60 protein-coding genes (2 of these 60 only partly in view) are annotated in these 56381 nt (G+C 44.5%); 38 read left to right on the forward strand and 22 right to left on the reverse strand.

What is annotated here, in order from left to right; translation table 11 throughout:
- The 10 genes in view from ICN24_RS02980 to ICN24_RS03025 are tightly spaced (at most 15 nt apart) and all read left to right on the forward strand, a layout consistent with a single transcriptional unit that may run on beyond the window.
- Positions 1-3718 carry the 3' portion of a glycosyltransferase gene (locus ICN24_RS02980; RefSeq protein WP_216221234.1) on the forward strand. The gene continues 308 nt to the left of window position 1, outside the view, so 3718 of the gene's 4026 nt are visible here — the last part of the coding sequence; its start codon lies beyond the left edge, outside the window; its stop codon occupies positions 3716-3718.
- Positions 3719-3720: 2 nt separating this feature from the next.
- Positions 3721-4620, forward strand: a complete 900-nt coding sequence (locus ICN24_RS02985; RefSeq protein WP_216221236.1) for an NAD-dependent epimerase/dehydratase family protein — start codon at positions 3721-3723, stop codon at positions 4618-4620.
- The gene (locus ICN24_RS02990) at positions 4610-6433 is read left to right on the forward strand and encodes a hypothetical protein (protein WP_216221238.1); all 1824 of its coding nucleotides are present in this window, start codon (positions 4610-4612) and stop codon (positions 6431-6433) included. Before ICN24_RS02985 ends, ICN24_RS02990 begins: the two co-directional genes overlap by 11 nt.
- Positions 6430-7200 carry a glucose-1-phosphate cytidylyltransferase gene (rfbF, locus tag ICN24_RS02995; RefSeq protein ID WP_216221240.1) on the forward strand — a complete coding sequence of 257 codons (771 nt, stop codon included), beginning with the start codon at positions 6430-6432 and terminating at the stop codon, positions 7198-7200. The genes ICN24_RS02990 and rfbF overlap by 4 nt, the downstream gene beginning before the upstream one ends.
- Positions 7201-7215: 15 nt before the next feature.
- Entirely contained in the window at positions 7216-8319 is a 1104-nt protein-coding gene (gene rfbG, locus ICN24_RS03000; protein ID WP_216221244.1) for a CDP-glucose 4,6-dehydratase, read from the forward strand.
- Positions 8301-8723, forward strand: coding sequence for a WxcM-like domain-containing protein (locus ICN24_RS03005; RefSeq protein WP_216221245.1), 423 nt, complete (start codon positions 8301-8303; stop codon positions 8721-8723). Before rfbG ends, ICN24_RS03005 begins: the two co-directional genes overlap by 19 nt.
- Positions 8720-9661 carry an NAD(P)-dependent oxidoreductase gene (locus ICN24_RS03010; protein WP_216221246.1) on the forward strand — a complete coding sequence of 314 codons (942 nt, stop codon included), beginning with the start codon at positions 8720-8722 and terminating at the stop codon, positions 9659-9661. Before ICN24_RS03005 ends, ICN24_RS03010 begins: the two co-directional genes overlap by 4 nt.
- Entirely contained in the window at positions 9658-10926 is a 1269-nt protein-coding gene (locus tag ICN24_RS03015) for an NAD(P)/FAD-dependent oxidoreductase (protein ID WP_216221247.1), read from the forward strand. Before ICN24_RS03010 ends, ICN24_RS03015 begins: the two co-directional genes overlap by 4 nt.
- Entirely contained in the window at positions 10923-11450 is a 528-nt protein-coding gene (locus ICN24_RS03020) for a hypothetical protein (protein WP_216221248.1), read from the forward strand. Before ICN24_RS03015 ends, ICN24_RS03020 begins: the two co-directional genes overlap by 4 nt.
- A 15-nt stretch (positions 11451-11465) precedes the next feature.
- Positions 11466-12434, forward strand: a complete 969-nt coding sequence (locus ICN24_RS03025) for a glycosyltransferase family 2 protein (RefSeq protein ID WP_216221249.1) — start codon at positions 11466-11468, stop codon at positions 12432-12434.
- Between the two features lie 339 nt (positions 12435-12773).
- Here the strand turns inward: ICN24_RS03025 and ICN24_RS03030 are convergent, their stop codons facing one another.
- Positions 12774-13805, reverse strand: a complete 1032-nt coding sequence (locus ICN24_RS03030; RefSeq protein WP_216221250.1) for a calcium:proton antiporter — start codon at positions 13803-13805, stop codon at positions 12774-12776.
- Positions 13806-13881: 76 nt separating this feature from the next.
- On the opposite strand from ICN24_RS03030, the gene ICN24_RS03035 reads away from it, so the two are divergent.
- Positions 13882-14244 carry a sirohydrochlorin chelatase gene (locus ICN24_RS03035; RefSeq protein WP_216221251.1) on the forward strand — a complete coding sequence of 121 codons (363 nt, stop codon included), beginning with the start codon at positions 13882-13884 and terminating at the stop codon, positions 14242-14244.
- On the opposite strand, the gene cobA is transcribed toward ICN24_RS03035, so the two are convergent.
- The 5 genes from cobA to ICN24_RS03060 form a co-directional block, all read right to left on the reverse strand.
- A complete protein-coding gene (gene cobA / locus ICN24_RS03040) occupies positions 14167-15042 on the reverse strand; it encodes a uroporphyrinogen-III C-methyltransferase (RefSeq protein ID WP_216221252.1) in 876 nt (291 codons plus the stop codon). The genes ICN24_RS03035 and cobA overlap by 78 nt on opposite strands.
- A gap of 29 nt (positions 15043-15071) precedes the next feature.
- A complete protein-coding gene (locus ICN24_RS03045; protein ID WP_216221253.1) occupies positions 15072-15653 on the reverse strand; it encodes a DUF934 domain-containing protein in 582 nt (193 codons plus the stop codon).
- Positions 15650-17371, reverse strand: a complete 1722-nt coding sequence (locus ICN24_RS03050) for a nitrite/sulfite reductase (protein ID WP_216221254.1) — start codon at positions 17369-17371, stop codon at positions 15650-15652. Before ICN24_RS03050 ends, ICN24_RS03045 begins: the two co-directional genes overlap by 4 nt.
- 84 nt (positions 17372-17455) lie before the next feature.
- Positions 17456-17827, reverse strand: coding sequence for a hypothetical protein (locus ICN24_RS03055; protein WP_216221255.1), 372 nt, complete (start codon positions 17825-17827; stop codon positions 17456-17458).
- A 17-nt stretch (positions 17828-17844) separates the two neighbouring features.
- Positions 17845-18069, reverse strand: a complete 225-nt coding sequence (locus ICN24_RS03060; protein ID WP_216221256.1) for a hypothetical protein — start codon at positions 18067-18069, stop codon at positions 17845-17847.
- 190 nt (positions 18070-18259) lie between these two features.
- On the opposite strand from ICN24_RS03060, the gene ICN24_RS03065 reads away from it, so the two are divergent.
- The 6 genes from ICN24_RS03065 to ICN24_RS03090 all read left to right on the forward strand — a co-directional run bounded on the left by ICN24_RS03065 (position 18260) and on the right by ICN24_RS03090 (position 24395).
- Positions 18260-18838, forward strand: a complete 579-nt coding sequence (locus ICN24_RS03065) for an HdeD family acid-resistance protein (protein WP_216221257.1) — start codon at positions 18260-18262, stop codon at positions 18836-18838.
- Positions 18839-18887: 49 nt separating this feature from the next.
- Entirely contained in the window at positions 18888-19079 is a 192-nt protein-coding gene (locus ICN24_RS03070) for a hypothetical protein (protein ID WP_216221258.1), read from the forward strand.
- 21 nt (positions 19080-19100) lie between these two features.
- The gene (locus ICN24_RS03075; RefSeq protein WP_216221259.1) at positions 19101-21296 is read left to right on the forward strand and encodes a TonB-dependent receptor; all 2196 of its coding nucleotides are present in this window, start codon (positions 19101-19103) and stop codon (positions 21294-21296) included.
- A gap of 155 nt (positions 21297-21451) precedes the next feature.
- Positions 21452-22681, forward strand: a complete 1230-nt coding sequence (locus ICN24_RS03080; protein ID WP_255532544.1) for a sorbosone dehydrogenase family protein — start codon at positions 21452-21454, stop codon at positions 22679-22681.
- Entirely contained in the window at positions 22678-23277 is a 600-nt protein-coding gene (locus tag ICN24_RS03085; RefSeq protein WP_216221260.1) for a c-type cytochrome, read from the forward strand. Before ICN24_RS03080 ends, ICN24_RS03085 begins: the two co-directional genes overlap by 4 nt.
- 29 nt (positions 23278-23306) lie before the next feature.
- Positions 23307-24395: an acyltransferase gene (locus ICN24_RS03090; RefSeq protein WP_216221261.1), complete on the forward strand. Its 1089-nt coding sequence runs from the start codon at positions 23307-23309 to the stop codon at positions 24393-24395.
- On the opposite strand, the gene yjgA is transcribed toward ICN24_RS03090, so the two are convergent.
- Positions 24392-24919, reverse strand: coding sequence for a ribosome biogenesis factor YjgA (yjgA, locus tag ICN24_RS03095; RefSeq protein ID WP_216221262.1), 528 nt, complete (start codon positions 24917-24919; stop codon positions 24392-24394). The two genes, ICN24_RS03090 and yjgA, sit on opposite strands and share 4 nt — an antisense overlap.
- A gap of 115 nt (positions 24920-25034) precedes the next feature.
- Here yjgA and ICN24_RS03100 point away from each other — a divergent pair, with 115 nt between their 5' ends.
- The 6 genes from ICN24_RS03100 to ICN24_RS03125 all read left to right on the forward strand — a co-directional run bounded on the left by ICN24_RS03100 (position 25035) and on the right by ICN24_RS03125 (position 32619).
- On the forward strand, positions 25035-26654 hold the full coding sequence (locus tag ICN24_RS03100; RefSeq protein WP_216221263.1) for a GMC family oxidoreductase: 1620 nt from the start codon (positions 25035-25037) through the stop codon (positions 26652-26654).
- Between the two features lie 40 nt (positions 26655-26694).
- On the forward strand, positions 26695-27579 hold the full coding sequence (locus ICN24_RS03105) for an EamA family transporter (protein WP_216222196.1): 885 nt from the start codon (positions 26695-26697) through the stop codon (positions 27577-27579).
- A gap of 146 nt (positions 27580-27725) precedes the next feature.
- Complete coding sequence (locus ICN24_RS03110) at positions 27726-28910, forward strand: ABC transporter substrate-binding protein (RefSeq protein ID WP_216221264.1); 1185 nt, start codon at positions 27726-27728, stop codon at positions 28908-28910.
- A 142-nt stretch (positions 28911-29052) separates the two neighbouring features.
- Complete coding sequence (locus ICN24_RS03115; RefSeq protein ID WP_216221266.1) at positions 29053-29931, forward strand: branched-chain amino acid ABC transporter permease; 879 nt, start codon at positions 29053-29055, stop codon at positions 29929-29931.
- Positions 29932-29933: 2 nt separating this feature from the next.
- Positions 29934-31862 carry an ATP-binding cassette domain-containing protein gene (locus ICN24_RS03120; protein WP_216221267.1) on the forward strand — a complete coding sequence of 643 codons (1929 nt, stop codon included), beginning with the start codon at positions 29934-29936 and terminating at the stop codon, positions 31860-31862.
- A gap of 31 nt (positions 31863-31893) precedes the next feature.
- A complete protein-coding gene (locus ICN24_RS03125) occupies positions 31894-32619 on the forward strand; it encodes an ABC transporter ATP-binding protein (RefSeq protein ID WP_216221268.1) in 726 nt (241 codons plus the stop codon).
- 73 nt (positions 32620-32692) lie between these two features.
- On the opposite strand, the gene ICN24_RS03130 is transcribed toward ICN24_RS03125, so the two are convergent.
- From ICN24_RS03130 to ICN24_RS03155, 6 genes are read right to left on the reverse strand one after another with little or no spacing between them, the layout of a single operon-like run.
- Positions 32693-33199, reverse strand: coding sequence for a hypothetical protein (locus tag ICN24_RS03130; protein ID WP_216221269.1), 507 nt, complete (start codon positions 33197-33199; stop codon positions 32693-32695).
- Positions 33200-33258: 59 nt separating this feature from the next.
- Positions 33259-34077 carry a sulfite exporter TauE/SafE family protein gene (locus ICN24_RS03135; RefSeq protein WP_216221270.1) on the reverse strand — a complete coding sequence of 273 codons (819 nt, stop codon included), beginning with the start codon at positions 34075-34077 and terminating at the stop codon, positions 33259-33261.
- Between the two features lie 42 nt (positions 34078-34119).
- Positions 34120-34548, reverse strand: coding sequence for a hypothetical protein (locus ICN24_RS03140; protein ID WP_216221271.1), 429 nt, complete (start codon positions 34546-34548; stop codon positions 34120-34122).
- A complete protein-coding gene (locus ICN24_RS03145) occupies positions 34545-35369 on the reverse strand; it encodes an FAD:protein FMN transferase (protein ID WP_216859879.1) in 825 nt (274 codons plus the stop codon). Before ICN24_RS03145 ends, ICN24_RS03140 begins: the two co-directional genes overlap by 4 nt.
- Entirely contained in the window at positions 35366-35902 is a 537-nt protein-coding gene (locus ICN24_RS03150; RefSeq protein ID WP_255532545.1) for an FMN-binding protein, read from the reverse strand. Before ICN24_RS03150 ends, ICN24_RS03145 begins: the two co-directional genes overlap by 4 nt.
- A gap of 18 nt (positions 35903-35920) precedes the next feature.
- The gene (locus ICN24_RS03155) at positions 35921-36835 is read right to left on the reverse strand and encodes a DUF6662 family protein (protein ID WP_216221272.1); all 915 of its coding nucleotides are present in this window, start codon (positions 36833-36835) and stop codon (positions 35921-35923) included.
- A 166-nt stretch (positions 36836-37001) separates the two neighbouring features.
- Here ICN24_RS03155 and ICN24_RS03160 point away from each other — a divergent pair, with 166 nt between their 5' ends.
- Positions 37002-37244, forward strand: a complete 243-nt coding sequence (locus ICN24_RS03160; protein ID WP_216221273.1) for a DUF3820 family protein — start codon at positions 37002-37004, stop codon at positions 37242-37244.
- On the opposite strand, the gene ICN24_RS03165 is transcribed toward ICN24_RS03160, so the two are convergent.
- Positions 37236-38279, reverse strand: coding sequence for a DNA/RNA non-specific endonuclease (locus tag ICN24_RS03165; RefSeq protein ID WP_216221276.1), 1044 nt, complete (start codon positions 38277-38279; stop codon positions 37236-37238). The two genes, ICN24_RS03160 and ICN24_RS03165, sit on opposite strands and share 9 nt — an antisense overlap.
- 529 nt (positions 38280-38808) lie before the next feature.
- On the opposite strand from ICN24_RS03165, the gene ICN24_RS03170 reads away from it, so the two are divergent.
- Positions 38809-39762 carry a transglycosylase SLT domain-containing protein gene (locus tag ICN24_RS03170; protein ID WP_255532546.1) on the forward strand — a complete coding sequence of 318 codons (954 nt, stop codon included), beginning with the start codon at positions 38809-38811 and terminating at the stop codon, positions 39760-39762.
- A gap of 84 nt (positions 39763-39846) precedes the next feature.
- Here the strand turns inward: ICN24_RS03170 and ICN24_RS03175 are convergent, their stop codons facing one another.
- A complete protein-coding gene (locus ICN24_RS03175; RefSeq protein WP_216221278.1) occupies positions 39847-40194 on the reverse strand; it encodes an FKBP-type peptidyl-prolyl cis-trans isomerase in 348 nt (115 codons plus the stop codon).
- A 269-nt stretch (positions 40195-40463) separates the two neighbouring features.
- On the opposite strand from ICN24_RS03175, the gene ICN24_RS03180 reads away from it, so the two are divergent.
- The 6 genes from ICN24_RS03180 to ICN24_RS03205 all read left to right on the forward strand — a co-directional run bounded on the left by ICN24_RS03180 (position 40464) and on the right by ICN24_RS03205 (position 46543).
- Positions 40464-42701, forward strand: coding sequence for an NADP-dependent isocitrate dehydrogenase (locus tag ICN24_RS03180; protein ID WP_216221279.1), 2238 nt, complete (start codon positions 40464-40466; stop codon positions 42699-42701).
- Between the two features lie 97 nt (positions 42702-42798).
- The gene (locus ICN24_RS03185; protein ID WP_216221280.1) at positions 42799-43206 is read left to right on the forward strand and encodes a BLUF domain-containing protein; all 408 of its coding nucleotides are present in this window, start codon (positions 42799-42801) and stop codon (positions 43204-43206) included.
- A gap of 77 nt (positions 43207-43283) precedes the next feature.
- Complete coding sequence (gene msrP, locus ICN24_RS03190) at positions 43284-44246, forward strand: protein-methionine-sulfoxide reductase catalytic subunit MsrP (RefSeq protein ID WP_216221281.1); 963 nt, start codon at positions 43284-43286, stop codon at positions 44244-44246.
- A 3-nt stretch (positions 44247-44249) separates the two neighbouring features.
- Positions 44250-44816 (forward strand): lipocalin family protein, encoded by a 567-nt coding sequence (locus ICN24_RS03195; RefSeq protein WP_216221282.1) that lies wholly within the window; start codon positions 44250-44252, stop codon positions 44814-44816.
- A gap of 18 nt (positions 44817-44834) precedes the next feature.
- Positions 44835-45755, forward strand: a complete 921-nt coding sequence (locus ICN24_RS03200) for an MBL fold metallo-hydrolase (protein ID WP_216221283.1) — start codon at positions 44835-44837, stop codon at positions 45753-45755.
- 17 nt (positions 45756-45772) lie between these two features.
- The gene (locus ICN24_RS03205; protein WP_216221285.1) at positions 45773-46543 is read left to right on the forward strand and encodes an SDR family NAD(P)-dependent oxidoreductase; all 771 of its coding nucleotides are present in this window, start codon (positions 45773-45775) and stop codon (positions 46541-46543) included.
- Here ICN24_RS03205 and ICN24_RS03210 read toward each other — a convergent pair.
- Positions 46540-47088 carry a DUF2889 domain-containing protein gene (locus tag ICN24_RS03210; RefSeq protein ID WP_216221286.1) on the reverse strand — a complete coding sequence of 183 codons (549 nt, stop codon included), beginning with the start codon at positions 47086-47088 and terminating at the stop codon, positions 46540-46542. The two genes, ICN24_RS03205 and ICN24_RS03210, sit on opposite strands and share 4 nt — an antisense overlap.
- A 106-nt stretch (positions 47089-47194) precedes the next feature.
- On the opposite strand from ICN24_RS03210, the gene ICN24_RS03215 reads away from it, so the two are divergent.
- Positions 47195-47923, forward strand: a complete 729-nt coding sequence (locus ICN24_RS03215; protein WP_216221287.1) for a pseudouridine synthase — start codon at positions 47195-47197, stop codon at positions 47921-47923.
- Positions 47920-48219 (forward strand): 4a-hydroxytetrahydrobiopterin dehydratase, encoded by a 300-nt coding sequence (locus ICN24_RS03220; protein ID WP_216221288.1) that lies wholly within the window; start codon positions 47920-47922, stop codon positions 48217-48219. The genes ICN24_RS03215 and ICN24_RS03220 overlap by 4 nt, the downstream gene beginning before the upstream one ends.
- Before the next feature lies 1 nt (position 48220).
- Here ICN24_RS03220 and ICN24_RS03225 read toward each other — a convergent pair whose 3' ends face one another.
- Positions 48221-48436, reverse strand: coding sequence for a hypothetical protein (locus ICN24_RS03225; protein WP_216221289.1), 216 nt, complete (start codon positions 48434-48436; stop codon positions 48221-48223).
- Positions 48437-48599: 163 nt separating this feature from the next.
- Between ICN24_RS03225 and ICN24_RS03230 the strand changes: the two genes are divergently transcribed.
- The 4 genes from ICN24_RS03230 to ICN24_RS03245 all read left to right on the forward strand — a co-directional run bounded on the left by ICN24_RS03230 (position 48600) and on the right by ICN24_RS03245 (position 52312).
- On the forward strand, positions 48600-49097 hold the full coding sequence (locus ICN24_RS03230) for a (2Fe-2S)-binding protein (protein WP_216221290.1): 498 nt from the start codon (positions 48600-48602) through the stop codon (positions 49095-49097).
- A 9-nt stretch (positions 49098-49106) separates the two neighbouring features.
- Positions 49107-51317 carry a molybdopterin cofactor-binding domain-containing protein gene (locus ICN24_RS03235; protein WP_216221291.1) on the forward strand — a complete coding sequence of 737 codons (2211 nt, stop codon included), beginning with the start codon at positions 49107-49109 and terminating at the stop codon, positions 51315-51317.
- Between the two features lie 72 nt (positions 51318-51389).
- A complete protein-coding gene (locus ICN24_RS03240) occupies positions 51390-51980 on the forward strand; it encodes a sulfite oxidase heme-binding subunit YedZ (protein WP_216221293.1) in 591 nt (196 codons plus the stop codon).
- An 8-nt stretch (positions 51981-51988) separates the two neighbouring features.
- Positions 51989-52312, forward strand: coding sequence for a hypothetical protein (locus ICN24_RS03245; protein WP_255532547.1), 324 nt, complete (start codon positions 51989-51991; stop codon positions 52310-52312).
- Here the strand turns inward: ICN24_RS03245 and ICN24_RS03250 are convergent.
- The gene (locus ICN24_RS03250) at positions 52309-52947 is read right to left on the reverse strand and encodes an SOS response-associated peptidase (protein ID WP_216221294.1); all 639 of its coding nucleotides are present in this window, start codon (positions 52945-52947) and stop codon (positions 52309-52311) included. The genes ICN24_RS03245 and ICN24_RS03250 overlap by 4 nt on opposite strands.
- A 64-nt stretch (positions 52948-53011) precedes the next feature.
- Here ICN24_RS03250 and ICN24_RS03255 point away from each other — a divergent pair, with 64 nt between their 5' ends.
- On the forward strand, positions 53012-53857 hold the full coding sequence (locus ICN24_RS03255) for a peptidylprolyl isomerase (protein ID WP_216221295.1): 846 nt from the start codon (positions 53012-53014) through the stop codon (positions 53855-53857).
- An 89-nt stretch (positions 53858-53946) separates the two neighbouring features.
- Here the strand turns inward: ICN24_RS03255 and ICN24_RS03260 are convergent, their stop codons facing one another.
- The 4 genes in view from ICN24_RS03260 to fdxA are tightly spaced (at most 44 nt apart) and all read right to left on the reverse strand, a layout consistent with a single transcriptional unit that may run on beyond the window.
- Positions 53947-54435: a dihydrofolate reductase gene (locus ICN24_RS03260; RefSeq protein WP_216221296.1), complete on the reverse strand. Its 489-nt coding sequence runs from the start codon at positions 54433-54435 to the stop codon at positions 53947-53949.
- 1 nt (position 54436) lies between these two features.
- Entirely contained in the window at positions 54437-55231 is a 795-nt protein-coding gene (locus ICN24_RS03265) for a thymidylate synthase (protein ID WP_216221298.1), read from the reverse strand.
- Positions 55232-55275: 44 nt separating this feature from the next.
- Complete coding sequence (locus ICN24_RS03270) at positions 55276-56325, reverse strand: FAD-dependent oxidoreductase (protein WP_216222203.1); 1050 nt, start codon at positions 56323-56325, stop codon at positions 55276-55278.
- Between the two features lie 12 nt (positions 56326-56337).
- On the reverse strand, positions 56338-56381 hold the 3' portion of the coding sequence (fdxA, locus tag ICN24_RS03275) for a ferredoxin FdxA (protein ID WP_216221301.1). The gene runs 280 nt beyond the window's last position; the window shows 44 of its 324 coding nt (coding positions 281-324); the start codon falls outside the window, past its right edge; it ends in the stop codon at positions 56338-56340.

Below are 56381 nucleotides of genomic sequence, written 5' to 3' on the forward strand. Positions count from 1 at the left end.
TAAAAAATTTGATCTGATAATTGATGACGGCTCACATAGTTCAGCGGATATTGTAAGAACATTCCTTCATCTTTTCCCGGCACTTGAAGACGGCGGGCTCTATGTAATCGAAGATTTGCACTGTAGCTATTGGAGTCAGTTTGATGGAGGGTTATTCAATCCTAACAGTTCGTTGTCATTCCTCAAAATGCTCTCAGATGTTATAAATTACGAACATTGGGGCGTTGACTACTCCGCGAAAGAAATATTTGATTCATTTTCGAAGCAATATAATGTTGATATTGATGAAGATGCATTATTAACAATTTCTTCTATTGAGTTTCGTAATTCTCTTTGCGCTGTAAGAAAAGGGTCTCAAAAAAACTCTATTGGGAAAAGAGTAGTGGTCGGGGAGGATGAGTTTGTGGTGGCGGGACATAAAAGTCTTGCCAATCGTGATTATTTACTGGAGGTGACCCAGGATAGAAATATTTGGTCTCTAATTGAATCGGATCCCAATAGAAAAATTGACAACGTTAAATGGCTGCTTGCACAAAGAGATCAGCAGCTAAAAGAAGCAGATGCCACGATTAAACAAAGAGATCAGCAGCTAAAAGAAGCAGATGCCACGATTAAACAAAGAGATCAGCAGCTAAAAGAAGCAGATGCCACGATTAAACAAAGAGATCAGCAGCTTAATGATTATCATGATGCGCTATGCGAAAGAGACTCAAGGATTAGAAATATTTATGCATCAAAAAGCTGGAGAATTACTGCATCCTTAAGAAAAGCTTCATTACTTAGTACAGAAAGTTTGAAATATCTTAAGCTTATAAAAGTAGAGCTTGAAAAAAATCACGGTCAAAAATATAAGCTTATTAAAAAAGTAGTTCGTATATTTCGAGAGGGTGGTGTAAGTGCCATATACGAGAAGCTGCAATCCCGGGCAATAATAGGCGGATTGTTACCAAATGACTGTTATCCAATAAATGTCCGTATCAAATCTCAACTACAAGAAGTAGAAGACAGATTCTTATCTGCAGCTGATATTAATTTGAGGCAAGATAAATCTCCGATTATCTCGATATTAATGCCCGTATATAAGCCTCCTATAAGTGTTCTAAGTGCTGCAATTGAATCCGTTATTGGTCAATCAAGTTCCGACTGGGAGCTAATAATTGTGGATGACAATTCCAATGATGATTTAGTTCGAGCGCTGTTAATAGATTATTCAGAAAAAGACTCTCGAATTAAAGTTAAATTCTCAAAAGAAAATAGAGGCATATCTAGTGCAACTAATATTGCATTGGAAATCTCTAGGGGTGATTTTATTGGTCTTCTTGATAATGATGATCTCCTTACAAATGACGCTATTGCGACTATGATTAGAGAGATCTCGACCACTCCCGATGTAGATATTTTGTATTCAGATGAATGTAAGATCGATAAAGATGGAAAGCCAGTAGAGATATTTTGCAAGCCAGAATGGAGTCCAATCCTTTTATTCAATTGTATGTATTTGGGGCATTTTTGTGTCTACAGGACATCGATAGTTAAATCTATAGGTGGATTTAGATCGCAATATGATTTTTCACAGGACTATGATTTAGCATTAAGAGCGTCCGAAAAGGCTCGAACAATAATACATGTTGAAAAAGTTTTATATGGATGGCGGATGCTCGACTCTTCAGCTGCAGCCGGCGGTAAGCCTCTTGCTAGAATTACAAACATAGCCGCCCTACAAAATGCAATGGATAGGAGGGGCTTGAAAGCAATAGCTACTCCATTGATTCACGCCAATCGAGCTTTATTTGATACAACAAATTTTAATGATTTTGTATCAATCATAATACCTTCTGATAACGCAGTTAACATTCAGGCGGTAATTAGATCAGTTCAAGAAAAGACCTTATATAAAGTTTATGAAATTATTGTTGTAACTAATTCAAAAATAATCAAAAGATTTTCAGGGGAATATAAAAAATCAAAGGTTATTTTTGTGACGTATGACAAAAAATATAATTTTTCTGATAAATGTAATGCCGGCGCTGAAGTTGCAAATGGGTCTCAGTTCATTTTTTTAAATGACGATGTTCGAATAATTTCTGATGATTGGATTGAGGCTCTTCTTGAGTACTTGAAGGTGCCCGGGGTTGGAGTGGTTGGACCCAAATTGCTTTATGAGAACGGCACCATTCAGCATGCTGGTATGGTCGTTGGCACCAGGAGACTGGTTGGCACAGCATTCCATTCGCTTCCAGAGCAAACAACCATGCACTATAACTTTGCCCAGTCTGCGAGAGAGGTATCGGTTATATGCGGAGCCTGTTTAGCAATTAGTAAGAAAATATTTGAAGAAATTAAGGGGTTTGATTCGACTAACTTTCCGATTAATCATTCTGATGTTGATTTATGTTTTAAAGTCAGGAGCCGTGGATATACTTGCGTGTACACACCATATGCCAAGCTAATGCATATTGGACACATGTCGCTGGGTAGTGATGAAGTTAAGAGCAACCAAAACCCGTTTGCGAAGGATAAGTCTGACATAAGCCTATTAAAAATTTGGCCACACTACATAAGTTCAGATCCATACTTTACAAATACTATGCGTAATAATTTGTACCATGATTCTCAAGAAGCCTATGAGATATTTATTGGCTGTAAATCTATGGCAAAAAATTTAAAAAAAGACATTCTGATTGTGTCTAATGATTTATCGGAATCTGGTGCTCCAAAAATTGTCTATGATTTGGTAAAAATACTTATGGATTCAAAGATGTTTGTAGTTGTTACATCCCCTTCGGATGGTCCAATGCGCAAAAGACTTGAGTTACTTGGGGTTACCGTTATTGTTGATGAGTTATGTATTAGCGAATCAAGCAATTTTTTTGATTTTGCTAAAAATTTTGATGCAATTATTTTTAATACTATTGTGGTCTGGAGGCCTATTTCTAGACTTTTTCAGCATGTAGATATCTTTTGGTATATCCATGAGTCTGATTATGCTGTTCGATTAATTGAAGAAAATCAAGAAATTAAAAAAATACTTAATTCTGTAAAGTGGCTTTGCTGCGGTAGTAAAAGAGCGTATGAAAATTTAAAGCAGTATAGAAATACATCCGATGTGAATATAATTCCTTATGGCATTGAAGCTTTAACCAAGGATTTAATCAAAATTAAAGATAATAGCCCCCCTCATATAATACGCATATTTGGCTCTTATGAGTATCGTAAGGGGCAAGATCTGCTACTGGATGCGCTTGGTAATTTAACAGAAGATTTAACCAAAAATATTCTTGTAGAATTTTATGGAAGAACTCTAGATGTAGATTATTACGATAAATTGAAGAAAATATGTGCTAATTTGCGTTTTATCTCACTGCATCAAAATGTCAGTCATGAAGAATATTTACGTTTACTGGAACAATCTTTTTTGGTGATTATTCCATCGAGGGATGACACATTGCCGCTCGTGTCATTAGATGCACTGGCTCTCGGAGTGCCAATTTTGGTAACGCCAAGCGTTGGTACTAGTCAATATCTAAAAAATGGATATTCAGGATTTATTGCGAAATCAACGGATAGTATCGGATTACTAGAGGAATTAAGGCTGATACTATCAAATAAATATGAGATCCATAAAATTATCAAAAATGGTCAGATGGTGTTTTTAGAAAATTTTTCAATGACTTCATTTAAAAATGCCGTAATTTCATTGCTGACTAACATTCGATAAATATGACTACTTTGGTTATAGGGGCGTCCGGTTTTATTGGGAGATCTATTTTAAGAAAAATTCAAGGCCCAGTAATTGCCTTCGATAAAGTGTCCACAAACAATAAATTTCTACGAGAAGTGGAAATTGTTAGTAGTGATGTTAAAAACATTAATGATTTGCTGGTCGGGAGGAAAATTCAAGCAATCATATACCTCTCATCCGCAACTACATCATTGGATCAATTTAACCTCGATGAAGAAAAGATCAAAATTGATCTTGAAAATGCTAAATTAATAGTAAATTTTTGTCGAGCTAATAAAGTTAAAAAACTAATCTTCGCCTCCTCGGGAGGCGTTATATACGGAGCCCATAATATCCCACCCTTTAAAGAGGGCATGGCGTTATATCCTAGGTCAATATATGGACTTACAAAAATGTTGCTTGAGAAATATTTCTTGGAATCTTTATCAAATTCTCTTACAAAAGTGCTCATTCTTAGAGTGGCTAATCCCTATGGAGAGGGCCAAAATCTAAATGGATCTCAGGGTGTTATACCAATTTTTCTTAGAAAAATTGCAAACGGAGAAACTTTATATCTGAGAAATAGAAATTCAAGACGAGACTACGTCTATATCGATGATGTAGCGAATGCCTTTCATGGCGCGTTGTCTTATGAGGGAAAGGAAAATATTTTTAATATAGGAGGAGGTGGCTCTATAGGGCTTGGTGAATTAACTTCACTCCTTGAAATTATTGTAGGGAAAAGAGCCAAAATAGTTGATGTTCCACCAGTAGATACTGATTTAGAAAATAGTTTTTTGGATATATCCCTTGCAAAAAGTGAGCTGAGTTGGGCTCCTGAGGTAAATCTTAAAGCGGGAATCATTAAAACTTTTAATTGGATTAGTGATGAAAATTAATTCTGAAAAAATTTTGCTGCTTTTAGTGGTTGCCATTTATATAATTTTTAGTGCGAACCTGCCAATTCAGTTGATTCCACTCGCCGGCCATGATGATGGTTTATTTCTGCGCACGGCAATCTCTATGGAGCATGGAGGGTGGTTGGGGGGATATAGTCATATGACTCTAATTAAGGGGCCAATATTTCCAGCATTTTTATTATTAAGTCATCTTAGTGGTTTGCCTTATCAAATATCAGTTGCAGTTTTCAATCTAGTTTCAGTTGGTTTTTTAATCAAAGTATTGGCTAGGTATGGTCTGGGCAAGTCATTTCTGTTTGCCATTGGTGTTGGAGTTTTATTTCACCCGGCACTGCATCCTTTTCGAGTATTGAGGGATGATATTTATTGGGGAGAATTTATAATATTAATTTCAGCATCATTTAATTTATTCTATAGTTCAGGTTCACATAGGATTTATAAATCACTATTTCTTGGGATAATATTATTTATTTTTTGGTTTACTAGAGAGGAAGGTTTTTGGCTTATTCCAGCATTTATATTTATTATAATAATTTCTCCTGAAAATAAAGTAACATTTAATAAAAATAAGATATTTAATATATTTATTGTCTTAACTACCTTTTTCATTTTTACGCTAATACTTTCATTAGTAAATTATAATAAATATGGCTATTTTGGAGCTAATGAAACAAAAAATAGCTGGTATTCAAAGGCGTATGCCAAAATTCAGACGATTGAGACTAAGAACGATATTGCACTTATTCCAGTATCCCAAGAAAAGAGAAATATCCTATATGAAATAAGCCCATCTTTTGGAAAATTGAAATTTTTCCTTGAGGGGGATGGTCGAGGTTGGATTAAGGCTGGATGCGATTACTATAAGCAAGATGTTTATTGTAAAGATTATGCTGGAGGTTGGTTTATGTGGGCTTTTCGGGACGCAGTTTCTGTGGCCGGCTTCTATAAGTCACATAAAGACTCCGAAATTTTTTATCAAAAAATTTATGAAGAGGTTTCAATAGCTTGCAACCAAGGAAAAGTTAGTTGCTCCTCTGAGTTTATTAATTTGCCAATTATTGGTGGCAAGTTAATCCCATTAAAAATTATAGAGTCTGTTAATTTGTTCTTTGATGCAATTTCTTTTAAAAATAATAATAGCGAAATTACAAATATTTATAGTTCTGGACCCATGCCTATGTATGAAAATTATTTAAATTTCTTGAACAGGCCATTGGCATTAAAGACAAAATCTGATGCTATAGATGGCTTAACCATTAAGATGGATCAAGAAATTGTACGAAAACCAATATTAGATTGCTCCAATAATAGATATATTATAGACAAGAGAGATATCTTTATAAAACTAGATTATTTTTACCAAAATGAATGTGTATTAAATATTAACAATTCAAATCTAAAAATGAATGAATTAGAAACCAATTTAATTAGTGACATTGATATTAAAAAAGTAGATATTAGCATTGCAAAATCAATAAGTAATAATTTATATATTTATTTAAATAATGTTTTTTATAAGGTATATTCAATTATTACTATTCCTGTATTGATTTTATCTCTAATTTTATATATAAGGTTTTTTTGGCACAAGGAAAATAATTTAAAAATTTTCCTATTTTTGACAGTAATTTGGATCTGCTTTTTATCTAGATCACTGCTATTAATTATTGTTGATGCAACCTCATTTCCTGCATTCTCTGTAAATTATTTAACTTCAATATTTCCTATGATTATTCTGATGACTATTTTATCGCTTGCTCAATTTAGCTCTTCTCAGGCGGTTAAATTATGAAAGCAATCATTTTAGCGGGAGGGTTGGGGACTCGTATTAGCGAAGAAACTGATATTCGTCCGAAGCCTATGGTTGAGATTGGCGGCAAACCAATTTTATGGCACATTATGAAAATATATTCTTCATATGGCATTAATGATTTTATTGTCTGCTGTGGATACAAGGGTTATGTAATTAAGGAATTTTTTGCAAATTACTTTCTTCATACGTCAAATGTTACTTTTGATTTGTCCAATAACAGCCTTGAATATCACGAAAGTAATGCTGAGCCTTGGAGGGTTACTTTGGTGGACACCGGAGACTCAACGATGACGGGCGGAAGGTTATTACGGGTAAAAAGATATTTAAGCAAGGGTGAAGCTTTTTGTTTGACGTATGGCGATGGTTTGGCGGATATTAATATTTCTAAGCTGCTAGATTTTCATAATTCTCATGGAAAAATTATTACTTTGACGGCAGCCACGCCCCCTGGAAGGTTCGGAGCTCTAGAGATTGTAAATTCAGGCATTAAGCGTTTTATTGAGAAGCCAGCCGGTTCTGAAGGTAGAATCAACGGAGGTTTTTTTGTTTGCAACTCGGAAGTTTTTAACTATATAGATGGGGATGAAACAGTTTTAGAGAGAGAGCCTCTTGAGAAGCTGGCAGAAGAATCTGAATTGATGGCTTTTGAGCATAACGGCTTTTGGCAGCCCATGGATACTTTGAGGGACAAAATTTATCTGTCCGATTTATGGACTTCAGGTTCTCCCCCTTGGAAAATTTGGTAAGGCGCTTCTTTAATTATGTTTAATATTTTTCGAGGCAAAAGAATTCTTGTTACTGGAAATACTGGCTTCAAGGGATCCTGGCTAACAGCATGGCTCCTCAAGTTGGGTGCAAATGTCGTTGGTTTTTCCGATTGTATTCCGACCAATCCATCTTTATTTGTAGACGCAGATCTTAAAAAGCATATTACTCACATCTTTGGGGACGTCAGAGATCTTGATGCGCTTGATCGTATTATTCAAGAGTCGAGACCGGATTTTATATTTCATTTAGCAGCTCAGGCGATTGTTTCGACATCCTATCAAGAGCCAGCTAGAACAATGAGTACAAACTTTATGGGTACTGTAAACCTTCTTGATTGCCTGAGAAGGGTGGCTCATCCCTGTTCAGCGGTAATAGTTACTTCAGATAAATGTTACGAGAATGTCGAGTGGATTTGGGGATATAAAGAGACTGATCAAATTGGGGGGAAGGATATTTATAGCGGATCCAAGGGTGCTGCTGAAATAGCTTTTCACAGCTTTTATGAATCTTTTTTTAAAGATAGAAAGACAGTGCGGATTGCAACGGGTAGGGCTGGCAATGTTATTGGTGGAGGCGATTGGGCAACGGATCGAATAGTAGTGGATTGCATTAAGAGCTGGATGAGATCTGAATCAGTAAGAATCAGATCACCAGAAGCTACCCGACCTTGGCAACATGTATTGGAGCCTATTAGTGGATATCTGACTTTGGCGGCATGTTTATCTTTGAATATGGAGCTGAGTGGAGAATCGTTTAACTTTGGACCAACTGCGGAAAAAAGTCGTACCGTATTAGATGTAATTGATAATTTATATGAGCGTGTTAAGTTATTGTGTGATGTTTCTTCTCCGTATGAAATTGTGGATAGGGTCCCATTTCACGAGGCAGGATTGTTAAGATTAAATTGTGAAAAATCACAATTTAAGCTCAAGTGGACTTCAACATTGGATTACGATGAATGTATAAATTTTGTTGGGGATTGGTATAGCGCTTATATTAAAGATTCAACTTCGTCATATAGCAAAATGATGCAGCAAATTTCTAATTATGAGAATCTTGGAAAAGAGAGAGGCGCCATATGGACTCGATCTCTTTAAAACCAAGTTTTACAAAGTTAATACCAATTTCTCATCCCAAGGGGGATTTATTTAAAATATTGCAGAAAAGTTCTGAACAATATTTGGGCTTTGGTGAGGCTTATTTCACATCCATTAATAATGGTGAAACTAAGGGCTGGAAAAGGCATAAGGCTATGTATTTGAATCTAACAGTGCCTATTGGTGCTGTTAGATTTAATGTTCTTAATGATGAGAATGGAGAGCAGCAGGTGTATCTCCTGGGCAAAGAAAATTATGGCCGACTATTTATTCCGCCGGGATTTTGGGTTGCGTTCACTGGTATGGGGGATGGCTTTAACCTTGTATTAAATATTGCTAGTGTTGAGCATGACCCAAATGAGTCAGAAAATCGAGAACTAAAAGACTTTCCTCTACAGTTATGAATGTATTAGTTACTGGTTCTGGGGGGTATTTGGGCGCTAGATTAGTTGAGCATCTTTCCGTTAGGCATAAGGTGAAAATTATTGGACCTACCTTATCGGAGGAATTGTATCGGCCGCTGGGAGCTCCAATTACTGTAGTAAATGCAGATTGGTCAGATCCAGGTGGTATGCATAGCGCTACAAAAGGAATCGATATCATTATTCATGCTTATGGATTAAATGCATCCGCCTGCGGACTATCGGTGACTAAAGCATTAACGTTCAATGCTATACATACGGCAAATCTTTTGGAGGCAGGAATTAAGAATGGCATTAAGACATTTGTATACCTCTCTACCGCACATGTTTACGGTGAACTTGAGGGTTGCATAAACGAAGAAAGCAGGACCAATCCTGTTCATCCTTATGGATTTAGTAAGCGTGCCGGTGAGAATGCTGTTGGATTTTTGGCTAATCAAAGTGAAGCTATTAACTACAAAATATTAAGATTGGCGAATGTATTTGGACCGCCAACACCTGGAAATAATACTTGCTGGGATTTGCTTGTAAATGACTTATGTCGGCAAGCAATCCATTCCGGAAGCTTAAGATTAAGATCAAATGGGCTCAGTTCAAGAAATTTTTTAACTATGTATGACTTTCTTGCTGCCATAGAATTTTTTTTGGACGAGCGAATTAAGAATGGTATATACAACCTTGGCGCGGAAGAATCAATAAAAGTTATAGATATGGCAAATTTAATTGCCCGTAGATTTGAAAGTATTTTTGGAGTCAAGCTAGAAATCTATAAAAATGACACCGATAACATTAGAGGCAATTCTATTTATTACGACTGCTCAAAATTGAAACAAGAGGGCTTTAATTTTACAAATAATTTTGAAAAGGCAATAGATGAGACTCTAAAACTATTGGCTTTAGAAAAAGGAATCGTATCTTGAGAAAAGCTAAATTTGCAATATTAGGCGCTGGAATTGCTGGCCTTGGTGCTGCCTTGGGATTACGAGAGCGGGGAGAAGAGTCGATAATTTTTGAAAAAAATTCTACTTCCGGTGGGTTGCTTGATAGTTTAATTATTAATGGGTTCATTTTTGATAAGGCGGTTCATCTTAGTTTTGCAACTGAGCCGAAGGTGAGGGAGATTTTTGATGAGACTCCATTCATTACGCACCCATCCGATTCGTATTGTTTTGACGAGGGAAGGTGGTTAAAGCATCCAATCCAAAATAATTTATCCAAATTAGAGCCCGATGAGAAGGTTAGATTAATAGAGTCATATGTTGCTAGACCTGATGAATTGCCCATTGAAAACTATCGGGATTGGTTATATCACCAGTATGGATTTGAAATTTCAGAGAAGTATCCAATAAGGTACACGCGCAAGTATTGGTGTTCTGAGCCACAAGATCTTTCTATAACGTGGGTAGGTAATAGGATGAGGCGATCTAGACTCTCTGAAATTTTATATGGCGCCTTTTCCGAGCAAACTCCAAACCACTATTACACTAAAGAAATGAGGTATCCGGTATCTGGCGGGTATAAGAGTTTTATAGATCCACTAATTAAGAACAGCATTATTGAGAATAATGCTAATATCGTTGAGATTGATACGGTCAAAAAAATATTGTATTTTGAGAGCTTAGATCCCGTGGCTTATGATCATTTAATCAGCACTTTACCACTGCCCACACTTGTAAATTCTATCAAAGGCGCCCCCGAGGATGTTATCTTTTCAAGTCAAAAACTGAAGGTAACATCTATGGATTTGGTGTCGGTTGGCTTTAATAAAAAAATAATTGATCATTTATGGTTTTATATTTATGACGAGGACATTTTTGCTAGCAGGGCATATTCCCCCTCAGTAAAATCACCCAACAATTGCCCCCCGGGATGTAGCTCCATCCAATTTGAAATTTATAGTTTAGGTGACGTTGGCATCCGCACTAAAGAAGATCTAATGCAAAATACAATTTATGCCTTACATAAACTGGGCATTGCCAAACCGGAGGATATCCTTTTCATGGAGGTTCACCACATATCACATGCTAATGTTCTTTTTTACAACGGGATGGAGAATGACCGGGATAATGTATTGAATTATCTAAAATCTCAAGAAATTAAAAGTTGCGGACGTTTTGGTGAATGGGACTATTTATGGAGCAATCAAAGTTTGTTGAGTGGATATAGGGCTGCTATAGAGTTATGAAAAATACACTACGCGTATTTATAAATTCATTTGTATTTTTTCTAGTCTACATACTAATATTTATAGCGCTAAGAAATTTAAGCCCAAATGAGATTATTTTTTATCAAGGTATGCGATTGCTTGGGGTGATGGCCTTGGCCACATCAACATACTACATCTGGCGCGCTAGGGCTCTTGAGGGTTTGTTCGTTAAATTGCCAGCAATTTGTATTGGTATTTTATTGAGCTATTCATTTTTAATGACCCTTCCTGTTGTAATAGATAGGTCTATCACGTTACATTTTTTGGGCTATCTTGCCGCTCATCCGTCTGCATCCCCTGAAGATATTAGAATTGATTTTGTTGATAAATTTGTTATAAAGAATGCTGCAATTGAGAAAAGACTGGAAGAGCAGGTATCAATAGGAAACATTTCTATAGTCGATGGCAAAGCCTCTATTTCCACTAAAGGTCTCCGAATGCACAATTTTTTTGATTACTTGGCTACGGTTTTCAGAATTAACCCAACATATGTTGATCGGTAACTAAGGGTTTAACTTATGGCAAACCAAAGTAATCTACCTATGGTGTCAATATGCATTCCAGTCTTGAATGAAGAGCTATGTATTGAGGCGCTTTATATTCGGCTGTGTAAATTGGCTGAAAAAATGTCAGATAGGTGCAAGTTTGAGTTCGTTTTTTCCGATAATCACTCTGCAGATGGTACATGGGCAATACTTAAGAATTATTCTGCACTTGATCCCAGAGTAAGGGCGATTAGATTTACCAAAAATATAGGTTTTCAAAAATCAATAATGGCAAATTATCTTCATAGTAGGGGGGATGCTGTATTTCAAATTGATGCAGATATGCAGGATCCACCAGAGCTACTTGAGACCTTTTTTGAGCTTTGGCAAAAGGGTTATAAGATAGTCTACGGGGTTAGGAGAAAGAGGCCGGAAAACTTTCTCCTAACAGCATTCAGAAAATTGGGATATTTTATTATTGATAAAATGAGTGATTACCCTATTCCCCGGAATGTGGGTGATTTTCGTTTAATAGATAGAGATGTTGTAAATGCGATATTTAAATTTAAAATTGCAACGCCCTATTTGCGAGGGCTGGTGGCTGGTCTGGGCTTTAAGTCGATCTGCGTTGAGTTTGATAGGGACAAAAGGCAGGCAGGCGAAACAAAATTTAAGATATCACATCTCCTTGCACTTGGAGTTGCTGCATTATTTAATAATTCTGTAGCCCCCCTTAGGATGGCTTCTTATATTGGTTTATCGATGTTAGTGGTTAGCTTGGTTGGTGCATGCTACTATATTTTGGTTAGATTTATTCATCCCGAATTGCCGCCAGGATTCGCCAGCATTCATGTAATAGTTATTTTTGGTATCGGCTTGAATTCCTTTTTGCTGGGAATAATTGGTGAATATTTATTGCGAATATATTTGACTATTAGGTGTGATCCAATTGCCTTTTTAGAGGATCGGCTTAATTTCAAAGATGATCAATTACTACTGTAAATTTTTCCAATATTCTTGTTCTTTTTTAATATAAAAAATTGATTTAAATTGGCGCAAAATCAGAACTTTATTAAGGGCGCTATCACGACAATTAAGATCGCAAAAAGCCTCAAAAGAACCAGCTTTTTTGAGTCAAAATTAGCTATTTACAAAACGAACAGATTCTCAATTCGTCGCTCGTAAGGCCAGATCTGATTGTTGGGTGTTTTCAATTTTTCGATAGTTTTTTAACGTAAAAAAGAGGTAAAAAATCACTACTTTTTAGACCAAGCACTCTAAGAATTATTGATTTTTATTGAATAGAGTAGGGGTAGGAACGCTAATACCCCTTATCGCGGTTCAAGGTACCAAACTCAAGAACAAATACTCAAAGAAAATAATTAGATGCACCACACCTTGTAATAGGGTCGTTCTGCCTATCGCCAGAGTAAGTGCTCCAATAAAGAAGGTGAGATACATCAGGGTGATGTTTAGGCTGCTAATGCCAAGACTTAATGGCATGTGAAAGTAAATCGCAATGGCAGCTATGGTTGGAATGGATAATCCAATGCTCGCAAGTGCAGAGCCTAATGCCAAGTTCAAACTGCTTTGCAGGCGATTCGCTTTAGCTGCTCTGACCGCTGCAAATCCTTCTGGCAGCAAGACCAGCATTGCAATGGCAATACCCACAATGGTTTTAGGTGCCCCTACAGCATTCACCCCCGACTCAATGACTGGGCTTAAGAGTTCAGCCAGCCCAACCACCACAATCAGTGAAAGGATGAGCAATGCTGCGCTTACCCCAGTCTTCAGATTGCTAGGCTTTGGCGCATGAAAGTTAATATCTTTCTTCTTATCTTCCACTTTCGGTAAGTAATAGTCGCGATGGCTCACCGTTTGGAAGAATAAAAAAGCAGCATAGAGCGCAAATGAGGCAATGCCTGCAAAAGCCAATTGCCCTTTTGTGAAGTCTGGCCCTGGGGTGCTCGTAGTCACAATGGGCATCACCAAAATGAAGGTGGCTAAAGCGGTCAGGACTGCTAATGCGGAATTGGTACCCTCATTGCGAAAGCTCATTTCATGATGGTGCAGACCACCAATAAAAATGCATAGACCAACCACGCCATTGATCACAATCATCACCGTAGCAAAGACGGCATCACGCGCAATAAACTCTGCGCCTTCATGGCCGCCGAGCATCATAGAAATAATTAAAGAGACTTCGATGATAGTGACGCTTATTGCGAGCACTAAGGCGCCATAGGGCTCACCTGTTTTATGGGCTATGACTTCAGCATGGTGAACTGCTGAGAGTACTCCACCAATGAGGGCGGCTGCCATCAGGGCAATCAGCCAAGTGTGATTGGTGAGTTCATGAAGAATAGTAGCCATGGGTATTGTGTCTGAAATGCTATTAAGATGTATAGATTATCCGATTATTTAGCTGTTACAAGGAAATTTGCGCAATATGAAAGCACTTATATTATTTGGCCATGGTGCCCGTGATGCGCGCTGGCGTGAGCCCTTTGATCGCTTGGCCGCTTTATGGCGCAAGCAGCATGTTGGAACCCCAGTAGAGCTTGCTTTTTTGGAGATGATGCAACCTTCTCTAGAAGAGGCCGTTGCTGCCTTGGTTAATCAGGGCGCCACAGCAATTACCATAGTGCCGGTCTTTTTTGGCCAGGGCGGTCATTTGCGCAATGATTTCCCGGCGCTGCTATCTGGCTGTCAGGAAAAGTTCCCTGCAATTACTTTATGCGCGACGCCGGCCGTTGGGGAGGATTTGGCCGTGTTGCAAGCTATCGTCGACTTTGGCGCCAAGGCTCTTTAAAGAATCTTCGGCAGCAGTACTGATTTCAGATTTTGTTCTTAAGGCTTCGCCAACCATAATCAGCGCTGGTGAGTTAGCATCAAACCAGGTATCTGCTTTGCCAATAGCCAATTCTTGAAGGGTACTTTTCCAAAGTCTCTCACGAGCGGTACTCACTGCTTCTAGGATGTGGACTGGGGTATTGCTGTCATGATTGCCGCTATGCTCAATCAATTGCTTTGCAATCCGAGCCGCATCTTTGCGGCCCATGTAATACACCAAGGTATCTGCACTGGGATTGCTCATCGGATATTTCGTTAAATTTTGGTCTGCTACAGGCTCCGTTGCCTGTGCCAGCGTAACAAACGCTACGCTACGAGAAACGCCTCGTAAGGTTAAAGATTGTCCAATACTGGCTGCGCCCGCTAAGGCAGCAGTAATACCGGGTACTACCTCTACGGTAATACCCGCATCTTTAAGTGCCTGGATCTCTTCATCGGCACGACCAAAAAGCATGGGGTCACCACCTTTGAGGCGCACGATGGTTTGATGTTTCTGGGCAGCATCTACTAAACGCTTGTTAATGAACTGCTGAGCAGAAGAGAGTTTTCCGCAGCGCTTACCAACGGCTACCAGTTCTGCTTGGGGGCATAAGTCCAGCATTTCAGGTTCAACCAAAGCATCATGAAACACAATATCGGCCTTGGCCAATAGCTTTGCCCCACGCACTGTAATGAGATCAGCTGCGCCAGGACCAGCACCAACCAAATACACCTTTGCTGGTGTATTGCTTTGACGGTTCTTTATTTGCTTGGTCATAGAGGGTTTGTGGATATTCTCTTACTGAGTTAGATGCTCAGCGTTGCCCGCTTATCGCGCCAGCTGTTTTGCGTAGTCACGCTAAACAAATCAAATTGCTTTAAGGCAACATCAGTCTTTTGATCTGGGCGAAGTGCAAAGCTATCAAAGCCAACACGCGCACCTTGTAAGAGTTGATCAATCAGTACATCACCAATAGCCCGAATCTCGCCAGTCCACTCAAAGCGATCACGCAAGAGGGCAGCGGTACTAAAACTTCTGCCATCTCTAAAGATGGGGAAATGTGCCGCAACTAAGGGCCACACTTTTTTACCTTGTTCAATGAGATCGGCATGCTTGAGAATATCTTCGTCTGCGGCAAACCAAACACCGATTTGGCCAGCTTTTGCTTTGGCTTGAATATCAGACTCCTGGTGATGTTGTACCCACCAGGCAAATGGCACCAAAACATTATGCTTGCCATGCTCTAAATCTGGTAGGCCGCCTTCATCTTGGCTGCCATTCGAAATGAGCCACTCATTGGGGGCTAGGCTAGGCTGTCCACCTTTAGGGAAATACAAAATTTGATCGTGTGCAGGGATGGTATTGATTGAGTGATTCGCTTGGCTCATGATGCCTCTCCACTAGCTGCCTCAGACTTTTCTTTTTTCTTGGCGTTTTCATTTTTGTCTTTATAGGCAGCCTCTTTGAAGGGCGTCACACCCAATCTGCTGTAGGTCTGAATAAAAGACTCGCCCTCATGACGTTGTGCCACATAGGTATTAATGATGTTGCTCATCACATCCGGGATCTCATCGGCATAGAAAGAAGGCCCAATGACTTTGCCAATAGCGGCATCATTGCCTTGTTCGCCACCCAAGGTGATTTGATACCACTCTTCACCGTCTTTATCGACACCCAGTACGCCAATATTACCCACATGGTGGTGGCCACAGGAGTTAATACAGCCAGAAATATTTAAGCTGATATCACCTAAGTCAAATAGGTAATCTAAATCATCAAAGCGTTCCTGAATCGCTTTAGCAATCGGTAATGATTTGGCATTGGCTAGTGAGCAAAAGTCGCCACCAGGACAGGCAATGATGTCAGTGAGCAGGCCTACGTTTGGCAGTGCTACTTTTTGCTTTTTCGCTTCTTGCCACAAGTCATAAAGCTTGGCTTGTTCTACATCAGCTAACACGAGGTTTTGCTCATGAGTAGCACGCAATTCACCAAAGCTGTATTGATCTGCTAAATCCGCAATCGCAAGCATCTGCGCTGTAGTTGCATCACCAGGCGCTACAGAACCGTGCGGCTTGAGTGACAAAATCACACTCGCATAACCGGGCATTTGGTGCGGTTTGACGTTACGTTCTAACCAACGAGCAAACGCAGTTTTATCAGTATCGCTAGCAAGATTGATGATTTGCTCTGTGCTTAATGCAGGCAAGCTCTTATATGCTGGCTTGGTAAAGTGCTTGGCAACACGGTCCCACTCTGCCACGGTAAAGTTATCGTCACTATCCTGAATATGAAGCCACTCCCCTTCGACTTGGCGAGCAAACTCTTCTGGGCTTAAAGCCTTGACCAAGATCTTGATGCGGGCCTTATAAAGATTGTCTCTACGGCCAAAGCGGTTGTATACGCGCAAGAGGGCGGTGAGGTAACTTGGGAGCAATCGCCATGGCAAGCCAGTTTTAATCAGCGATCCCAGAATGGGTGTCCGGCCCATACCACCACCGGCATAGATATCGGCAATCAATTCTCCTTGAGGAATTTTCTTGAGTTCAATACCTACGTCATGACACAGGAGAATCGTGCGATCTTCTTTGGCGCCATTGACAGCAAATTTAAATTTACGTGGTAAGTGTGCAAACTCCGGATGCAATGTTGACCACTGACGGAGTAATTCACAAACGGGGCGTGGATCGACGTATTCATCGCCGGCAACACCCGCGAAAGCATCACTTGTAATATTGCGAATACAGTTACCCGAAGTTTGAATAGCATGCATTTCTACTTTAGCAAGCTCAGCCAAAATATCGGGAGTGTCTTCTAGGGTGACCCAGTTGTACTGAATGTTTTGACGGGTCGTGAAGTGGCCATAACCGCGGTCATATTTTTCCGCGATCAGTGCCATCGTGCGCAATTGTTTGGAGTTAAATAAACCGTAAGGAATAGCAACGCGCAGCATGTAAGCATGGCGCTGGTGATACAGACCATTTTGCAAACGCAGTGGGCGAAATTCTTCTTCGGCTAAGCTGCCATCTAAGCGCCGAGCAACCTGGTCCCGAAATTGGGCAACCCGTTGATCTACAAGGGTTTGGTCAATGTGGTCATATTTATACATAGCCCACGATTGTCATGGATTTTCAATATTCCTTCAAATACTCAAAAATCCATCCTATATAACTTTTGGATATAAAGAATCAAGTCAAAGCTTAAATTCTCGATAGTGCCTATACAGATTGGCAATCGCAGCAAAGCCCAATACAACGATGAGCACTGCAAACACATACTCGGTTGTGAGGTAGTTAAAGACGTGTAGGTGAATGAGAGCGGCTGCGATGATAAAAGCGCCAACGGCTCCAAATGCGACCAGCCTGAAATTGGGGATGAAGGCGCCCAAGGTAATTGCGATGAAAACCAGATAGAGCTCTGAGACCAGTTGATCTGCCGTCAAAAAAATGGTGTTGGTCAATTCCGGGTTGATGAACTTGCCTAAAACTGAAATGATCAAAATACAAGCCAGGATGGCAAAGTTCAACTTCGCTTTAGACAAAATCGTTTTGAGCTGATCGTTCATGAAATATTTGGACTTAATTAAGCGTTATTGCCGCTAAAAACAAGGCTAATGCCAAGCCACAGGAGCACAAAAGCGACGAGCACCGTGAAGCCCAATTTTTTGAGAAAGTATTCCAGGCTATCCATATAGGCTTCATCATTACGACCAAACCATTGATCAAAGCGTTTCCAGACTAAACGTCCAACCACCAAGGGAAGCAACATGGCAACTATGCCCAGGATGACAGTAAGAGTGGTATCCATGCAGGACGCCTTTCTGAGTAAGGTTCTTTAGAAGGCTAAAGAATACCTGTTTTCCAAAAGGACTCCTTCTGGCTGTCCTGGCCGCTGAGCTCAATTTAGGTCTAGCAGGGGGTTTATTGATACAGTAGAGACCCTGATTGGTATTTTTTGTATTTATCAATTGAGTACTTATTTTAAGAGAGAAGAAAACATGGCCGAATTAAACACAGCGCAGTTAAACGAAATTCGTAGCAAAGTTTTGGGTGCCGCAGGAAAAGTCCCTGGCGCTCTCATTGGCTTGGGTATTTTGTTCATCATTCTGGGCATGATTGGCGTTGCCGGTCAGGTACTCTTTTCACTGATCTCTGTCAATGTGCTGGGTATTTTCTTGTTTGCTGGTGGCGTCCTGCAAGGCATCCATGCATTTAAATCTGCTGGCTGGAAAAGCGTTAGTGTTCAACTCATCTTTGCTGTTTTGTATATTGCTGCTGCAATTTATGTATGGGCATTTCCAATTCCAGCGCTTGAAGCCATTACTTTATGGCTTGCTGCAATCTTTTTTATTACGGGTTTCTTGCGCTTAATCGCTGCATTCCAACACCGTCACTTTGCTGAGTGGTTTTGGCTGGCATTGTCTGCAGCAATTTCCATCTTGATGGGCGTACTCATCATGAACAATTTCCCATCTTCAAGCTTATGGTTGCCCGGTCTGTTGATCGCAATTGAATTGCTCTTGCAAGGTTGGTCATTATTGTTCCTAGGCTTTGCAGCACGTTCATTAACTAAATAATTACCCCAATTCGAAAGATATCTTTTACTAAGTCTGAAGAGCAGCTGCTATGGCAATGAAAAAAACCGATCTGTACAAGAATCTTGCCTTAGCGACTGCTCAACGGATGAAGAATTCAACCAAAGCCCCGAAGTTGGGGGTTGCAGAAGAAAAAGCGAAATCTAAAAAAGAGCTAGCCAGTACCAATCCCTTGCTGGCCTCTTTGATGGGTAAAACCAAACCAAAATCCGGTTCCAAGTAAGTCCTCATTCATTAATAATGTATGAATCAGGTAGGCACAGGATATTGGCTTAGTAAACGATTGGCATATCGACTCTGTCAAACTGCCTTTGTCATTTGTAGTATTTTTCAAGTAGTAATCACTTCGGCACAAATTGCGCCACCCCCCAATTACGATCAAAAGCTGAACGATATGGTGGTCAACGCTACCCGCTCGGATACGCCGCTTGATCAAATGTCGCTCAATACAACGATTCTGACGAAAGAAGTCTTAGAGTCTTCGCCTGATCAAACCATTGATCAAGTCTTAAAAAATGTTCCAGGCGTATTTTTAAATGACGTTCCTTACTATCAAAAGGATCCAACAGGGCAAAGTATTAACGTCCGCGGCTTGGGTTATGGCCGCACGCTCGTCTTGATTGATGGGTTGCCTGCAAATGATGCTTTTTATGGCACAGTGCAATGGAACTTAGTGCCCATGTCTTCGATCGAGTCTGTGGAGTTTGTGCGTGGCGGTGTCTCGAGTCTGTACGGCAACTACGGCATGGGTGGCGTGATTAATATCAATACCAAAACACCGAAGAATAGCTCCCAAGATGTATCTGCCAGTTATGGCGCATTCGGCACAGGCAATGTGGCCGCCTCGAAAGACCTCATCGTCTCTGATGCCATGCAAATGCGCCTGTCTGCTGACTATTTTTCGAGCGAGGGCTTTCAGAACTACGCCACGATTTCTCCGGCATCCCCTGGCAACATAAAAAATGGCATGGGTACCGATGCCGTCAAGAATGCCAATATCCGTTTGCAAAATTATTTCAAGCCCTCACAAGACACCACGGGTTTTTTGCGGCTCGGTTACAGCACGATGGCTGACCTCAGTACCAACTATGCGATTGCGCCTAACTTAATCCAAACGGCAGATGTAGCGGCGGGATCTACGACAAAGCTAGATGTCGATAAAAAAGCACAAGTGAATGTCTACTATCAGAACACCAATTTTTATAAGCAGAGTGGCTCAACATCTACTACAGCACCCAATAAAAATCAGCCTTACATTAATGCCAATTACACCGATCCCTATTCCACTCTCGGAGCATCTGCACAGTTTACGCATGACTTCAATGCGGCAGGAATTGATCAATACATTGTGGGGGTTGATGCGCGCAATATCTCTGCCTCTAATCTGACAAACAATCTGAGCTCAAGTGGCAACGGCGCTATTAGCTCGGTGAACTATGCTCAGGGTCAGCAAAACTTTTATGGCTTATTGGGACAGCTTAAATCGACTGCCAGTAGCTTTCCTCTGGAAACGACTTTGGGTGCACGCTTAGATACCTGGACTAGCCAAATCCCCAATTTGTATAACGCCGGCGCCAATGGCGCCAATCCGATTTATCAAAACGTACCCAATCAAAGTAAGACACAAGTGAGCCCATCCTTAGGCTTGCTCTATAAAGCAACAAACAATTGGGATTTGCGGACTGCCGCATACCAAGCTTTTCATGCACCCAGTATGAATAACACCTTGCGCAGTTATGGCTCGACTTCGGGCGGCTACTTTTTTGCTAACCCGAATCTCACGCCAGAGACGATGACAGGTTATGAGGTCGGCACTGACTATCGCTGGAAGGAGGGCTTTGCCCAGCTGACTGGCTTTAATAACTACATTCAGAATGCGATTACGAGCTACAACTTGTCTACCGGCTCGGATCAAGCACTTGCTAATAGTTTGTGTGCCTCTGCAGGCAATCCGCAGGGATGTGCTCTAGGAAAAGTGAATTACTACACCAATCAGCAAAACTTATTAAGTCGCGGTATTGAGTTTCAATACCACCAAGACGTGAGCGCACGTTGGGCGGTAGATGCTGGCTACACCTATACCCGTACGATTCTGACTTGGAGCGCGACTAGCGACCCCATTAATACTCAGGTTGGTGGCGTTCCCATGAATATGGCTAATGCCGGTATTACCTATTTCCCAGTGCCTGAGGCCAGCGTCACAACAACCGTGCGCTATGTGGGGAACTCTTGGATGGCAACGGGATCCTTGCCGGTACCTGCTTATGCCGTAGTGGGCCTTAAGGCGAATTACCAGCTAACGCCACAAGCCTCGATCTTTGCATCCGTAGTGAACTTATTCAATCGCCAATATGTCACCTTCAATATTGCTTCACAGGCCACAGCCTACCAAGCCGGTATGCCGCAAGCCATTACTGTTGGCGCAAGGGTGGTGTTTTAAAAAGCAGTACCCTATTTGGTGCAGTGCAGTAGCAAGGTATGTGAAATTTTGAGCGGTTTGGTGTGAAGCCGCTAAAAATGCTTTAGGATTTAGCACAGTAGAAGTTACAACAATAAAAGACAGTACAACCGATAGCAAAATCAGGAGACTTAGTAATGAAACTCAAAACCATCTATTCATTGATGTTTGCAGCTGGTATGGCGGTGGCAACACTGGCATCAGCGCAAGCTCCAGCACCTGCTGCTCCAGCCTCTGGCATTCCACCAACTTGGGCGCAAGGCAGAACACCAGATGGTATGAATCCATCATTAGCGCCTAATCCTCCTGGCATTTCAGCAATGCCTGCAGATGAAATTCCAGTCAGCAAGCTCAAGGTACCAGCTGGATTTAAGGTGGAGTTGTGGGCATCGGGTATGCCAAATGGCCGCTCGATGACTGAGTCTCCTAGTGGTACTGTTTATGTAGGTACGCGTTTTACAGGTAACGTTTATGCAGTAGTGACCAAAGATGGCAAGCGTGAAGTCAAAACCATCGCCAAAGGGTTGCACCGTCCTAATGGCGTGGCATTTACGAACGGCTCACTCTATGTGGCTGAGCTCTCCCGCATTATTCGTTACGACAATATTGAACAGAATCTGGATAACCCGCCAGCACCGGTAGTGGTATTTGATGCGTTACCAAAAGATGAGCCACATGGCTGGAAGTTTATGAAGCTGAGTCCAGATGGTCAGTACTTGTACTTCCAGATCGGTACACCAGCCAATATCGTAGTGCCACCATCTACGCATGCAACGATCGTCCGCCTCAATCTCAAGACCAATATTTTGGAAACAGTAGCCACCGGTGTTCGTAATAGTGTTGGCATGGACTTCCAGCCAGGCAGCAAAGAGCTTTGGTTTACCAATAACGGCCGTGACTGGGTTGCTGAAGACAAGCCTAGCGATACCTTGAACCGTTTAGTGCGTCCTAAAGGCATGAACTTTGGTTACCCTCATTGCCATCAAGGCGACTTCTTGGATCCGGAGTTTGGCAAAGGTCGTTCCTGCGATGAGTTTGATAAGCCTGTTTATAACCTTGGTGCACACGTAGCGGCTTTGGGTATGCGTTTTTATAACGGTAAACAATTCCCGGCCGAATACAAAGGCAATATCTTTATTGCTGAGCACGGATCTTGGAATAAAACCAAGCGTGTTGGCTATCAAGTAGTACGCGTAGTACTGGATTCCAATAACAAGGTTGTGAAGTCTGAGCCATTTGTTACTGGTTGGTTGGATGGCGAGAATTTCTGGGGTCGTCCAGTCGACGTACAAATGCTGAAAGATGGTTCCATGTTGGTCTCTGATGATGAGACTGGCGCAATCTTCCGTGTTTCTTACGGCAAATGAAATTGAGCTCTAGCACTAAGGCCATCCTCGGGGTGGCCTTTTTTACTATCCTCTTTCACGCAGGTTCTGTTTTGGCTGCACCACCAGATGCGGTAGCAGGTAAAGCTAAAGCGCAAACCTGTTTTGCCTGTCATGGAGAAAATGGGATTGGTATTTCGCCAGAGATCCCGAATCTAGCAGCGCAGCCACCACTCTCGATTACCTATCAACTCATTCAGTTCCGAGGTCAGCAGCGTAAGGGCGGAGCAATGGAAGCCCTGGCGGCAGGATTGAGTGATCAAGATATGCGCGATATCGCCGCTTATTACGCCGCTTTACCAGCGCCACCAGCAAAATCAGGCAATGCGGAGAAGATTGCCAAAGGGCAGCAAATCTCTAATACGCAATATTGCAATTCTTGTCACGGACCACAGTTGCAGGGGCAAAAGCATATTGCACGCTTGGCTGGCCAGTCATCCGAGTACCTCGTAACACAGCTCAAAAATATCCGTTCTGGAAGTCGAGTGGATATGGATGGCACAATGGGAAGTGCGGCGCGTGGCTTAAGTGATGATGATATTGAGGCACTGGCTGCTTACGCCGCTTCACTCAATTAGCGTTCATCCACTCAAAATAAGTTGTCTCATTGCAGTCTAAAAACCATTTTCTTCTAGTCGATTTTTTAAAGACTTTCGCAGCACTCACGATCATTCTTCACCATTTCTCCAGTTATGGTCAGATTGCAGAGGATGCGCGGCAGGTGTTGCCTGGGATCATGACTTGGTTGTTTGAGTATGGCCGCTATGCAGTACAAATCTTTTTAGTCATGGGCGGTTATCTGGCTGCCCAGTCGCTTTCCCGCACAGCAGATCTGAAAAACTCCAGGACGGTCTTAAAGACGGTCTTTAATCGCTACTTGCGTTTATTTGCGCCTTATATCGTTGCCTTAATCATCACCATGTTGTGCGCTTGGGTAGCGCGCTTCTGGGTACAAGATGAGTTTGTTGGAGAGTCTGAGACTTTAGGGCAATTTTTAGCGCACCTCTTTTTTCTGCAGGGGATTTTGGGTTTAGATTCGATCTCAGCAGGTGTTTGGTATGTGGCAATTGATTGGCAGCTCTATGCTATTTTGGCCATCATGATGGGCATGTTCCCAGGCTATCGCTCACTATTGTGGATGCTGACTATTCTATCGGTTGCTTCTTTGCTCTTTTTTAATCGCTCTGGCGAATACGAAAACTATTTCATTTATTTTATGGGCGCATACGGCCTTGGCGTACTGGCACAGCTGTGCAAAAACTATCCTGATAAATCCATCAATCGTTTTGCGCAAGCCTTGATTGTTTTGATTGGTGTGGTGATTGTGGTATCGAGCTTTCACCAGCTCTGGCTCAGAAATATTTTGGCCTATATTGTGGCCATAGCGCTAATCTTCTGGGGCGATAAAGCGTATAAGGATCAGAAGCAAGATCAGCGCAGACCGCAGCACCAAACTAAAAAGCATAAATTGGTGAACGGCATCCTCTGGGGAAGTCGCAGATCGTATTGCGCTTTCTTAATTCACTTTTCTTTTGTCTTGCTAGCCAACACCCTATACATCGGTTGGGGGATGAGCCAGCGTCATGATGGTGTGATGGCGATTGCCTTGATGCTGATTGCTGTTAGTGCAAGCTGGATCGCGGCTACCTATTTGTATCGCTGGGTGGAAGTACCAGCGCGCAAGCTCAAGCTCTAAAGCCCCATCTCTTTTAAGACACGAAAGATTTCTCGATAAGCCTTAGGTGGCTTGTTCTGCTCTTTTTCTTTACGAGCATTGCGAATCAAGGTGCGCATATTCTGAATATCCATATCCGGATACTGTTCGATCATTTTGGTAAATGTCTCATCATTTGCAATCAGTCGATCGCGATAACTTTCTAAAAAATGCAACTTGGCAGTTTCTGCTTTACTCACACCTTGAATAGCATCAAGACGCTTTTGAATAGCCTCAAGCTCTTCTTCATCGAGAAAGCGCATGAGCTTACCGAGGTATTGCTTGTGACGCCGGATCGCTTCGAAGCTTTTAATCTTGTTGGTTTCCGCAATCGCTGTTTTGATTGCCTCATCCAAAGGAATCGTCTTGAGTGCGTCGCTACTGAGTGCAGCTAAGACTTCTGCCAATTTCTGGCGTTCGGTCATTTGGCGCTTGAGCTCAGACTTGCTAGGGCCTTCATCAGCCTCGACAAGCTTGGGCGTGCGATTTTTCTCATTAATATGCATAGCGCTATTTTAGACGGGTATTGCCTCTATGAAGGCTAAGTGCCCATTTTTGGAGTTTGGTAAATAATAGGGTCATTGCACAGAATAAAAAGTGGTTTTATTCCTTATCAAGACTATGACTCAATCCAATACCTACGACTACATCATTATTGGGGCAGGCAGCGCCGGCTGTATGTTAGCAAAGCGCTTGACTGAGGATCCTCAAAAACGGGTTTTATTGATTGAGGCGGGTAAGAATGACAACTACATCTGGATTCATATTCCAGTGGGCTATCTCTACTGTATTGATAACCCCAGAGCAGATTGGCGTTTTAAAACTGCTGCTGAAAAAGGCCTAAATGGTCGCTCATTGTTGTATCCCCGTGGTCGTGTATTGGGTGGTTGCTCATCTATTAACGGCATGATTTACATGCGTGGTCAAGCTGGTGATTATGAATCATGGGTGCAGGCAACCGGTGACGAAGCATGGTCTTGGGAAAACGCGCTCAAGCGCTATAAAGCATTTGAGGATTATCACAGCGCTGCCAATGAGTGGCATGGCAAAGGTGGCGAGTGGACTGTATCCAAGCAACGTTTACGTTGGCCCATCATGGATCGGTTTCGAGATGCAGCAGTGCAAGCAGGCATACCCGCATCAGACGACTTTAATCGCGGGGATAACTTTGGCGTAGGCTACTTTGATGTCAGCCAGCGTAAAGGTTGGCGCCTCAATACTTCCAAAGCGTTTTTAAAAGAAGCGGCAAAGCGTAGCAACCTCACTGTACTCACTGAAGCGATAGTCACAAAGCTCAAGATTGATCCTGCTAGCAAGAATTGCCTTGGCGTGGAATATCGTAAGGATGGCGTGCTTGCACAAGCGCTCATTTCGGCTAACGGTGAAGTGATTCTGAGTGCGGGCGCGATTGGTAGCGTGCAAATCTTGGAGCGCTCGGGTGTCGGAAATGCGGAACACCTTAATCAACTGGGTATTCCAGTAGTGGCCAATCTTCCTGGAGTTGGTGAGAATCTCCAAGATCATTTGCAGTTGCGCATGGTTTACAAAGTGAGCGGGATCAAAACACTGAACACCAAAGCCAACTCGCTCTTTGGCAAGATGATGATTGGCTTGGAGTATCTCTTCAAGCGTTCTGGCCCGATGTCGATGGCGCCATCCCAGTTAGGTGCTTTTGCTTATAGCTCACCAAAGCAAAAGCGTGCGAACGTGGAATACCACGTGCAGCCTTTATCCCTAGAGCGTTTTGGTGAAGATCTGCATTCCTTTAATGCCTTTACCGCCAGCGTGTGTAACTTGCGTCCCACTTCGCGCGGTAGTGTGCATATCACCTCAACAGATCCAGAAGCGCCACCAGCGATTTGCCCCAATTACTTGTCAACAGAGGAAGATCGTCAAGTGGCAGCAGAGTCCTTGCGTTTAACTCGTAATATTGTGCAAAGCCCTGCGCTTGCACCGTTTGCGCCAGAGGAGTACAAGCCTGGCGCGCAATACCAAAGCGATGAGGAGTTAATCAAAGCTGCGGGAGATATTGGTACCACCATATTCCATCCTGTGGGTACTTGTAAGATGGGTCGCGCTGATGATCCCATGGCCGTATTAGATTCTGAATTGCGTGTGAGAGGCATTGGGCAGTTACGCGTAGTGGATGCCTCTGCTATGCCAACCATTACCTCTGGTAATACGGCAGCTCCGACGATGATGATTGCCCAGCGCGTTGCAGAATTGCTCACACGTGCCTAGTTCTCAGGGTCAACATGCGAAGCCGCAAGCCGGTTACCAGCTGCCAGTAAGCCATCTCTTACTCGCTCTGGCGATTGTGGCGGTTTGGGGCACCAACTTTGTTGTCATCAAAATATCGTTGGCAAGTTTTCCGCCATTTTTATTTGCGGCGCTACGCTATTTCTTTGCACTTCTGCCGGCAGCATTCTTTTTACCAAGACCCAAGGTATCTTGGGTGAACTTGTGTGTCTATGGTTTGGCGGTAGGAGTGGGGCAGTTTGGTGTTTTGTATTACGCCATTGACGGCAATATTTCTCCTGGCTTGGCCTCGCTGGTGATTCAGACCCAAGTGTTTTTTACGATTGGTTTTGCGATGCTGTTTGCCAAAGAGAAGCTCAAGCTCTATCAAGCGGTAGCAGTCGCCATTGCCATGATCGGTTTGGTAGTGATTGCAGCGCACACAGATGCGACCACCACATTCTTAGGCTTGGCTTTGGTGGTGTTTTGCGGATTTTCTTGGGGGGTTGCCAACACCACTAGCCGACGTGCTGGGGCAATTAATATGCTTTCGTATGTCGTTTGGGCGAGCATCTTTGCCATTCCCCCCTTGTTTGTGATGGCCTTCATCTTTGAGGGCGGCTGGGAATCTATCAGCGCATCGTTGGTTGCGGCACCTCTAGGGGCATGGTTGGGAGTTCTCTGGCAGTCTTGGGGTAACACTTTATTTGGTTATGGAGCTTGGGCCTGGTTGCTCTCGAAGCACCCGGCAGCGGTTGTGGCCCCAGCGCCTTTATTGGTACCCATTTTCGGAATGGGGGCATCTGCCTATTTTTTAGGCGAGCCTTTGCCATTGTGGAAGATCTTGGCGGCCGGCCTAGTGATTGCAGGTTTAATCGTGAACCTATTTTGGCCAAGCCTGCGGGTACGTTTACAGCATTATTTTTAATGGGATTGGGCCCCTTGTTTGGGCTAATGTAAAACCCTAATACAAACCCCTTTTTTTGCCTCTACATTAACTGTAAGATAGCTATTCGTTACTCGTAGTACCTATAAAAATATTTAATTCACTAGCTTTTTAGTCATGGAGACTTTATGAAGATTCGTCATCACATTTTTGCAGCGGCTGCTGCTGCAATGCTTGCAACCGGCGCTTACGCTGCCGATATCAAAGTTGGTGTTATTGGTCCCTTCACAGGCGGCTCATCCTCAATGGGTGTGAGTATGCGTGATGGTGTGCGTTTAGCAACCAAAGAAATTAATGCTGCCGGTGGTGTGAACGGCAATAAGATCGTTCTCGTAGAGCGCGATGACGAAGCGAAAAATGAGCGTGGTGTTCAAATCACTCAAGAGTTCATCAACAACGAGAAGGTAGTAGCAACTTTGGGTTACATCAACACTGGTGTGGCTTTGGCTTCTCAGCGCTTCTATCAAGACGCTAAGATTCCTGTGCTCAATAACGTTGCAACCGGCTCATTGATTACCAAGCAATTCCCAAATGCTGCTGAAAACTATGTTTTCCGTAATGCTGCTGCTGACAATATTCAAGCGCCAATGATTGCTAAAGAAGCAGTTGAGAAGCGTGGCTTGAAGAAAGTAGCTATTTTGGCTGACTCCACCAACTACGGTCAGTTAGGTCGTGAAGATTTGGAAAAGGCCTTGAAGACCTACGGCGTAACTCCAGTGGCTACTGAGAAGTTCAATATTGGTGACGTAGATATGACTTCACAGTTGCTCAAAGCAAAAAATGCTGGTGCTGAAGTAGTGTTGACTTATGCAATCGGACCTGAGTTGGCACAAATTGCCAACGGTATGGCGAAGTTGGGTTGGAAGAAGCCAATCATCGGCAGCTGGACTTTGTCGATGGCTAGCTTTATTGATACTGCAGGTAAGAATGGTGACGGCGCAACAATGCCACAAACTTACATCCAGTCTCCTTCAACTACTGCTAAGCGTAAGGCATTCCAAGACGCTTACGTGAAAGAGTTCAAACCAAAGAACAACAACATTGCTTCTCCAGTTTCTGCTGCCCAAGGATACGACTCTGTATACCTCTTGGCTGCTGCAATTAAGCAAGCAAACAGCACTGAAGGTCCAAAGATTTTGGCAGCATTGCAAGATTTGAAGACCCCAGTTGATGGCGTTGTGATTACTTATAACAAGCCATTCTCTGCAACCGATCACGAAGCTATCAAAGCTAAAGACGTAGTCATGGGTGTAGTAGAAAGTGGCCGCGTTGAGTTCTTGAATGCTGAGGACGCAAAGTCTAAGAAGAAGTAATTCAAGACTTATTAGCAGTGCAAAGAAAACTTTATTTTGCACTGCAACAATTGTTAAAACAGAGCGCCGCCTAAAAGGCGGCGTTTTGCTTACAATGTCGGATTCGTTAATAAAAAGTATTAAAAATATTTAGGCCAATAACATGGAAATGCTTGCACAAATCCTCTCGAGCGGTATTGCGGTGGGGATGATCTACGCGGTCATCGCTTTCGGTTTTCAGCTCACTTTTGCCACATCCGGCACTTTGAACTTCGGTCAAGGTGAAGCGCTGATGTTGGGTGCTCTCGTAGGCTTAACCTGCGTAGATACCTTTGGCATGAACTACTGGGCGATGATTCCAGTGGTCTGTATTTTCGGCATGATCCAAGGTAGCTTCGTTGAGCTCATTGGTGTGCGTCCAGCGATCAAAATTAAATCCGAGTTTGGTTGGATTATGTCCACCATTGCGCTCGGTATTATTTTTAAGAACGTTGCTGAAAATATTTGGGGTCGTGATGCCTTGCCATTTCCATCACCATTGCCAATGGAACCAATGAATTTCTTGGGTGCCAATATTTTGCCAATGGAAATCTTGGTTGTTGTAGGTGCTTTGGTCATGATGTTGTTGGTAGAGTTCTTTAACCGCAAAACCATTTACGGTAAAGCGGTTGTTGCAACTGCCAATGACCGCGATGCTGCTGGCTTGATGGGCATCAACACCAGTATGGTGATTACCTTCTCCTACGCTTTATCTTCTTTGACCGCTGCGTTTGCTGGTGTGTTGATTGCGCCATTGACTTTGACAGGTGCCACCATGGGCGGCGCCTTAGGTTTGAAGGCCTTCGCAGTGGCGATTATTGGCGGCCTATCTAGCGGCCTTGGCATTATTGTGGGTGGCTTGATTCTCGGTATTGTTGAAACAGCTACTGGCTTTTATGTATCTACTGGCTATAAAGATGTTCCAGGTTTGATCTTGTTGTTGCTCGTGCTCGCATACAAACCATCTGGCCTCTTTGGTAAATCTGCAATTAAGAAAGTTTAATGATGAAACTGAAGTCTTCCATTCCTCTATTAATTGCTATTGCTGCTCTTTTCGCATTGCCGCTAGTAATTCACAACCCTTACTACATTCACTTAGCTGAAACGATTCTGATCTATACCATTTTGTTATTTGGTTTGGACATCGTGGTGGGCTATGTTGGTCAAGTGTCTTTGGGCCATGCTGCCTTATTTGGTATTGGTTCATACACTGCCGGTATTTTGTTCTTCCATTTCGGCTGGCCGATTTGGGCAACGATTCCGGCGTCAATTATTGTGACTTCCATTTTCGGCGGCATTCTCGCGCTCCCAGCCCTGAAGGTGATTGGACCTTATTTGGCGATGGTGACCTTGGCATTTGGAACAATTGCTCAGATTCTTATTAACGAGATGACTTGGTTGACTGAAGGCCCATTAGGCATCAAGTTGACTCGTCCAGAGTTGATGGGTGTGCCAATGACAAAAGCAGAGTATTTCTGGTTAGTGTCAGCCTTTGGTATTTTGGCTTTGATCGTGATCGACCGTTTTGTGAAGTCACAAATGGGTCGTGCATTTGAAGCTTTACGTGACAGCCCAGTTGCTTGCGACTGTATGGGTGTTTCCGTATACCGCTTTAAGGTAATTGCCTTTGTGATTAGCGCAGGCTTTGCTGGTTTGGCCGGTTGCTTATACGCCTACTCTGAGCAATATATCTCTCCAAATACCTACAACAATGAATTGGCTGTGCTCTTTTTGCTCGGCATCATCATGGGCGGACGTAAGTCACGCTTAGGCGCGGTAATTGGTGCGGCCATTATTGTGTTGTTGCCAAAACTCCTCGATGACATCAACCTCTTCCGTATCGTCGCTTCAATTATTGCGATTGTCGTAGTGGTTGGCGCCACCATGGCCTTGTCTAAGAAAGTGACTACGCCACGCCGTGTTGCGATTCCGATTGCTGGTGTCGTTGGTTTGGCAGCATTCTCATTCTGGCTCAACAGCATTTCCGATTGGCGCTTGAGTATTTTCGGCTTCATGATTTTGTTGGTGGTGTACTACTTGCAAAACGGTATTGTTGGTTTTGCGAAGAGCTTCTACCAGTCCATCGTTGGCAAAGCGAAAACCGTTCGCGGTGGCGATGCTGAGGCAGTGGATGATTCCATCAGCTTTATTAGCGCTGTTGGTAGTAAAGATGCCGGTTCTGAGCTGCTCAAAGTGGATTCTGTATTGATGCAGTTTGGTGGCTTGAAGGCGTTGAATAACGTTGACCTGAGCATCAAGCGTGGCACGATTCATGGCTTGATTGGACCAAACGGTTCCGGTAAGAGCACCATGATGAACGTCTTGACCGGTATTTATGTACCGACTGCTGGTAACGTTTTATATGCTGGTCAGAGCGTTGTTGGTAAGACTTCCTCTGATATTGCCCTGTCTGGTATTGCGCGTACTTTCCAAAACGTACAGCTTTTCGGTGAAATGACTGCTATCCAAAATATTTTGGTTGGTTTGCATCACACCTTTAAGTCCAATATATTGGAAATTGCTTTGCATTTGCCACGCTACAAGCGTGAAGAGGCGGAAGCACATGCACGTGCCATGGCATTGCTCAAGTTTGTTGGCTTAGATGATCTTGCGAATGAAGAGGCGCGTAACTTGCCATACGGTAAGCAGCGTTTGCTCGAGATTGCTCGTGCTCTAGCCCTTGATCCAGAATTGCTCCTCTTGGATGAGCCAGCTGCCGGCTTGACCGCGCCGGACATCAAGGAACTCTTGCGCATTATTCGTAAGATTCGCGATAACGGTATTACCTTCATCTTGATTGAGCATCACATGGATGTGGTGATGTCGGTTTGCGATACGGTTTCTGTATTGGACTTCGGTCAGAAGATTGCAGAAGGTAAGCCAGCTGAAGTTCAGGCAAACGAGAAGGTGATTCATGCCTACTTGGGTACTTAATCACTAGAACAATATTGAATCGGTAAATACCATGTTATCTATTAAGAATCTTGAAGCAGGCTACGGCAAAGTTAAAGTCCTTCACGGCATCAATATTGATGTTCCAAAAGGACAAGTGATTACTTTGATTGGCTCTAACGGTGCCGGCAAAACAACCACGATGCGTGCCATCACCGGCATGATCAAACCTACTGCTGGTGAAGTCACTTTGGGTGGCGAAAAAATTGATGGCTACGACTCCCACAAGATCGCACGCCTTGGTTTAGCGCACAGCCCTGAAGGGCGCCGTGTATTCACAACCATGTCAGTGACAGACAATTTACTCTTGGGCGCGTTTCCCCGCTTTACTGGAAGTCGTCCTAAGGGTGATATCAAAACGGACTTGGAAAAAGCCCTGGAAATGTTCCCACGCTTGAAAGAGCGTCGCAATCAATTGGCTGGTACATTGTCTGGTGGTGAGCAACAAATGCTAGCAATGGCACGTGCGGTGATGCTCAATCCAGAGATTATTCTCCTGGACGAGCCATCCATGGGCCTTGCACCAATCTTGGTTGAGGAAGTATTTAAGATCATCTCTAATCTCAAATCACAAGGCGTGACGATGTTGTTGGTGGAGCAGTTTGCTGCTGCTGCATTAAACGTCGCTGACTATGGTTATGTTTTAGAGAACGGCAAGATTGCAACACATGGCCCTGCGTCAAAGCTCAAGGACGATCCTGCGGTGAAGGCTGCATACTTAGGTGGTGGCGGTCACTAAGTCGATACCCTCTTGGTAGTGTCTCAATAAAAGAAAAGCCCTTAGAAATAAGGGCTTTTTTAATGCAGTCTTTTTATCCGTTGTTTGTGATGAGTTTGATGGCTTCGCGAATGAGTAATGCCCGATAACCCATATAGATGGCTATCAAGGTGAAGCCAGCTAAAAAGAGCTTCGGAATCAAAGCGCCTTCTAAGGCTAATTCGCTATTGAAAAGGCCGATAGCAACAGCAAAAAAGAAAATTGCGCCAAGACCTAGGACAATCCAGTTTTCGTGATGGCTTACTTGCTGGGTTTGATTGCTATAGGCAAGCACCTGAAAGGCTTCATCCTTAGGGTAGCCTGCAACCATCATGGTGTCGCCATTGGCAATGATCATAGGGGATGAGAATTTAGCCTCAATCTGGCGATCCCCCAGTTGAAACTTGGAAAGATAAAAGCGTTTGTAATAGCCTGAAGAATGATCGTGTGTAGGCTTTTCAGGATTCACGTACTCCAACAACTCATTATTGAGATTGCTGACGGTGCCTGATACGGCGCTCACAGAGCTTGATAAAAAGCTGCTAGGTATATTGGTGGACATCAGCAGAACTCCTAGAAGGCTGAAGAAAAGAATATAGAAAAATGATGCTAGAGGTCTTCTCATAGGGCATGTATACCTTTAATAGTAAGGCTGATAGCTACACCAAATACCATTACTGCAAAGAGTTGCTGCAATTTTGGTCCGCTGAGCTTCTTACTGATTGCTAGGCCCATGAGCAGACCCGCTAATGCGCCCAAGGAGAATGGGGCAGCCACAATGAAATGAAAGTTGCCAGTTGACGCAGCAAAGATCACGCTTCCGCTAGAGATGAGGGCTTGCACACCCAATGAAGTCACGATGATGGATTGTGCAGGTAAATTCGTATAGCGCATTAATGCGGGAATGATGATGAAGCCGCCCCCAACGCCAAGTAGCCCCGAGAGGAATCCAGCTAAGCCTCCCGTAAGAGCAAGTGCCCGGGCGCAAGGAATATTCCAATAGAACTTTCCAATCGATGGATTGATTAAGCAAGGTGGCGGCGCTCTTGGAGGTTCGGGCATCCCCAAGGCTGCTTTGCGTGCTTGTCTATATTGATTCAATGCGGAATAAAAGAGGGCGCCACTAAAGAGCAGTAGCAGCGGTCCATTTGGGATGCGGTTCGCTAACCAAAAACCAACAGGAGACAATATCACTCCAAAGATAGCCATGAACATCGCAGCTTTGTAGCGTAAAAGATGATTCTTGAGTCCGATTAATGCGCCTACGCTGGCAGCAAGCGCAATGGCCGAGAGCGAGACAGGGCTCGCATCCACCATATTCATGTGTAGAGCAAAAACTAATAGTGGAACAGACAGAATGCCTCCGCCAGCGCCGGTAAGTCCCATGAGGAGGCCTACGAAAATTCCAAGGGCGGGGCTGATGAGTAAGGCGCTATCCATTGTGATTGATTTTATAACCACAATGATGAAAGTGAGCGGTGTTTAGGGCCCCTTCTTAAAGTGCCCTTTGGCCAAAATAGGCGCGTGCAAGAGAAAGAGCCCAAAAAACAATAGACCAATGATCCAGTGGGCATAAATCGTTGTCTCGCGGATGGTTTCTGGGCCGTAGTAGAGAAGCGCGCCGGATATCAGTAAGACAGCGAAAGCGCTGAGTTGACCAAATCCGCTAATAAAGTTTGTCTTGGATTTGAAGCCGGCCTTTAAATGAAATGGTAGAGCTGAGCCAAGCGCTAAGGTGGCCAGCATCGCTGCGATTCCATGCAGTGCCAATACATGGCGAGTGCCAAGATGAAAGCGCCCAATCTCAAATTCATGGCCAAGCAAATATAGGCTGCCCGTTATTGAACAAGTCAACATGCCAACTGTCACAAACCACTTTTGCCAATGTGGCATTTTTCCTAAACGACTCATGCTGCAATCCAAATAGCTTGTGCTGAGAACTGAGCAAAACAAGGATGTTGTTCCTGTTCGGTGAGTGCCAATACTTTAGTGAGCGCATCTGCATAAATGCATTCTTTGGCGAGAATAGAGTAAGACCCTCGGGCATTGATATGAGCATCTTGATCAGTTTTTGCTAAAGGATTGATAAAGTGACTAGCTTGCCGATCTCGATTTGCAAAATATAGGCTACTAGTGGCTAGTGCTGCATTTTGCAAGCTGCCAATGTGGAGTAATTCAGATGCCTTTCGCGGGTTTCGAATATGAATGGGTCTGGGAGTATCTCCAAAAACTCGAAGATCGCCGCCAGCATTGACTGCTCCAGATGGGATACCCTCAGAGATTAAGATCTTGACTGCCATATCGACTGCAAATCCCTTGGCGATCCCTCCTAGATCGAGGCATACGGGTCGAGTGGCTTGCACTAGTTCGGCGGATAGGAATTCAATATCCTCAATACCGCCGATATTGTGGCGGGGTAATGGCATATGTTGAGGTAATAAACCAGCGGCAACCAAGCGATACCCAATGCCGCAGTTAAACAGGCCATGAGAGTGCCGATGGATCTCTTTGGCCGTGCTCAGTACTTGGGCTGTCCAGGGATGGACATCGAGCGCTTGGCAGTGGGCAGAGCGGTTGATGCGACTTAATTCGCTTTGTGGGTGATGAAAGCCCATTAACTCTTGTACCCGTTCGATCGCACCAAAGGCTCGCTCAATTGCCTGCAGGCAATCCTCTTGATCGACGGTGATTTCAACGAAGCATCCCAATAGGGGTTTACAGCGGGTGATCATTTGGATTTGAGTGCCAGTTCATAGAGCGCCGTAACGCGCTTCACACCATCGGTCAGATGTTTGCAAGATAGGGTTGCCCCACCAATATTCTGAATATCTTGGTTCAGTTTGATGGGGTCCTTTGCGGATTTACCGACAAACTGTTTGCGCCAATCCGCCTGTGCAACTTCGTAGCCATACGATTCCACATACTCCAGAATTTCGATGCCCAGTATGCGACCGCTTGGGTTTATGCCAACTGCATAGGTAATCATTTCATGCTTACCCACGACTTCGTCAACGATAAACCAAGCACCATCTACTGTTTTCCAGATGCGGTCACCTTGAAACGGGTGGCGAATACTGGAGGCAATGCGCATCTTTTCTTGCAGATCTTCGGTAATCAAAAGTGGCGCTTTACTGAGTACCGTGTTCGGAAAAAGAATTTTTTGCGCTTGCTCTGCGGTGACATAAATTTTGGCATGCGCAATCATGGGTGCGCTGATTAGGACGATGCCTCCAAGAGCATAAGGGCTGATTTTCCAATAAAGCATATTGAATACTCCGATTGCTTAGTTCAGTGGAAAGCCAACTTTGACGATGTACTCATTTACTGAGTGACTATCCCAAACGCGCGCGTTAGAGCATTCTGCTTCACCGCCACCCATACAGTTTCCGCCTGCTAGTTGATAGCGCCATGCACCCGTGATCCACCAATCTTTACTGGCGTAATGTAGGTTAGGCCCTACAAAGGTTGCGCGTTGTACTTGGTTGCGTAAATTGAGTTCTGAGTAATCATTATGGAAGCGGGCCTCTACGCCAGCCGACCATTTGGGCGCAAAGCGATAACTAGCGCCCACTAAGATATCGAGCATAGACTCTGGTACATTGCCATTCTCAATAAACTTCAGACGCTCATTTGCAACTACGACGTTGCTTGCGAGCACGAGTCGATCATCAATGAAGTTCGACTGCAATAAGAGTCTTGCTTCTAGTTCGTCTTTATTTCTGCCCCAAGTTGGCTCTAAGTAGAGACCAACACCTACGGGTGAAGTGACGGGGTTGGTGATGCGGTAGATAGCCTCGAGAGATCCGCCTTCGATGCCACTTTTCCTGTAGGGGGTAGCGGGATCATGCGAGGAAGGTACGCCATATCCTCCGGTGCAGGTTGGCTCGTCGCCGCAAGCTTCGGGGTTGGTGTAATTTTGACTGGCGTTGGTGTAATACGAATTAATGTAACCGGCTACTTGTAAATCATTCGTTAGTCCATATTCCAATTCTGTTCTAGCGGTCCATGCCTCATAAGTGCCCGCAGCTTGTAATTGATTGAGTTGTAGGCGCTGCTCAAACTCGAGCTTCCCTTTTGGCTGAAGGTCTAAGGTGTAAATCCAGCCAAAGACACCTTCACCGGCATGGGCGAGTGAAAAATGTAAGGCTGCGGCGAGGACGAGACTAAAAGCAATAATTTTTTGAAGGGTTAGTTTCATGGCGCTTAATGAGGGGTTGGTTGAGAAAAGTGAGAATGCCTAAATAAGAATGATTCTCAATATAGCAAATCAAATGAGAATGATTCTCAAATGGTTAAAAGACCATTCCTCAATAAATGCTTAGATTTGTAGGGAGATTCAATTTCCCTTGTAAGATTTCTCTGCTATGGACTCACAAGCACTAGAAAAACTCGTACTCATGAAAATGCCGTTTGGTAAGCATGCCGGTAGAGCCTTGGCTGATTTGCCTGGAAATTATTTAGCTTGGTTTGCGCGCGAAGGTTTTCCCAAGGGAGAGTTGGGGGAGTTGTTGGAGTTGATGCACACGCTCGATCACAATGGCTTACGTGGCTTGCTTACACCCATTCAGCGAGCACATGGCTTGCAGACTAAATCAAAATTACTTTAGACGAACTATCGCAGTGACACGATTGCGTTCGTAACTGACTCCAGGGGTATCAGGAGGACTACTTAGTGTGGTGCTCACAAACAGGGAGGTCTGCGCTTCCAATTGGGAGGCAATGCGTTTGGCTAACTCACTATTGCGGTCGTATTGAATTTGCACGCTGGCAACCTTACCTTCTTTGGATCTTGCAATTAAGGCGTTGATCTTTTCTGGAGAGTAGTCATCAAAAAAGATGGGGTACCAACCGCCAACCATCGTATTTAATGGCTTGGCAGACTTCTCTACTTTACCGTCGAGCTTCGGTACGACAGCGTGCGCATTGGCTTTGATGGGGAGTTGGAAATCAATCCCCGTTTTTTCTACTAAAGCTTCATAGGAGATTGGTGGTGTCATTGCAGCTTCATTCGTATTTTCAATCCAGTATCCCCACGCAAGATTTTTACTTGGGTCGTATACCAATTTATATAGATGACTGGGAATCGTTACTCTTCCCCTGCCAATACTTCCCTGCTTGCCAGTGGACCCAGTAAAGACGTATACGTCACCATTTGCTCTTTTGACATACTGCCTAGTGGGCTCCTCAACATTTTTTGCCCAGATCCCCTGATTGTTTTGTCTTGCCTGCGGCATCATGTTGGCTAGAGAAAACGATTGGGCCATTCCCCGTTCATTGCTCATGTCTCCAGCAGGCACATTGTGCCCCCGATCATAGCCACTGCCCCGATAGTCTGCGAGTAAAGAGCGCTCGGCATATGGTAAGCGAGCCTCTTCATAGAATTGATTGCTGCGTCGAGGGTGTGGCGCGTTGAGTTGCTCGCGATGGAGTTTCTCCACGGTGTAAATTGGTTTCTTATCAGCGGGAGAGTAATAAATCGCAAAGTGATCAAAGCATAGGTCCCTACCAGCTTGCGCGCTGATGGGCGCCTTGCCGTCCGGAAAAAACGTTTGGCAGTCTTCAAAGAGGGCAAAGGCCTTGCTCGAGCCCAAGAGCGCGAACAAAAAAACCCAGGAAGCAAAAAGTGTACGAACCGTTTTCATGATCTCTAGCGTAGGGGCTGAGCAAATCTAGCCTTGTTACTGTTGTGCGAAGTTAGCTCTGAAGCTAGTGCTTGTTTGACCATGGAATGACCATCTTTTTCTTTGGAGTGCGCTCCCAGGAGTCTGTATTTTCTTGCCTTGCAGCATTCGCGCGGTGGCACTACCGGTAGAAAAAGGATCTCGCTTGAGCACTAGATGTATGGTTTTTCAGGGACATTTTTCAGTCCAAATAGTAAAAAAGTCGAAATTTTGGGATTTTTTTATAGAATGAAATTAGTGTCTCCTAACATGTATAAGTAATTGATTTATATAGATTAAATATCAATTTTTGCTACATCCTACGGGATCTCCCGTATTTCAAGATCTAAAAGTTATCGAAATAGAGTTCTTTATTCTTGACTTGATATAAGAACCTTTTTAGGATGACCCATGTTTTTTATATATTGCGATGCAGCATAAATCAGTAGTTCGGTTTAGATGGTGTCGCAACAACTGAATGAGTAAATGTTTATCTAACAATTTGAGCGAGATGCAGAACGCCCAACCAGCAGCGCTGGCGGCTAAGGATCTGCTAGCCCATGCCATGGCGCCGGTATACCGCGTCATTAATGGTTTGCTCGTTGTGACCGTATTCATGGTGGTTGGACTTTGGCTTTCAGGTAACGGCACCAATGCCGGTGCTTTTGATTTAGCCCGCATTCTGGTGCCTGATGAGGCGCGCCATATTGTTTGGAGCAATGGCTTTGGGATGCTCGATCAATATAAGAGTGCCAACGAGGCTGCTGCAGTAGCACCTGATACTGAGATTGCCGCTGTCATTTACAGCAAATCCAAGCCGAACAATGCTGGCTTGGCGAGCGCAAAACAACAAACTGTTGCTTTATTGATGCCTTCAGTGGCCCAGGTACAAGTGAAATCGATCTCCCACTTGGCAGATCGCATCCCGACTTCCAAGATAGACCCCCAGGCCTTGGATAGCAATTTGATGGGCTCAATACAGAACCAGCGCGCAGTAGCCGATTTCTTTGAAAAGAAATATGGCTTAGACCGCTCCAAGATCGAAGAGTATGTATCTAATACCATCTTGATCGCCAAGGAAGTTAATATTGATCCCGTGCTCTTGTTGGCAGTGATTTCTGTTGAATCCAACTTCAATCCCAATACAAAGAGTCAGGCTGGTGCTGAAGGTCTCATGCAAGTGATGACCTCTGTGCATCGCGAAAAGTATGCTTTATACGGCGGAACCCACCAAGCGGTAAAGCCTGAAGTCAATATTCGTGTTGGCGCTTACATCCTCAAGTACCTCATTGCAACCGCTGGTTCCTTACGTAACGGCCTAAAGTTTTATGTGGGTGCAGCCAATGCCGAGGATGATGGTGGCTATGCCGATAAGGTCATGGCGGAACGTAATCGTTTGATTGGCTTGTGCCAAACGCGTTCGATCAACCGCTTAACCCTCAATGGCAAGGACTTGCGCTCTTAACACTCTTAACGCTCTTAATTTAGCGAGCCTTTTCTAAAAAACAAAAGCCACCCTAGGGTGGCTTTTTGCTTAGTGCGAAATTGCTTAGTTCACGCCATGCAATTCAACATCAAATACGAGGGTCGCGTTTGGGGGGATTACGCCACCAGCGCCTCGAGCACCATAGCCCATCTCAGATGGGATGATGAGAGTACGTTTGCCACCAATCTTCATACCAGCAACGCCTTGATCCCAGCCTTTAATGACGTGTCCTGCGCCCAGGGGGAAGCTAAACAATTGGCCACGATCTAATGAGCTGTCGAATTTTTGACCTTTGTGTTCTGGTGCATTTTCGTCATAAAGCCAGCCGGTGTAGTGCACATCCACGTGATTGCCAGCCGCAGCTTCTTTGCCATCACCCACAACGGTATCGATTTTTTTGAGTTCAGTCATGATGTTTTTCCTGTTTCATGCAAATTGGTCGCTCAGTATATTCCCGACGCCCTTGGTGGATTCCCTTAAATTGGGGTTTATATGCTGATTTAGGGTGCAAAACCTGCATTTTTGCCAGACTCGATGATTTAAAATGGAGGACTCGCCTCATTGGCAAACCGGCCTTCTATAAAAGGGAAGCCAGCTACAAGCGATTTGCAAAATGCGGACAAGAGAGTGGCAGGTGAAAGACCTGACTCTGTAAATTTATCAATATTGAGGAAACGTTAATGGCTTCAGAGAAATCAAAGATTATTTACACGCTGACAGACGAAGCGCCGCTTTTGGCGACTTGCGCTTTTTTGCCAATTATTCGTACGTTCACAGCGCCTGCCGGAGTAGAGATTGTGAAGAGCGACATTTCTGTTGCTGCACGCATCTTGGCTGAGTTTTCCGATTGCTTAACGGATGCACAAAAGGTGCCAGATAATTTGGCTGAGTTGGGTAAGATGACTTTATTGCCGGACACCAACATCATTAAGCTCCCAAACATTAGCGCCTCGGTTCCGCAGTTATTGGCTGCCATCAAAGAATTGCAGTCCAAGGGCTACAAGATCCCAAATTTCCCAGAAGATCCAAAGACTGACGAAGAGAAGGCGATTCGTACGCGTTACTCTAAGTGCTTGGGTAGTTCTGTAAACCCAGTATTGCGCGAAGGTAACTCTGACCGCCGCGCTCCACCCGCAGTCAAGCGCTATGCTCGTAAAAACCCACACTCTATGGGTGAGTGGAGCCAAGCTTCTCGTACGCACGTTTCTCACATGCATGGTGGCGACTTCTACTCAAGCGAGAAGTCCATGACGATGACCAAGGCCTGTGATGTGAAGATGGATTTGGTCACCAAGAGTGGCAAGACGATTGTGCTCAAACCAAAAGTCTCTTTACTCGCTGGAGAAATTATCGATAGCATGTACATGAGTAAAAAGGCCCTGTGTGAGTTCTACGAAAAAGAAATCGAAGACGCATACAAGACCGGCATGATGTTGTCCTTGCACGTGAAGGCGACCATGATGAAGGTTTCTCACCCAATCGTGTTTGGTCACGCAGTGAAGATTTTCTACAAGGATGCTTTTGAGAAACACGCCAAGCTGTTTGAAGAGTTGGGTGTGAATGCCAATAACGGCATGAGCAGCCTCTACGAAAAGATTAAAACTTTGCCTGAATCCAAGCGCGAAGAAATTATTCAAGATTTGCACGCTTGCCACGAACATCGTCCAGCATTGGCGATGGTGGATTCTGCTAAAGGCATTACCAACTTGCATTCCCCAAGCGACGTGATCGTGGACGCATCTATGCCTGCCATGATTCGTGTAGGCGGCAAGATGTGGGGCGCGGATGGCCGCTTGCATGACACCAAGGCGGTGATCCCTGAAAGTACTTTTGCCCGTATCTATCAAGAGATGATTAATTTCTGTAAGACTCACGGTAACTTTGATCCAAGAACTATGGGCACTGTGCCTAACGTTGGTTTGATGGCTCAGCAAGCTGAAGAGTATGGCTCACACGACAAGACTTTTGAAATTCCAGAAGCAGGTGTAGCCCGTATTGTTGCGGATGATGGCACTGTATTGCTCGAGCAAAACGTGGAAGAGGGCGATATCTGGCGTATGTGCCAATGTAAAGATGCCCCGATTCGCGATTGGGTCAAATTGGCTGTGAACCGTGCGCGCTTGTCTAATACACCAGCAGTATTCTGGTTGGACGAGTACCGTCCACATGAAGCTGAGCTCATCAAGAAAGTCAAAACCTATCTGAAAGATTACGATCTGGAAGGTGTTGATATCCAGATCATGTCTCAGACTCGTGCAATGCGTTACACCCTTGAGCGCGTTATTCGTGGCAAGGACACCATCTCGGTTACTGGCAATATCTTGCGTGATTACCTCACTGACTTGTTCCCAATTATGGAATTAGGAACCAGCGCGAAAATGTTATCTATCGTGCCGTTGATGGCTGGTGGTGGCTTGTTCGAAACAGGTGCTGGTGGCTCTGCTCCGAAGCATGTACAGCAATTGGTTGAAGAGAACCACTTGCGTTGGGATTCTTTAGGTGAGTTCTTGGCATTGGCGGTATCACTTGAGGATATCGGCGACAAGACAGGTAATCCAAAAGTCAAAATCTTGGCTCGCACTCTCGATGAGGCGACTGGTAAATTATTGGACAACAATAAGTCACCATCTCCACGGACAGGTGAATTGGATAACCGCGGCAGCCAGTTCTACTTGGCAATGTATTGGGCAGAAGCTTTGGCCGCGCAAACCGAAGACAAAGAGTTGCAGGCGTACTTTGCTCCTTTAGCCAAGACTTTGGCTGAAAACGAGCAGAAGATCACTGCGGAACTCAAGGCAGTTCAAGGCAAGCCAGCAGATATTGGTGGTTACTTTGTTGCTGACCCTGAGAAGTGCAAAGCAGTAATGCGCCCAAGCCCAACGTTCAATGCAGCTTTGAAAGCAGCAAGAGCAGCATAGGTATAAGCGCTAAGACCTAATTTTAATAATTAGGTTTAATATTTAAAGGCAAACTTTCGGGTTTGCCTTTTTTATTGATTATTCGCGTTATCAATTCATGCCTAAACCAAAAGACCTGATCGAATTAAGCTATCTGAGCGAAGCTGTCTTAGATATGTCTTTTTTGGGTCTAATGCGACTCTTAGAGTCGGCGCGGGCATTTAATCAAGATCATGGCATCACTGGCATCTTGTTTTACGATAACCAGCAGTTTGGTCAGATCATTGAGGGAGAGCGCGCCAATATTATGAAATGTTGGAAGCGTATTCAAGAAGATAAGCGCCATCATCGGGTTGAGTTGCTAGAGATACGAGAAATTACTGAACGCAGCTACCCTGAGTGGCTTTTGCGCTTCTATGGTGGCGAGTCTTTAGTAAAGGACTACCCCGTTCTAGAGAAGATGGTGGGCGGTATGGACAAGCACAGCCTCAACCTGCTCAATAAAATGCGGGCTGCACAGACCTAAAGCATTTACAGGCCGTTCGCCAAGCAATAAATTCATATCGGTAGCAAAATAGACCCATTACATCAATGGGGTTCGCCATGCGTTTTATTGATAAAACCATCCTTGCTAGTGATATCACGCCTCAAGCTGTTTTCGAAAACCGCCGCGCCTTAATCAAGACTGCGGCAGCTGGGGGCTTTGGTGCGGCCTTGGCGCCTTGGTTTTCAAGGCAGGCATTGGCAGCTAGCCCCGAGAAGCTAAATGCAACCCTTAATACAGCCTATAGCACCAAAGATGAGGCGACACCTTATAAGTACGTCACTAGCTATAACAATTTCTATGAGTTTGGCACTGATAAGGCGGATCCCGCTGCCAATGCTGGCAGCTTGCAAACCAAACCATGGACGATTTCGATTGAGGGCTTGGTCAAAAAGCCTGTCACCCTAGATATGGATGCGCTATTAAAAATAGCGCCGCTAGAAGAGCGTATTTATCGGATGCGCTGTGTGGAAGGTTGGTCGATGGTCATCCCTTGGGATGGTTACTCCCTCTCCAAACTCATTAACAAAGTAGAGCCTTTAAGTTCTGCCAAGTATGTGGAATTTATTTCTTTAGCCGATCGCAAACAAATGCCTGGGGTGAGCAGCAATATCCTAGACTGGCCATATCGTGAGGGTTTGCGGATGGATGAGGCAATGAACCCTTTAACGCTTCTGACTTTTGGTTTATATGGCGAGGTATTGCCTAAGCAAAATGGTGCACCTGTACGGATTGTGGTGCCTTGGAAGTATGGCTTTAAAAGCGCTAAATCCATTGTTAAGATTCGCTTTACTGAAGAGATGCCTAAGACGAGCTGGAATCAGTTCGATGCGCGTGAATACGGCTTTTATTCGAACGTCAATCCATTAGTGGATCATCCACGCTGGAGTCAGGCTACAGAGCGACGCATTGGTGATGCGAAAGGTATGTTTGCGCCAAAGATTAAAACCCAAATGTTCAATGGCTATGGTGATCAAGTGGCAAGCTTGTATGCCGGTATGGATTTGAAAAAATACTACTAAATGATGAAGAAATTACACGCTGCGGTTTTGGGTATAGCGATTACGCTATTGAGTTTTTCTGCCTTTAGTCAGACGGATTCTTCTGTAAAGACTATCGCATCATTGGACGTACCGCGCTATCTCGGTACCTGGTATGAGATTGCGAAATTTCCGAATTGGTTTCAGAAAAAATGCATTGGCAATACCCAAGCAGTTTATTCGCTGAGATCCGATGGCTCCTTGAAAGTGCTCAATAGCTGCAAAACAAGTGATGGCGAAACAACTCAAGCGGAAGGTACTGCTAGGCAGATAGGCGCAAAAGATTCCCCTAAGCTAGAAGTACGATTTGCTCCCGCATGGCTCTCGTTCGTACCCTTCGTATGGGGTGATTATTGGGTTATTGACTTAGATCCGCAATATCAAGTTGCAGCAGTGAGCGATCCGAAACGGGAATATCTTTGGGTACTCTCTAGAACGCAGCAGCTTGACCCAAAAATCTATCAAGACTTGCTGCAACGCTTGCAGACGCAACAGTTTGATACACGCAAGCTAGAGTTGACCACTCAGGCTAATGCTTCGCTCAAGAACTAAAGCAGGTGTATTGATTTAATGCCCTATTCATTACCTGCAGGTATTGAAATCTTCGAGAGAGGATGGCTATCTGCCAACAATATTCTCCATATTGGCGAAGCAGATGTCTCCATTGTTGATACTGGATATTGTGCGCACCAAGCAATGACCTTAGATTTAGTGCGCAATGCATTGCAAAAACATGGCGTATCGCATCTGCATAAAGTGATCAATACGCATTTACATTCCGATCACTGCGGGGGCAACGCTTCTTTAGCGAAAACGTATCAAAGCGATATTTATATTCCGGCAGCCGAGGCCTTGGCAGTCAAAGATTGGAATCTTGACTTGTTAAGTTATCTCAACCTTGGCCAAGAGTGTCCAGAGTTTCGGTATCAGGGTTTACTCATTCCAGACCAGGAAATCATGCTCGGAGCTTATCCCTGGAAAATATTGGCTGCTCCAGGGCACGATCCGCACTCTGTCATGCTGTATCAAGAGCAATTTGGTATTCTGATATCCGCTGATGCCTTGTGGGAAGATGGCTTTGGTGTGATCTTTCCTGAGCTGTGGGGGGAGTCTGGTTTTGAAGAGGTTGCCCAAACGTTGGAGCTCATTGAGGGGCTAGAGGTGGCGCTGGTGATACCGGGGCATGGCAAGCCCTTTACGGATCTTGCGCAATCGCTGGAAAAAGCAAGATCACGTTTGGATTATTTATCATCTAACCCAGATCGTAATGCGCGCCATGGGGCTAAAGTCCTATTGAAATACAAATTATTAGAATGGCGTAGCAAAGAAATAGATCAAGTGCGTCAATGGATCTGCAATACACCCGCCTTAAATAGTGCGGCAAAGCAGTTGAATATGGAGATCAGTGAATTTAGTCATTGGCTACCCCAAGCATTAGTAAAGTCTGGGGCGGCTGTGTTTGAAGGCAATCATTTAGTAGATCAAATTTAATTTTAAGAAGAGGCAATATGGAACATACCGTTTTAGTAACTGGGGCAACTGCAGGTTTTGGTGAGGCAACTGCCCGACGTTTTTTGGCTCATGGCCACAAAGTGATTGCAGTAGGCCGTAGAGCGGAGCGTTTGGAGTCTCTGAAAGCCTCGCTACCTGCTGAGCAGCAGAAAAAATTACTGACCTTGGTTGTAGATGTATGTGATAGCGCCAAAGTAGATGCTTTGGCTGCAACACTGCCAGCTGAATTTGCTAAGGTCACAGTGCTCGTCAATAACGCTGGCTTAGCTTTGGGCTTGGAGCCAGCTCACAAGGCCTTTTTGAGCGATTGGGATCAAATGATTGATACCAATATCAAGGGCTTGGTACATATGAGCCGCGCATTCTTACCCGGTATGGTCGAGCGCAAACAAGGTCATGTGATTAACCTAGGTTCTGTGGCGGCTAATTACCCTTACCCAGGCGGTAACGTGTATGGCGGTACGAAAGCTTTCGTAAAGCAATTTAGTTTGAATTTGCGCGCGGATTTAATTGGTACACCAGTCCGGGTGACTTGTATTGAGCCAGGTATGTGCGCCGGCACCGAGTTTTCGAACGTACGTTTTAAAGGCGATGACGGTAAGGCTGAGCAAGTCTATACCGGCGTCAAAGCCTTGAGTGCAGATGATGTGGCTGAAGCGATTTATTGGTCTGCCACCCTACCAAGTCATATGAATATCAATGTCTTGGAGATGATGCCAGTTCAACAGGCATTCAATGCCTTTAACGTCCACCGCGGAGAGTTTTAAGACGGTTTGTCTTGATCTTTCCAGCGGTAAAACTTGGGATAGACGCGCATGACAACGGGGCCATTAAAGTCCCAAGACTTGCAGGTCCCCAAGTAAAGCGGCGGCTTGTTTTCATCGGGGTCAAACAATGCTCCCGGAATCGATTGGAAGGCTGCAGTAGCTAAGCTATTTAATAGCTCTCGTAAATGGGTGCAGCCTGCAATGCCACCAAGATGGGTTTGAATCGTTTTACGCCAGCCCTTACCAAGACGTGCCCCAATCAGCGAGTCCATCGGCGGAATCACTTGTGGGCATTCCGGGTGAGGGTGACCATCCATCACGACTTCAATATCTTGGATCACTAATTCATTGTTGACGGTAAGGCGTACCCACATGTCATGAAAGGCTTCGCCGGGCTGCCAAGTTGTATCCCCGGTCACAAAAGGATTGGATTTGTAATCCTTGAGATGGCCCTCGATATCCCATAAGCCATCCTCACGGGCAAAGCCGTTAAATGTAATCTCCCGCGTATGCAGGGGTGAGCGTGGTTTTGGGGATGAGAGCATAGTTTCTGGAGGAGGCTAAACGATTTCTCTAATGATAATGAATTTGAGTCTATTGGCCTTTAGGTTGGATCTCTACACGCTTGCTCTGTAGTATGCTCTGCAGCATATGGCAAAACCGATTTCTCTTGAAAAAATACTCTTTAGCCAAGGCTTTGGCACCCGTCGTTATTGCAGCGATTTAGTCTACGCTGATTTAGTAAAGGTCAATGGTGTTTTAGCACAGGACCCGGAAGAGCGCATTCCCACAGATGGTTTGATGCTCAACGTTGAGGGTAGAGATTGGGAATACCACGAGAAGGCCTACATTGTCTTTAATAAGCCAGCAAACTATGAGTGTTCTCATAAGACCACCCACCATCCTAGCGTCTATAGCCTTTTGCCAAGCCCATTTGTAGAGCGGGGTTTGCAGTGCGTAGGGCGGCTAGACTACGACACCACCGGTTTGTTATTGATTTCAGATGATGGTCAATTTATACATAAGATGACCACGCCGAAAAAGAATATTGGCAAGGTCTATGAGATCACAACACCAGATCCAATTACCCAAGCGCAAATGGATCATTTATTAAATGGGGTGGTCTTGGATGATGATCCCCGGCCTTGTCATGCCACTGCTTGTGAGCAGCTTTCTGAAAATACGTTAGCAATGACCATAGTTGAAGGCCGCTATCACCAAGTAAAACGGATGATGGCAGCGGTGGGGAACCATGTAGCAAAACTCCATCGCATAAAAATTGGAGCCTATGCGATGCCGCAAGATTTGGCCCAGGGCCAATGGCGCTGGCTCTATCCGGATGATTTGAAAAATCTCTCGCAAAGCGAAGAACAAAAATGAGTCAGCCAGATTTACTCAAGGACCTTGATATTGGAAAAATACTTCCCTTGTGGGAGTTGGATGCTTCCAAAAAGAAAATCACGCGTGAATTTGTATTTCAGGACTTTCAACACGCTTTTGCGTTTATGACGCGTTGTGCGCAATACGCTGAAGAGGTCGATCATCATCCAGATTGGTCAAACTCCTGGAATAAAGTCTTTGTAGAGCTTACTACCCATTCTTTGGGGGCTTTGAGTCAGCTCGATATTCAGTTGGCCCTAGCAATGGATCGATTTGCACAAGAGGCCCAAGACTAATTTAGTGCTCTTCGCCTTCGTGATCCTCTTCATTAAGGCTCATCAAGATAGTTGCCAGTAAGCCATAAACCACCTCGGTGGAAATCATGCCATCTTCATCGAGTTCATCGATGAGGTCATTTAAGCAGTCCTCAGTAGGCTCATTGAGGAGGGTCATGGCGCATTCGCACCCATAGTCAAAATCTTCGTCGTTTTGGGTTTGATCTTCGTTTGTCATGGATATCCTTAATTGAAGGCTCAGAATAGCAAATTACGCCCAACTTCGATAGCAAAAATGGTTTATTTTTAGCTGCCTGGATTCTAGGTAAAAAATCCGATGTGCACCTGCAAAAAATCAATAATGATTTATAGTGATTTGAAAATAAAACAAAGGAGACAGCATGCAGCTAAACATCAATGGCCAGGTCCATAATGTGGACGTAGAGCCTAATATGCCCTTGTTGTGGGCCATCCGTGAAGTAGTGGGTCTCACCGGCACAAAGTATGGGTGCGGTGTAGCCCAATGTGGGGCCTGTACGGTCTATATGAATGGTGAACCTATTCGCTCCTGCTCTGTACCTGTATCGGCTGTGGGTGCCGCCAAGATCACTACTATTGAAGCCCTTTCTAAAGATAATTCCCATCCTGTGCAACAGGCCTGGATTGCGCTAGATGTTCCGCAATGTGGTTATTGCCAATCCGGACAGGTAATGGCCGCAGCGGCCTTACTCAAAAGAAATCCAAAACCCAGTGATGCAGATATTGATAATGCAATGGCCAATATTTGCCGTTGCGGTACCTATCAAAAAATACGCGATGGGATTCATGTGGCATCTGGTCAGAAAAAATTGGCAGATGTGTTGGCACAATATCAAGCCTCTCCGGCAACACGTGGGTAAGGGGGCGATATGACAATTCAAAATACATCACGTCGCGAATTCATTATTAAAGGCACCATGATTGGTGGTGGTCTGATGCTGGGAGTCGGTGCTTTGCCAGAGCTTGCATTGGCTCAAGCGGGCGCTGCATATGATCCTAATTCTCCAACTAAGATGGGCGAGGCCGAGGTAAATGCCTGGGTCAGTATTAAGCCAGATGACACGGTATACGTTCGTATTGCACGTTCAGAAATGGGTCAGGGTACGCGCACTGGTTTAGCGCAACTAGTGACCGAAGAATTAGAGTGCAATTGGAAGAAAGTAAAAACCCAATCTGCTACTCCTGGACAGAGTTTGGCACGCAAACGTGTATGGGGCGAGCATGGCACTGGCGGTAGTCGTGGCATTCGTATATCGGAGGACTATGTACGTCGTGGCGCAGCAGCAGCACGCATCATGCTCGTACAAGCAGCCGCCAATCAATGGAATGTGCCGGTTAGTGAGTTAAGTGTTAGCAAGGGTGTCATTACCCATGTGCCTACTGGTCGCAAAACGACCTATGGAAAAGTGGCTGAGCTTGCCTCCACGCTTACCCCGCCAGATCCAAAAACGATTACCTTAAAAAATCCACGGGATTGGAAGGTGGCTGGACAGCCTTATGCCCGTTTAGATACTGCCAATAAGGTCAATGGTAGCAAGGTCTATGGTGCAGATTTACAAATGCCAGGCATGCTCTGTGCCTCGGTTAAATCTTGCCCTGTGTTTGGTGGCAAGTTGGTGAGTTACGATGCAGCTAAAGTTAAAAATATGCGTGGCGTCAAAGGCGTTGTGCAGATTGATGACAGCACCGTTGCGGTCGTGGCAGATACTTGGTGGCGCGCTAATACCGCCTTAAATGCCTTACCGATTGTCTGGAATGAAGGCAAGGCCGCCAATGTCTCACAGACAGATATCGACAAAATGCTACGCAATGGCTTGGATGAGCAAGGCGACTTTTGGCAACGCAAAGTAGGGGATGCTCCTGAGGCAATTCAAAGTGCATCTAAAAAAGTAGAGGCTATTTATTACACGCCATATCGTGCGCACGTTACGATGGAGCCGATGAATGCCACTGTCAAAATTAGTGGCGATCGCGCTGAAGCTTGGGTCCCGACACAAAATGGTGAAGGCTCCTTGGCGGCATTATCTGAAGCCACTGGCATCCCTCTGGCCAATTGTGAAGTTTATAAGCTCGATTCTGGTTGTGGCCTTGGGCGTCGTGGCTCCACCCAGGATTTCACTACTTACGCCGCAAAGGTTGCCATGCAGTTTCCAGGAGTGCCTGTAAAGGTACTGTGGAGTCGTGAAGAAGATCTCACGCATGATTACTACCATCCGATAGCGATGGCCAAAATGACCGCGGGCATCGATACCGGCGGTAATGTGACAGGCATGCACATTAAAGTGGCTGGCCAATCTATCAATGCAACATTGGCGCCTAGTGCGATTAAAGATGGCAAGGATGAGCGTCAACTGCAAGGCTTTTATGAAAACGGCCCTGATGCGCAATTGGGTTACACCTTCCCAACACTCCTGACAGAGTATGTCATGAAAAACACGCATGTCCCAGTAGGTCCATGGCGCGGTGTGAATACCAATCAGAATGGTATCTTCATGGAATGCTTTATGGATGAGTGCGCCAAGGCTGCCGGAAAAGACCCGGTTAAATTTAGACAAGCGCTGATGCAAAGTCACCCCAAGCATTTAGGTGTACTCAATGCGGCAGCCCAGAAAGCCAATTGGGATAAACCTTTGCCGGCGGGAACCTATCGCGGTATTGCGCAGTTCATGGGCTATGCCAGCTACTCCGCTTGTGTGGCTGAGGTGGCGGTGGATGGCAATGTAGTACATGTTAAGCGCCTAGTGTTTGCATTGAACTGTGGCCATGTTGTGAATCCCTATTTAACGCGTGAGCAAATTGAAGGGTCTGTAGCAATGGCTCTGGGCGCGATTTTCAATCCAGAAATTACGGTTGAAAATGGCCGCATCAAACAACAGAACTTAGACTCATATCCGATGATTAAGTTGGCTTCAACCCCCAGAATCGAAAGTGTGCTCGTACCGACTTATGACTTTTGGGGTGGGGTAGGAGAGCCAACCATCTGCGTGGTGGGTCCTGCGGTTGCCAATGCAATCTCTGCTGCTATTGGCAGACCAGTACGAAACTTCCCGCTATATAAGGAAGGTTTGAGTTTGGCGTAGTTAGTTACGAATCAATGGTGCAATTTCGACCCTATCAAACCTGTTTTTGATGGGGTCGTTTAACATGTACTGATGAGATTGTTGAAAAGCATCGTGTTTCTGTGCTGCCTGCTTCCATTAGGGCGCTTGGTATGGCTTGCTTATACCGATGATTTGGGAGCCAATCCTATTGAGTTTATGACGCGCTCGACTGGAACTTGGGCGCTTGTATTGCTGTGTATTACTCTAGCTATGACACCAATGCGCTTGCTTACAGGCTCAGCGGTTTGGGTCAAACTGCGCCGTATGCTTGGCCTGTTTTGTTTTTTCTACGCCGTCTTGCATTTCAGCATTTGGTTTTATTTAGATCAAGGTTTAGATGTGCAGGCTATGGTGCATGATGTACTCAAGCGACCATTTATTACGATGGGATTTTTGTCCTTGGTCTTATTGATCCCATTGGCACTCACCTCCAATCAATGGTCAGTACGTAAACTGGGTAGACGTTGGAGCATCTTGCATAAACTGGTTTATGTTATTGCCGCTACCGTCATCATTCACTACTGGTGGCATAAAGCCGGTAAGAATGATGTACAAATCGTCATGATTTATGCCGCTATATTGATCCTATTGCTAGTCACTAGGATGCCACTGATACGTAGGCATCTCCAAAAATCGAACTGAAAGAATCAATGAACTTATTTAGCGCGCTATTCGCCGCTTGCCTCCTAGTAATGGGTATGTCTGCGTCAGCACAGACTCCACCTCAGCCAGAGATGAAAACTTTTTCACCTTACACATCAGAGCAGATCAAAGCCTTTAATCAACAAGGCCTCTCGCCGACTGAGGGAGTCTTTGGGCCAGTAGATGGAGGGGGCGGTCAGCAAATTCGAAATCAGAAACCGCCATTGGATTCGAAATTCTTCAATGTGCCTATTGGGGAGCAAGAGGCTGAAGCTCTAGAAACAGAATCTGCAGAGCCTTATCAGCCAGAAACGCCAACTATTTCCTTTTAGATCTGCCCTGCTGTTTCAGCAAAGTAAAGTTCAGGCATGGAATTAAGGCTCAAGATTTCTCGGGCAGTTTCGGGCGTAGCATTTAACCAGGCGTCAAACAATTTAGGATGAAGCGGTACTACCGTACGCTTTTCGTCTTCTGGCTTATGACAACGACTCAGGATGGGGTGATGCTCTGCTGCAATCGTGAGCATAGAAAATGAGACGATTAATTCACCGGTCTCAGGTTCTGTCCAGGTATCCCAAATCGAAGCAATCGCCATTGGCTCCCCATTAGCTTGGACAATTTTGCTGCGCACAGCTTTGCCCGACTCATAACAAGGCTCATAAAACGCATCAGCTAGGGCGAGGGCATAGTGACGTTTAGACCAAGCTTGTCTATAAGAGGGCTTCTCACTAACAGTTTCTGATCTAGCGTTATAGGTTTTTCTACCAAAGTCTTCGTCTTTTGCCCAAGATGGGATGAGGCCAAAACGGGCCAAGCCGATTGCAGTGCGTTGGGTATTGTGACTCTTGAGCACAATCGGGCCTGGATAAGTCGGAAAGACATCATGCGTACTAGAAATGGGCAGATCTAAGTCAAAGTGGGATTTAACCCAATCGATACTGACGGTAGAGAGGTATTGAACGCACATCTGGGGATTTTACTGTCAGGGCTACTGTTACTATTGGGGTTCTATTGTTAAAAGATGAACCCTCATGAAATTATTTGCTTCCCCATTCAAATTCAAGCCAGTTGCCTGCCATTTTATTGCTGCTGGTATTTTAGTTATGGCTGGTATTGCCTCTGCAGGTGCGCAACAAAGCGGCTTACCTATTAATGCAGCTGCTTCAGTGAACGGAACTATTATCACCAATGATATGGTGGAGCAGGGAATTCGGATGGCAACCTCTCAAGGTCAAAAAGATTCTCCTGAGTTACGTAGAGCGGTGATTCAAAAATACATAGAAGTATTACTACTCTCTCAGCAAGCTGAAAAAGACGGCTTGGCAAATTCTGAAAAAGCCAACTCTCAGTTAATGTTGATTCGTCAAAATTATTTAGCGGACTTAGAGCTTTCCACCTTTATGTCACAAAATCCTATTTCTGATGCAGACGTTCAGGCGGAGTACAACAAACAAGTGGCTTCACTTGGACCTTCCGGCATGATTGTGGAATACAAGATTAGTGATATCGCAGTGGCAACGGAAGCCGATGCCCAAGCCGCATACAATCGCATCAAAAAAGGGGAGTCCTTTGATAAGGTGGCGCGTAGTGTTTCATTGGCCCCAAACAAGGCCCAAGGCGGCGCAGCTGGCTGGGTTCAGGCTGGGCAAGTACCCCAACAAATCTCAGCTGTACTGGTAAATCTTGGTAAGGGACAAACATCCGCACCAATTCAATTGCAGCAGGGTTGGTACATCGTTAAGGTGGAGGATAAAAAATCCAGTAAGCCACCTTCATTTGAGCAAGCCAAGCCAGCAGTCAGAGCAGCTCTTGCTCAAAAGAAACAACTCGAATTTTTGGAAAGCATCGCGAAGAATTCCAAAATTATTGTGCAGTAATCGGTAGACAATCTGCATCGTTCTAAGGGCGATGAACAATAAAAAGGACTCCAAGGAGTCCTTTTTATTTGGAATTAAATTGCCAATCCTTACTGACGTTCGAGGGTCACAAACTCAAAGTCAATGCCATTCTCAAAGCCTGGAGTGCGCTCGATGACATTCCAGGCGTCAGGATTGGGAACCTCAAAGAAGGTGTCGCCACCCTCAACATCGATCGCAATCTCGGTAATAAAGAGTTGATCAGCTTTATCAAAGGCTTGCGTAAAGAGTTGCTCGCCGCCAATCACAAATACCCTCGGAGAGTCGCCGAGGCGATTGAGGGCTTCATCGAGTGAGTCAGCAAGCTCTGCACCATTTGCTAGGTAGTCCGCATTACGGCTAACGACGATATTACGACGTCCTGGCAGGGGGCGACCAATAGATTCCCAGGTTTTACGCCCCATGATGACGGGGTGGCCCATGGTGACACGTTTGAAGAACTGTAAGTCAGCAGAAATTTTCCAGGGCATCTGGTTATCGCGCCCAATCACGTGATTACGTGAACGCGCAACAATCATGGAGATAGCAGGTTGTGTCATATTAAATAGCTACCGGAGCTTTGATGTGGGGGTGGGATTCGTAACCAACAATTTCGAAATCTTCAAACTCGTAATCAAAAATCGAATCTGGTTTACGCAAAATTTTGAGTTTTGGCAGCGGGAAAAAATCTCTCGACAGTTGAAGATCGACTTGTTCTAAGTGGTTGCTATACAAGTGGCAGTCACCGCCAGTCCAAATAAAATCACCCACCTCTAAATCACATTGTTGCGCCATCATGTGGGTGAGCAATGCGTAGCTCGCGATATTGAAGGGCACGCCCAGGAAGATATCTGCGCTGCGCTGGTAGAGCTGGCAAGAGAGTTTGCCGTCAGCAACATAGAACTGAAAGAAGGCATGGCAAGGCGCCAGAGCCATGCGAGGAATATCAGCGACGTTCCATGCTGAAACAATAATGCGGCGGGAGTCCGGATTCTTCTTGATGGTCTCAACGACTTCGGAGATTTGATCGATATGTTTGCCGTTGGGCGCTGGCCATGAGCGCCATTGATAGCCATAGATAGGACCTAATTCACCATCAGGGGCTGCCCACTCATTCCAAATCGAGACGCCGCGCTCTTTGAGCCAGTTGTTGTTTGTGCTTCCTTTGAGGAACCACAGCAATTCATAGATGATGGACTTGAGGTGCAACTTCTTCGTTGTCACCATCGGAAAGCCGTCGGCCAGGTTAAAGCGCATCTGGTGCCCAAATACTGAAAGGGTGCCGGTGCCAGTCCTGTCGGACTTTTTAACACCCTTGGCAAGGACTTCCTTCATGAGATCGTGATATTGGCGCATAGAAAATTGGCTAAAAAGGATTAGAGAACGGTAGTAAGGATAGCTTACTCGAATGTGGGGGAATTTACCCCGAGTGCTTTATGCAGCTTGGGGGAAGTGGTGGTGTACTGCAATTGAATCGGCTTTTCTGGGTTTAGATAGGCAGCTGCCGCAAATGCAGCCAGAGCGGCCTCATGAAAGCCTGACAAAATGAGCTTCTTTTTGCCTGGGTAGACATTGATGTCGCCCACAGCGTAGATGCCTGGAATGCTGGTCTGAAATTTCTCGGTATCCACCACAATTTGTTTGCGGTCAATGTCTAAGGCCCAGTCTGCAATTGGCCCCAATTTTGGAGAGAGGCCAAAAAAGATTAGGAGCGCATCAACGGGTAGCATTTCAATCTCACCATCAATATTGCTAATGGCTAGCTCAGTCAATTGAGCATCTTGAGTTTCAAATCCCGTCACCTGTCCAATACGTAGTTGAATTTTGCCAGCAGCACAAAGCTCACGCATTTGAGTAATCGATTTTGGTGCGGCTTTAAAGTCATCACGGCGATGAATCAGCGTCACACTTGCGGATTTGTCTGCAAAGTAAAGAGCCCAGTCGAGCGCAGAATCTCCGCCGCCACAAATGGCAATGCGCTTACCAATAAATTGCTCTGGATTTTTAACGTGGTAGAAAACGTGCTTGCCCACCCAAGCGTCCATACCCTCTAGGTTTAAGAGTCGCGGCTGAAAGGCGCCAACACCGGCTGCAATAAAAACTGTTTTAGCAAGAAACTGTTGATGTTGAGAGGTGCTCAATAAAAAGCGACCATCTTCCTGCTTTTGTAGCTCGGTCACCTCTTGACCCAAATGAAACTCGGGCTTAAAAGGGGCGATTTGCTTTAGTAAATTCTCAGTGAGTTCACGACCGGTACAAACCGGTACTGCAGGAATATCGTAGATGGGTTTATCGGGATACAACTCAATGCATTGACCGCCAGCTTGGGGTAATGCATCAATCACATGTGCTTTGATGTCTAAGAGGCCGAGCTCAAATACTTGGAAGAGACCTACCGGGCCGGCACCAATAATGACTGCATCGGCATGTGTGGGTGAGTCCAACGCAATTCTCTTAGATGATTACTTTACGAGTTGATCGAGTTTATTTTTGACATCTTTCCACT

This window comes from Polynucleobacter sp. UK-Kesae-W10 (genome assembly GCF_018881575.1).
Taxonomy (GTDB): Bacteria; Pseudomonadota; Gammaproteobacteria; order Burkholderiales; family Burkholderiaceae; genus Polynucleobacter.

Bases quoted from the DNA above. Each gene is read 5' to 3' on its own strand.
- ICN24_RS03205 (WP_216221285.1), top strand. From the start codon at position 45,773: ATGGAACATACCGTTTTAGTAACTGGGGCAACTGCAGGTTTTGGTGAG.
- rfbG (WP_216221244.1), top strand. From the start codon at position 7,216: ATGTTTAATATTTTTCGAGGCAAAAGAATTCTTGTTACTGGAAATACT.
- ICN24_RS03020 (WP_216221248.1), top strand. From the start codon at position 10,923: ATGAAAAATACACTACGCGTATTTATAAATTCATTTGTATTTTTTCTA.
- ICN24_RS03195 (WP_216221282.1), top strand. From the start codon at position 44,250: ATGAAGAAATTACACGCTGCGGTTTTGGGTATAGCGATTACGCTATTG.
- ICN24_RS03150 (WP_255532545.1), bottom strand. From the start codon at position 35,902: ATGCTTTATTGGAAAATCAGCCCTTATGCTCTTGGAGGCATCGTCCTA.
- ICN24_RS03080 (WP_255532544.1), top strand. From the start codon at position 21,452: ATGAAACTCAAAACCATCTATTCATTGATGTTTGCAGCTGGTATGGCG.
- rfbF (WP_216221240.1), top strand. From the start codon at position 6,430: ATGAAAGCAATCATTTTAGCGGGAGGGTTGGGGACTCGTATTAGCGAA.
- ICN24_RS03225 (WP_216221289.1), bottom strand. From the start codon at position 48,436: ATGACAAACGAAGATCAAACCCAAAACGACGAAGATTTTGACTATGGG.
- ICN24_RS03180 (WP_216221279.1), top strand. From the start codon at position 40,464: ATGGCTTCAGAGAAATCAAAGATTATTTACACGCTGACAGACGAAGCG.
- ICN24_RS03100 (WP_216221263.1), top strand. From the start codon at position 25,035: ATGACTCAATCCAATACCTACGACTACATCATTATTGGGGCAGGCAGC.
- ICN24_RS03230 (WP_216221290.1), top strand. From the start codon at position 48,600: ATGCAGCTAAACATCAATGGCCAGGTCCATAATGTGGACGTAGAGCCT.
- ICN24_RS03135 (WP_216221270.1), bottom strand. From the start codon at position 34,077: ATGGATAGCGCCTTACTCATCAGCCCCGCCCTTGGAATTTTCGTAGGC.
- ICN24_RS03160 (WP_216221273.1), top strand. From the start codon at position 37,002: ATGGACTCACAAGCACTAGAAAAACTCGTACTCATGAAAATGCCGTTT.
- ICN24_RS03235 (WP_216221291.1), top strand. From the start codon at position 49,107: ATGACAATTCAAAATACATCACGTCGCGAATTCATTATTAAAGGCACC.
- ICN24_RS03175 (WP_216221278.1), bottom strand. From the start codon at position 40,194: ATGACTGAACTCAAAAAAATCGATACCGTTGTGGGTGATGGCAAAGAA.
- ICN24_RS03030 (WP_216221250.1), bottom strand. From the start codon at position 13,805: ATGGCTACTATTCTTCATGAACTCACCAATCACACTTGGCTGATTGCC.
- ICN24_RS03130 (WP_216221269.1), bottom strand. From the start codon at position 33,199: ATGTCCACCAATATACCTAGCAGCTTTTTATCAAGCTCTGTGAGCGCC.
- ICN24_RS03035 (WP_216221251.1), top strand. From the start codon at position 13,882: ATGAAAGCACTTATATTATTTGGCCATGGTGCCCGTGATGCGCGCTGG.
- ICN24_RS03115 (WP_216221266.1), top strand. From the start codon at position 29,053: ATGGAAATGCTTGCACAAATCCTCTCGAGCGGTATTGCGGTGGGGATG.
- ICN24_RS03125 (WP_216221268.1), top strand. From the start codon at position 31,894: ATGTTATCTATTAAGAATCTTGAAGCAGGCTACGGCAAAGTTAAAGTC.
- ICN24_RS03010 (WP_216221246.1), top strand. From the start codon at position 8,720: ATGAATGTATTAGTTACTGGTTCTGGGGGGTATTTGGGCGCTAGATTA.
- ICN24_RS03250 (WP_216221294.1), bottom strand. From the start codon at position 52,947: ATGTGCGTTCAATACCTCTCTACCGTCAGTATCGATTGGGTTAAATCC.
- ICN24_RS02985 (WP_216221236.1), top strand. From the start codon at position 3,721: ATGACTACTTTGGTTATAGGGGCGTCCGGTTTTATTGGGAGATCTATT.
- ICN24_RS03265 (WP_216221298.1), bottom strand. From the start codon at position 55,231: ATGCGCCAATATCACGATCTCATGAAGGAAGTCCTTGCCAAGGGTGTT.
- ICN24_RS03070 (WP_216221258.1), top strand. From the start codon at position 18,888: ATGGCAATGAAAAAAACCGATCTGTACAAGAATCTTGCCTTAGCGACT.
- ICN24_RS03120 (WP_216221267.1), top strand. From the start codon at position 29,934: ATGAAACTGAAGTCTTCCATTCCTCTATTAATTGCTATTGCTGCTCTT.
- ICN24_RS03170 (WP_255532546.1), top strand. From the start codon at position 38,809: ATGCAGAACGCCCAACCAGCAGCGCTGGCGGCTAAGGATCTGCTAGCC.
- ICN24_RS03055 (WP_216221255.1), bottom strand. From the start codon at position 17,827: ATGAACGATCAGCTCAAAACGATTTTGTCTAAAGCGAAGTTGAACTTT.
- ICN24_RS03065 (WP_216221257.1), top strand. From the start codon at position 18,260: ATGGCCGAATTAAACACAGCGCAGTTAAACGAAATTCGTAGCAAAGTT.
- ICN24_RS03075 (WP_216221259.1), top strand. From the start codon at position 19,101: ATGAATCAGGTAGGCACAGGATATTGGCTTAGTAAACGATTGGCATAT.
- ICN24_RS03085 (WP_216221260.1), top strand. From the start codon at position 22,678: ATGAAATTGAGCTCTAGCACTAAGGCCATCCTCGGGGTGGCCTTTTTT.
- ICN24_RS03140 (WP_216221271.1), bottom strand. From the start codon at position 34,548: ATGAGTCGTTTAGGAAAAATGCCACATTGGCAAAAGTGGTTTGTGACA.
- ICN24_RS03155 (WP_216221272.1), bottom strand. From the start codon at position 36,835: ATGAAACTAACCCTTCAAAAAATTATTGCTTTTAGTCTCGTCCTCGCC.
- ICN24_RS03185 (WP_216221280.1), top strand. From the start codon at position 42,799: ATGCCTAAACCAAAAGACCTGATCGAATTAAGCTATCTGAGCGAAGCT.
- ICN24_RS03200 (WP_216221283.1), top strand. From the start codon at position 44,835: ATGCCCTATTCATTACCTGCAGGTATTGAAATCTTCGAGAGAGGATGG.
- cobA (WP_216221252.1), bottom strand. From the start codon at position 15,042: ATGACCAAGCAAATAAAGAACCGTCAAAGCAATACACCAGCAAAGGTG.
- ICN24_RS03245 (WP_255532547.1), top strand. From the start codon at position 51,989: ATGAACTTATTTAGCGCGCTATTCGCCGCTTGCCTCCTAGTAATGGGT.
- ICN24_RS03165 (WP_216221276.1), bottom strand. From the start codon at position 38,279: ATGAAAACGGTTCGTACACTTTTTGCTTCCTGGGTTTTTTTGTTCGCG.
- ICN24_RS03210 (WP_216221286.1), bottom strand. From the start codon at position 47,088: ATGCTCTCATCCCCAAAACCACGCTCACCCCTGCATACGCGGGAGATT.
- ICN24_RS03050 (WP_216221254.1), bottom strand. From the start codon at position 17,371: ATGTATAAATATGACCACATTGACCAAACCCTTGTAGATCAACGGGTT.
- ICN24_RS03005 (WP_216221245.1), top strand. From the start codon at position 8,301: ATGGACTCGATCTCTTTAAAACCAAGTTTTACAAAGTTAATACCAATT.
- msrP (WP_216221281.1), top strand. From the start codon at position 43,284: ATGCGTTTTATTGATAAAACCATCCTTGCTAGTGATATCACGCCTCAA.
- ICN24_RS03025 (WP_216221249.1), top strand. From the start codon at position 11,466: ATGGCAAACCAAAGTAATCTACCTATGGTGTCAATATGCATTCCAGTC.
- ICN24_RS02990 (WP_216221238.1), top strand. From the start codon at position 4,610: ATGAAAATTAATTCTGAAAAAATTTTGCTGCTTTTAGTGGTTGCCATT.
- ICN24_RS03110 (WP_216221264.1), top strand. From the start codon at position 27,726: ATGAAGATTCGTCATCACATTTTTGCAGCGGCTGCTGCTGCAATGCTT.
- ICN24_RS03220 (WP_216221288.1), top strand. From the start codon at position 47,920: ATGAGTCAGCCAGATTTACTCAAGGACCTTGATATTGGAAAAATACTT.
- ICN24_RS03045 (WP_216221253.1), bottom strand. From the start codon at position 15,653: ATGAGCCAAGCGAATCACTCAATCAATACCATCCCTGCACACGATCAA.
- ICN24_RS03255 (WP_216221295.1), top strand. From the start codon at position 53,012: ATGAAATTATTTGCTTCCCCATTCAAATTCAAGCCAGTTGCCTGCCAT.
- ICN24_RS03215 (WP_216221287.1), top strand. From the start codon at position 47,195: ATGGCAAAACCGATTTCTCTTGAAAAAATACTCTTTAGCCAAGGCTTT.
- ICN24_RS03240 (WP_216221293.1), top strand. From the start codon at position 51,390: ATGAGATTGTTGAAAAGCATCGTGTTTCTGTGCTGCCTGCTTCCATTA.
- ICN24_RS03260 (WP_216221296.1), bottom strand. From the start codon at position 54,435: ATGACACAACCTGCTATCTCCATGATTGTTGCGCGTTCACGTAATCAC.
- ICN24_RS03060 (WP_216221256.1), bottom strand. From the start codon at position 18,069: ATGGATACCACTCTTACTGTCATCCTGGGCATAGTTGCCATGTTGCTT.
- ICN24_RS03145 (WP_216859879.1), bottom strand. From the start codon at position 35,369: ATGATCACCCGCTGTAAACCCCTATTGGGATGCTTCGTTGAAATCACC.
- yjgA (WP_216221262.1), bottom strand. From the start codon at position 24,919: ATGCATATTAATGAGAAAAATCGCACGCCCAAGCTTGTCGAGGCTGAT.